Source organism: Coleofasciculus sp. E1-EBD-02 (assembly GCF_040218245.1).
Classification (GTDB): Bacteria; Cyanobacteriota; Cyanobacteriia; order Cyanobacteriales; family Coleofasciculaceae; genus Coleofasciculus.
In genome coordinates, this window is sequence record NZ_JAVJQN010000166.1 from 1 (window position 1) to 48693 (window position 48693).

General features: G+C 44.7%; 38 protein-coding genes and 1 pseudogene. 21 read left to right on the forward strand and 18 right to left on the reverse strand.

Annotated elements, in window-relative coordinates; translation table 11 throughout:
- Nucleotides 1–210: 210 nt before the first annotated feature.
- The 3 genes from RIC07_RS26515 to RIC07_RS26525 form a co-directional block, all read right to left on the reverse strand.
- A complete protein-coding gene (locus RIC07_RS26515) occupies nt 211–390 on the reverse strand; it encodes a hypothetical protein (protein ID WP_446397125.1) in 180 nt (59 codons plus the stop codon).
- 50 nt (nt 391–440) lie between these two features.
- A complete protein-coding gene (locus tag RIC07_RS26520) occupies nt 441–1334 on the reverse strand; it encodes a prohibitin family protein (protein ID WP_446397126.1) in 894 nt (297 codons plus the stop codon).
- 343 nt (nt 1335–1677) lie between these two features.
- Nucleotides 1678–3738: an elongation factor G gene (locus RIC07_RS26525; RefSeq protein WP_446397127.1), complete on the reverse strand. Its 2061-nt coding sequence runs from the start codon at nt 3736–3738 to the stop codon at nt 1678–1680.
- A gap of 76 nt (nt 3739–3814) precedes the next feature.
- On the opposite strand from RIC07_RS26525, the gene RIC07_RS26530 reads away from it, so the two are divergent.
- Entirely contained in the window at nt 3815–3973 is a 159-nt protein-coding gene (locus RIC07_RS26530; RefSeq protein ID WP_446397128.1) for a hypothetical protein, read from the forward strand.
- 354 nt (nt 3974–4327) lie between these two features.
- On the forward strand, nt 4328–5353 hold the full coding sequence (locus RIC07_RS26535; protein ID WP_446397129.1) for a tetratricopeptide repeat protein: 1026 nt from the start codon (nt 4328–4330) through the stop codon (nt 5351–5353).
- A 126-nt stretch (nt 5354–5479) separates the two neighbouring features.
- Here RIC07_RS26535 and RIC07_RS26540 read toward each other — a convergent pair whose 3' ends face one another.
- The gene (locus RIC07_RS26540) at nt 5480–8338 is read right to left on the reverse strand and encodes a CHAT domain-containing protein (protein WP_446397130.1); all 2859 of its coding nucleotides are present in this window, start codon (nt 8336–8338) and stop codon (nt 5480–5482) included.
- A 182-nt stretch (nt 8339–8520) separates the two neighbouring features.
- Between RIC07_RS26540 and RIC07_RS26545 the strand changes: the two genes are divergently transcribed.
- The gene (locus tag RIC07_RS26545) at nt 8521–10122 is read left to right on the forward strand and encodes a leucine-rich repeat domain-containing protein (protein ID WP_446397131.1); all 1602 of its coding nucleotides are present in this window, start codon (nt 8521–8523) and stop codon (nt 10120–10122) included.
- A 53-nt stretch (nt 10123–10175) separates the two neighbouring features.
- Here RIC07_RS26545 and RIC07_RS26550 read toward each other — a convergent pair whose 3' ends face one another.
- Nucleotides 10176–11591, reverse strand: coding sequence for an FG-GAP repeat protein (locus RIC07_RS26550; RefSeq protein WP_446397132.1), 1416 nt, complete (start codon nt 11589–11591; stop codon nt 10176–10178).
- A gap of 124 nt (nt 11592–11715) precedes the next feature.
- Between RIC07_RS26550 and RIC07_RS26555 the strand changes: the two genes are divergently transcribed.
- A complete protein-coding gene (locus RIC07_RS26555) occupies nt 11716–12435 on the forward strand; it encodes a leucine-rich repeat domain-containing protein (protein ID WP_446397133.1) in 720 nt (239 codons plus the stop codon).
- A 36-nt stretch (nt 12436–12471) separates the two neighbouring features.
- On the opposite strand, the gene RIC07_RS26560 is transcribed toward RIC07_RS26555, so the two are convergent.
- The 3 genes from RIC07_RS26560 to RIC07_RS26570 form a co-directional block, all read right to left on the reverse strand.
- The gene (locus RIC07_RS26560) at nt 12472–13584 is read right to left on the reverse strand and encodes an ankyrin repeat domain-containing protein (protein ID WP_446397134.1); all 1113 of its coding nucleotides are present in this window, start codon (nt 13582–13584) and stop codon (nt 12472–12474) included.
- 312 nt (nt 13585–13896) lie between these two features.
- A complete protein-coding gene (locus RIC07_RS26565; RefSeq protein ID WP_446397135.1) occupies nt 13897–14238 on the reverse strand; it encodes a hypothetical protein in 342 nt (113 codons plus the stop codon).
- An 86-nt stretch (nt 14239–14324) separates the two neighbouring features.
- Nucleotides 14325–14504 carry a hypothetical protein gene (locus RIC07_RS26570; RefSeq protein ID WP_446397136.1) on the reverse strand — a complete coding sequence of 60 codons (180 nt, stop codon included), beginning with the start codon at nt 14502–14504 and terminating at the stop codon, nt 14325–14327.
- Here RIC07_RS26570 and RIC07_RS26575 point away from each other — a divergent pair.
- The 4 genes and pseudogenes from RIC07_RS26575 to RIC07_RS26590 form a co-directional block, all read left to right on the forward strand.
- Nucleotides 14499–15737, forward strand: a complete 1239-nt coding sequence (locus RIC07_RS26575; protein WP_446397137.1) for a GerMN domain-containing protein — start codon at nt 14499–14501, stop codon at nt 15735–15737. The two genes, RIC07_RS26570 and RIC07_RS26575, sit on opposite strands and share 6 nt — an antisense overlap.
- A gap of 125 nt (nt 15738–15862) precedes the next feature.
- Nucleotides 15863–16066, forward strand: a complete 204-nt coding sequence (locus RIC07_RS26580) for a hypothetical protein (protein WP_446397138.1) — start codon at nt 15863–15865, stop codon at nt 16064–16066.
- A gap of 182 nt (nt 16067–16248) precedes the next feature.
- A protein-coding gene (locus RIC07_RS26585) for an IS630 family transposase (RefSeq protein WP_446397139.1) occupies nt 16249–17195 on the forward strand; the annotation gives its coding sequence in 2 pieces (ribosomal slippage) (nt 16249–16585 and nt 16585–17195; 948 coding nt in all).
- A 21-nt stretch (nt 17196–17216) separates the two neighbouring features.
- A pseudogene (locus tag RIC07_RS26590) lies at nt 17217–17459 on the forward strand (tetratricopeptide repeat protein); the annotation flags it as partial.
- Between the two features lie 67 nt (nt 17460–17526).
- On the opposite strand, the gene RIC07_RS26595 reads toward RIC07_RS26590, so the two are convergent.
- From RIC07_RS26595 to RIC07_RS26610, 4 genes are all read right to left on the reverse strand, one after another.
- Nucleotides 17527–19035, reverse strand: coding sequence for an HlyD family efflux transporter periplasmic adaptor subunit (locus RIC07_RS26595; protein ID WP_446397140.1), 1509 nt, complete (start codon nt 19033–19035; stop codon nt 17527–17529).
- A 142-nt stretch (nt 19036–19177) separates the two neighbouring features.
- The gene (locus RIC07_RS26600; RefSeq protein WP_446397141.1) at nt 19178–21325 is read right to left on the reverse strand and encodes a peptidase domain-containing ABC transporter; all 2148 of its coding nucleotides are present in this window, start codon (nt 21323–21325) and stop codon (nt 19178–19180) included.
- 249 nt (nt 21326–21574) lie between these two features.
- A complete protein-coding gene (locus RIC07_RS26605; RefSeq protein WP_446397142.1) occupies nt 21575–24868 on the reverse strand; it encodes a type 2 lanthipeptide synthetase LanM family protein in 3294 nt (1097 codons plus the stop codon).
- 109 nt (nt 24869–24977) lie between these two features.
- Nucleotides 24978–25247: a mersacidin/lichenicidin family type 2 lantibiotic gene (locus RIC07_RS26610; RefSeq protein ID WP_446397143.1), complete on the reverse strand. Its 270-nt coding sequence runs from the start codon at nt 25245–25247 to the stop codon at nt 24978–24980.
- A 1163-nt stretch (nt 25248–26410) separates the two neighbouring features.
- On the opposite strand from RIC07_RS26610, the gene RIC07_RS26615 reads away from it, so the two are divergent.
- From RIC07_RS26615 to RIC07_RS26645, 7 genes are all read left to right on the forward strand, one after another.
- A complete protein-coding gene (locus RIC07_RS26615; protein ID WP_446397144.1) occupies nt 26411–28255 on the forward strand; it encodes an XRE family transcriptional regulator in 1845 nt (614 codons plus the stop codon).
- The gene (locus tag RIC07_RS26620; protein ID WP_446397145.1) at nt 28248–29516 is read left to right on the forward strand and encodes a DUF1822 family protein; all 1269 of its coding nucleotides are present in this window, start codon (nt 28248–28250) and stop codon (nt 29514–29516) included. The genes RIC07_RS26615 and RIC07_RS26620 overlap by 8 nt, the downstream gene beginning before the upstream one ends.
- Complete coding sequence (locus tag RIC07_RS26625; RefSeq protein ID WP_446397146.1) at nt 29461–31887, forward strand: CHASE2 domain-containing protein; 2427 nt, start codon at nt 29461–29463, stop codon at nt 31885–31887. The genes RIC07_RS26620 and RIC07_RS26625 overlap by 56 nt, the downstream gene beginning before the upstream one ends.
- Complete coding sequence (locus RIC07_RS26630; RefSeq protein WP_446397147.1) at nt 31884–32675, forward strand: DUF928 domain-containing protein; 792 nt, start codon at nt 31884–31886, stop codon at nt 32673–32675. Before RIC07_RS26625 ends, RIC07_RS26630 begins: the two co-directional genes overlap by 4 nt.
- Before the next feature lie 51 nt (nt 32676–32726).
- Nucleotides 32727–33809: a mechanosensitive ion channel family protein gene (locus RIC07_RS26635; RefSeq protein WP_446397148.1), complete on the forward strand. Its 1083-nt coding sequence runs from the start codon at nt 32727–32729 to the stop codon at nt 33807–33809.
- 349 nt (nt 33810–34158) lie between these two features.
- Nucleotides 34159–35271 (forward strand): mechanosensitive ion channel family protein, encoded by a 1113-nt coding sequence (locus RIC07_RS26640; RefSeq protein WP_446397149.1) that lies wholly within the window; start codon nt 34159–34161, stop codon nt 35269–35271.
- A gap of 106 nt (nt 35272–35377) precedes the next feature.
- The gene (locus RIC07_RS26645) at nt 35378–35995 is read left to right on the forward strand and encodes a DUF2062 domain-containing protein (RefSeq protein ID WP_446397150.1); all 618 of its coding nucleotides are present in this window, start codon (nt 35378–35380) and stop codon (nt 35993–35995) included.
- Nucleotides 35996–36246: 251 nt separating this feature from the next.
- Here the strand turns inward: RIC07_RS26645 and RIC07_RS26650 are convergent, their stop codons facing one another.
- On the reverse strand, nt 36247–37110 hold the full coding sequence (locus tag RIC07_RS26650) for a DUF4388 domain-containing protein (RefSeq protein ID WP_446397151.1): 864 nt from the start codon (nt 37108–37110) through the stop codon (nt 36247–36249).
- Nucleotides 37111–37319: 209 nt separating this feature from the next.
- Entirely contained in the window at nt 37320–37679 is a 360-nt protein-coding gene (locus tag RIC07_RS26655; RefSeq protein WP_446397152.1) for a response regulator transcription factor, read from the reverse strand.
- A 728-nt stretch (nt 37680–38407) separates the two neighbouring features.
- On the opposite strand from RIC07_RS26655, the gene RIC07_RS26660 reads away from it, so the two are divergent.
- From RIC07_RS26660 to RIC07_RS26680, 5 genes are all read left to right on the forward strand, one after another.
- On the forward strand, nt 38408–39781 hold the full coding sequence (locus tag RIC07_RS26660; RefSeq protein WP_446397153.1) for an AAA-like domain-containing protein: 1374 nt from the start codon (nt 38408–38410) through the stop codon (nt 39779–39781).
- A gap of 155 nt (nt 39782–39936) precedes the next feature.
- On the forward strand, nt 39937–40656 hold the full coding sequence (locus tag RIC07_RS26665) for a PEP-CTERM sorting domain-containing protein (protein ID WP_446397154.1): 720 nt from the start codon (nt 39937–39939) through the stop codon (nt 40654–40656).
- Between the two features lie 410 nt (nt 40657–41066).
- On the forward strand, nt 41067–41717 hold the full coding sequence (locus tag RIC07_RS26670; RefSeq protein WP_446397155.1) for a PEP-CTERM sorting domain-containing protein: 651 nt from the start codon (nt 41067–41069) through the stop codon (nt 41715–41717).
- A 632-nt stretch (nt 41718–42349) separates the two neighbouring features.
- Entirely contained in the window at nt 42350–43051 is a 702-nt protein-coding gene (locus RIC07_RS26675) for a PEP-CTERM sorting domain-containing protein (RefSeq protein WP_446397156.1), read from the forward strand.
- 430 nt (nt 43052–43481) lie between these two features.
- Nucleotides 43482–44474: a GGDEF domain-containing protein gene (locus RIC07_RS26680; protein WP_446397157.1), complete on the forward strand. Its 993-nt coding sequence runs from the start codon at nt 43482–43484 to the stop codon at nt 44472–44474.
- A gap of 17 nt (nt 44475–44491) precedes the next feature.
- Here RIC07_RS26680 and RIC07_RS26685 read toward each other — a convergent pair whose 3' ends face one another.
- The 4 genes from RIC07_RS26685 to RIC07_RS26700 all read right to left on the reverse strand — a co-directional run bounded on the left by RIC07_RS26685 (nt 44492) and on the right by RIC07_RS26700 (nt 47179).
- Entirely contained in the window at nt 44492–45190 is a 699-nt protein-coding gene (locus RIC07_RS26685; protein WP_446397162.1) for an ATP-dependent Zn protease, read from the reverse strand.
- Nucleotides 45191–45475: 285 nt separating this feature from the next.
- Nucleotides 45476–45760, reverse strand: a complete 285-nt coding sequence (locus RIC07_RS26690) for a hypothetical protein (RefSeq protein WP_446397158.1) — start codon at nt 45758–45760, stop codon at nt 45476–45478.
- Entirely contained in the window at nt 45753–45929 is a 177-nt protein-coding gene (locus RIC07_RS26695; RefSeq protein WP_446397159.1) for a hypothetical protein, read from the reverse strand. The genes RIC07_RS26690 and RIC07_RS26695 overlap by 8 nt, the downstream gene beginning before the upstream one ends.
- Before the next feature lie 368 nt (nt 45930–46297).
- The gene (locus RIC07_RS26700; RefSeq protein WP_446397160.1) at nt 46298–47179 is read right to left on the reverse strand and encodes a M15 family metallopeptidase; all 882 of its coding nucleotides are present in this window, start codon (nt 47177–47179) and stop codon (nt 46298–46300) included.
- Between the two features lie 236 nt (nt 47180–47415).
- Here RIC07_RS26700 and RIC07_RS26705 point away from each other — a divergent pair, with 236 nt between their 5' ends.
- Nucleotides 47416–48390, forward strand: coding sequence for an AEC family transporter (locus RIC07_RS26705; RefSeq protein WP_446397161.1), 975 nt, complete (start codon nt 47416–47418; stop codon nt 48388–48390).
- The last annotated feature ends 303 nt before the right edge of the window (nt 48391–48693 follow it).

Genomic DNA, 48693 nt, shown 5'->3' on the forward strand with positions numbered 1-48693 from the left:
GTGGAGCGAACATAAGACCTGATGGGCATAAGTCCAAAGGGCAGTTGCGAAAAACCTCTCTCGCTAGTCGAAGGGGAAAGAAGCAGAAACCTAAATCGTGAGGTTTAGGAATCCCTCGTCTCCGGCGAGGGAGGATGTCAACCTCTACCCATTGACTAACAGCCCCCACCCCCACCCCAATCTCTCTCTCTAATCCGTGAAATCAGTGTTTTAGGCAGGCTGGCATTTTCCTGCCCGAATCAGTCCAATTCGACGTGCGATCGCGTCTTGTTGAGAGGCAAAAGGTCCCCAGCGTTCTGAGGTTTCCTCACCTTCTACCTGAGTGCTGGGAACAATTTCGCATTGTCCATTTTTTTGCTTGACAATATACCAGTGTTGTGTATCAGACATAGGAACTGAGAACGACAGACTTTAGCATAAAAACCGATGACCAATAACGATCACGGACTTTGAGCCGAATCAAGCTGAACCATTACTGGCGCTTCCCCCGATCCACCGCCCATAATCACGACTTTAGCATTGTCGGAACTCGCCAGTTTTTCCATCGCTTCAATTTCCTTTAACCTGAGAAATTGCTGATTAAGAGCCTGAGAGATAATCTGTTGAGCATCTGCTGTCCCTCTAGCTTCAATACGTTTGCGTTCTGCCTCTTGACGCTCTTTTTCTAATGTAAATTTCATTTGCTGGCTTTCTTGCTCTGTCGCCAGCTTCTGCTGTACAGCCGCTTGGAGGGTTTCCGGTAATTGAACTTCTCTCAACAGAGCCTGATCAACCACAAAACCGAGGGGAGTCAACTGTTCACTTAGCCGTTGACGAAGCTGATTGGCAACCTCTTGTCGTTTCGACGAGTAAATGGCTTCCGCCGGATAGCTAGCGGTAATTTCTCGCACCAGGGAACGAAATCGGGAAATGATAATGTCCGTTTCTTCCGTGCCAATCGTTTTATACACATCGGCTGCTTTGTTAGGCTCTAGTCTGTACTGAAGAGAGACATCGATATTAAACGCTAACCCTTCCTGGGATGTCGCTTCTACTGTTTCCTTGATATCTCGCAGTCGCGTGGAAAAATCTTCAACCTCAGTGAACGGGTTAACTAAATGCACACCCGGATTCAGGGGACGTTGAGAGACTTGTCCGAATAATTCGACTACACCAACATTACCCGCTGGGATTATAATCAGAGTTCTAAAAACGGAAGCAATGACTGCAACAACGCCAATGAGCAATGCTACGGCTCGCACGGTTAAGCTTGTCCGTTTGTCGGGAATTTTGGCACTCGTCAAAAAGACAAGGATTGCCACAAGGGTGGTTAAGAGTGAAGCAATAAATGACATAAGCGTTTGTTTAAGGAATGGTTTCGTCAGTTTCTCTGTATTGAACAGCCCTCACTGGCGACTTTATGCCCATCACTCTGGCTTCAGGTTTGAATTCTACGCAGAAGACCTATTTTTGTTACAAAACTTAATATAAAAGTAACCCCCTTTTTGCCACGGCGATTAAAATCGCTGCTATACAAACAAAGTCCGCCTGCACGGACTGGGTTATAAAGGGGGTAATCAACTTTGAGATCTACGCATAAGACCTATTTTTGTTACAAAAATTAAAATTGTTTGTAGTCAGCGCTCAAGTGCTGATGGCGAAGAGAGCGCAACTACAAACCTAGCTTAAACTCAGGGTTTATCCGTTGCCATTTCCATTCCCGGTAGCCGCGAGTACACTATCAGCCAACTTACCCGGAACTTCCTGGAGATGGTCATACTCCCAGTTAAAGAAGCCAATCCCCAACGTGAGCGATCGCAACTCTATGATAAAGTCATGCATTTCGGACTGAGGCAAATACCCAGAAATCCGATCCCATCCATTCCAACCCGAAACCGGTTCATAGTTGAGAATTTGTCCCCGACGCCCGGATATCAGTTGCAACACTTTCGAGGTAAACTCCGTTGGTGCAGACACCTGAATTGCCATAATCGGTTCCAACAGTACCGGATTACACTTGGGCATCCCTTCCGTCATTGCTACTCGTGCGGCTTGTTTAAACGCCTGTTCGGAACTATCGACGGAATGATACGACCCATTGGTTAACGTAACCGCCACATCAACAACCGGGAAGCCTAAAGGACCTTGGGACAAATACTCCCGCACTCCCGTCTCAACACCTGGAATATACTGTTTCGGCACAACACCACCGACAATCGTTTCCAAGAAGCTAAAGCCTTCACCGCGTTCCATGGGCTTAATCTCTAGGTACACATCCCCAAATTGCCCATGACCACCACTTTGGTGCTTATAGCGCCCGTGAGAGGACGTAGATTTACGAATCGTTTCTTTATAAGGAATCCGGGGAAAGTGAGTATTCATCGGCAAATTATATTTACGCCGCAATCGGTCTAATGCCACTTTGAGGTGTATTTCACCTTGTCCCCAGAGGATAATTTCATGGGTGTCCTCATGCTGCTCCCAAGCCAACGATGGATCTTCTTCTAAAAGCTTGGTTAGCGCCCCACTGAGTTTAACTTCATCCTTGCGATTTTCGGCGGTAATCGCTAAGCCATAGACGGGTTTCATGGCTGGGGCTTTCGGTAATTCTTTTGCTCCCTTCTCCTCTGTACTCAGAGTGTCACCGGTTTGAATCCCCTCTAATCGTCCGATCGCGACTATATCACCTGCCTTTGCTTCTGGGGTAGACTGCTGTTGCTGACCAAAGATATGGTATAGTCCACCCGCCCGAATTCCATTTAGAACCGTACCATCGGTGAGTTGACCCGTCCAAACTCGCGCCAAAGAAAGTTTACCCCCTTGGGGAGTGTAATAGGTTTTCAGCACCTGCGCTACGGTTGCGCCACCTTTACCCGTCAATCCCCGACGTTCAGCCGTGGCTTCTGGGGCGGGGGCTTCCCGTAATAGGGCATCAATCAGGTGGCGCACTCCATAATCTTGTTCGGCGGCACCGATAAATACAGGCACAATTAAATCTGCACCCAATTCCATTTTTAGGTCTTTGACAATTTCCTCTTGGGGCGGTTCAATTTCCTCTAGAAGTTCTTCGAGTAAGTGGTCATCAAAATCTGCCAGCGCTTCCAGCATTTCTTCCCGTGCGGCATGTTCGGCGTCTTTCAGGGACTCAGGCAGGGGTACAGGGTCAGCCGGAGCGCCCGTATGATAATGAAACGCTTGTTCGGTGACTAAATCAATAAACCCGATTAGCTGTTCTCCTTTGCCAATCGGGTACTGATGGGGAATGATGGGGCGGGAGGATACCCCTTTCAAGGCGTCTAAAATCTGGCGATAGGATTGACCGCAGGCTCCCCCGTCACAGGAGAGTTGATCGATTTTGTTGACAAAGACGAGGTGGGGAATTTTCCAGTCATCCAGAAACTTGAATAAGGGGGCGAGCATCAGCACGCGATCGCTCGTGGGTTCACAGACGACAACAGCGGCATCGACACCCATGAGCGCATTATAGGTTTCTTTGGCAAACTCAATCGAACCCGGACAGTCAATCCAGTTGAAGCGAATGCCCTGATATTCGGTATCGGCGACATTGATCTCCACCGTCATCGTGCGATCGCGTGCTTCGGCGATGGCATCGCCTACGGTGTTTCCATCTTTGATGTTGCCTTTGCGAGATGTCGCCCCGGTAACGAACAACAAACTTTCTAACAGGCTGGTTTTACCACTCAAATAGGGACCAACAATTGCCACATTACGGATGGCTGTTACAGCATTTTGGTTCATGATTTTCCCCCAGACTAATGTTAATCAAGTAATCGATTAAGGGCGTGAGGTCTTGTCTGCTCTCTAAATTAAGCGATTGGCTCACCTCTTAATCTGCCCATCTGTGGCATTTATCGCATTTGCATTTATGGATATGGAGCAGATGAGCAACTCTCTGTTTATCAAATTAGCGCGTTCTGCCCTCAATTTGATACTCTCAGCCCAGTTGGGTCAGGAAAATTACTATTTAGGTTAAAGTAACGTTGCTTTCCATCAATGAGTTCTAATTTTTCTGTATATTCTCTGGTTTAACAGTTAAAGTTGTATAAAAATGGTATAATTTTAGCGCCACATCAGCTTAATATTTTTTTAACAATGATAGCTGGCTGAGTAGGCAAGCCAGGGAAGATATATGAGATCTGGTTCAGTTGACTATGAAACACCCACGTACCCCTAAAAAACCGTCTGTCCTCTGTCCTTTCATGACCTGCGAGGGTATACGTCTGTCTTCTGCCTTTTGCTATAAGTAGGTTGGTGGAAATAAACTCAACCTTATGAAGTTATGTTAATAAGCCTCAAACCCTGACAAATGACGAATGACAAATGACGAATGACGATCCCCACCGTTAACTTTAATTGTCCCCACCTACTTAAATTAAGCTTACTGTTGCTAAGTATTAGCGTCGGTGCAATTGCGGCTAATCATTCTCTGGCGTCGGATAGGGTGGGAAACGTTCCCATGAACTCCGATGCGCCATGGCAGGTTTCTACATGCACCCCTGCACCCCTACACCCCTGCAAACCAACTGACTATCTTGCCCAATCTATTCCTCCCCTGAAGCCAACCCAACCCGCCGCACTCGAACAGCTAAACCAGGGATTAAGGTTAATTCAGCAAGGGAATGTCGCCGACGCGATCGCGGCGTTTCGTCAAGCGGCACAACTCAACCCCCAGCTCGCCCCAGCGCATTATAATCTAGGATTAGCCTTGCGCCAAGCGGGACAGTTACAAGCAGCTGCAGATGCGTTTTACCAGGCAGCTCAGATCGATCCCAAGTTTGCTCTAGCTTATGCGAATTTAGGGGCAGCGTTGTTGGAAGGGAATAATTTGCCCCAAGCACGGGAGGCGTTGAGACAGGCGATCGACCTTGATCCGGAGTTGGGGGTTGCCCATTATAACTATGGGTTGGTGCTGTCTGAATTGGGAGAGTATGACGTTGCGATCGCGGCGTTCCAGAACGCGATGCAGTTGAGCAGCAATGCGCCAGAACCCGCTTATCATTTAGGACTGGTTTATCTGCGACAGGGGCAGCTTGATCAGGCAAAAGCAGCATTTGAGCAAGCCATCAAAATCAGCCCCCAATATCCAGAAGCTTACTATAATCTAGGATCAATTTTATTTGAACAGGGAGATTTAGACGGAGCGCTAGAAGCCTTTCGCCAATCTGCTGAAAGTAACTCGAATTATGCCAATGCTTATTATGGGGCAGGTTTAGTCTTTCTGCGCCAGAATCGATTACGTGATGCCCAGCAAGTTCTACAATATGCTAGAGACCTTTATCAGGCTCAAGGTAATGCTCAGTGGGCAGCCTCTGCCGAACAACTGTTGGAGCAAACTCGCTATCCTAATCGTTAGCCAATACCGAGTAGCAAAAAACGGGAGCATCCCGTTTTGGAAACACCATTCCCAAAAGCAACGATATATATCGTGGAAAGGTGAGGCTGTGGGAGAGTTTTTGGCTGGGGGAAACTTCAGGCTAAATCACAACCCATTGCCAATTAAAATAAACGGTGCCCAATAATAAGGATGACTAAGACGATTCACCACTTCAGGTTTTAGCCCATTCCGCACCCGCACGGCTACCCTCGCACCTCGTTGTTCTCCCAAAGCCGTATAATCACCCGTAATCAGAGCAATTTGGGCTTGTCGCAGGGCTTCAGCTTTCGTGATAGCCTCACCTTGCCATGCCGCATAAAAGGCATTCATCAACGCTTGAGTGCCGCCATCATCCACAGTCCATAATGAAGCAATAGCAGCCCTAGCACCAGCCCTTTGCATTTGATAGCCGAGACCAAGAATTTCTGCACCTGTACCCAGATTGCCACCTAGTCCAGTTTCACAGGCAGAAAGCACGACTAAATCTACATTGTTCAAGTTCCAGTTGCGGACATCAGCAATGGTAACAGGAGTCCCATCACCAAAAAGAATAAACGATTCTTCCGGGGTTCCGACTACAATTGCCCCGTGAGTGGCAAAATGTAAGACAGTATGATCACCCATTTTCGGTTTCGTGTCTTCAAGATTGAAAGCGCTATCAAAGAGTTGAGTGGTATTGGGAACCGTTGCGGCTAATGTTTCCACTTCCACTCCAGCATAGGGCAAACCGCCAAATTCAAACTGTTCTTGACCCATAATAAAGCTGTAGTGTCCTTGGGTAAATGCCCCCGCCAGAATCTTGAGTTGGGATTGGGGTTTTGTGTTGAGTTCAGTCAGAGAAGCCGCCGTAATATTATTGATGCGGTAGCGTTCGACTAACCATTGTTCACCATCGTGCAAAGCCGCAAGCGGAATGTAGCGGAGTTGTCCATCGGGGGCATAGATCAGGGTTTTGGCATCTGCTGCGGTAAGGTCATTTTCTAATGGTTTAATCAGCCAGTTGTAGAGTTTTTGAGCTGGAGCTTTAGCATTATAGGTAGGGTTCCGTAAGGCTTGATGTAAAGTAACAATTGCTTGATTGAGTTGTGCTTTAGTAACGGTAACAGTACGGCGAATAGGGGGAGAGTCGGGGGTAGTCAGGATAAGTTCAATGCGGTCATCTAGAATTAGGGGATAGAGAAGGACGGCATTTTGGTGGAGATTTTTGAGGTTATCTTGTAAGCCGATAAAGTATTCTAAGTCGTCTACTAAATCAGGTTTGCGCGTCTTGGGAGTAAGTTGAGCAATGAGGGCTTCTACTTCGTCACTTTCGATAAAAGTGTTAAAATCGGCGAGAATTGTTTCTTGGGCGTTCACGAGTTGAGCGATACGCTGTTCCTCTTCGGGAGTGCGATTGCTTTTCTGTCGCAATTGGGTCAGTTCTTTCCCCAGAGTAATGGCTTGATCAAGAATGGCTTGGTAGTTGTCTGTAACTTGTTGTTCTGGGGGTAAATTGGGTACGCCTTTGGCTGTATTTCCTGTACCGCGCACGTTTCTAAAATAATTGTCGAGTTCTTGGACTTTGAGTAAATCGAGGACTCGTTGGGCTTCGAGAATACGGTTTTGTTGTAATAATAAGTCAGCTAAATGGCGATAATCCTCAGCAATGGTTTCAGTGTAGGATTCCTGTTGATCTTGGGAAAGTCCCTTGATATTATCCCGAATCGCTTCTCTAACATTGACCGCCTGCTTGAAGAAGATAATCGCTAATTCTGGCTGATTCTGTGCCTCTAGCAAGTAACCAATATTATTGAGCGTATGTCCTTCACCTTCTTTGTCACCCGTTTCCTGGGCAATTAGTAAAGCTTGCTGGTAGAAATTCCAGGCGAATTCGTACTGATCTAGTTCAAAGTAAACTCTGCCTATATTGCGGAGAAACAACTCTTTTAATGGCTGGTTATTAAATGACTTGCTAATGGCTAAAGCTTGCTGCAACAACTCCAAGGCTAATTCGTATTTTCCCTGTTTGAGATAAACCACCCCAATATTATTGAGAGTCAATCCTTCCAGCAATTTTTTTTCTTCTTTATCCCTGTCGCTAACTGTTTTAAGGTCGGCTAAAGCTTGCTGGTAAAAATCTAAGGCTAATTCGTACTGTTTGAGCTGAAAGTGAACATCCCCAATAGCATTGAGTGCTTTCACGGCATCCGGATAGTTAACAACCCTACCGTTAGGTAATTTATAGCTTGTGCTTTTGGCAAGTTCTAGGGCTTTCTGATAAGACTCCAAAGCTAGGTCATATTGTCCGAGTAACTCATAAATCTCCCCGACCTCGAAATTGACGTTCGGCAAACCCCACAAAGCAAATTCCTTACGAATTGACAACAATTGCTGATAGGATTCCAACGCTAATTGATACTCTCCTAAGCTTCTGTAAGCAAAGCCCATTCGATAGAAAATGTACCCTTCCGATCTCTTTCGACGAAGTTTTCTCTCAATAGTCAAAGCTTGTTGGAATTGATCTAGGGCTTCTCGATATTGATTTTTCTCGATGAGCTGACGAGCTTGGGTATTATACAGATTTGATATCACAATGAGGGCTTGTCTTTCCCTAGAGTCACTTCCGACTTCGCTACTAATTAGCAAAAATTGCTGGTAGTAATTCAACGCCTGATCATAGTCTTCTATCTCTTCGTAAACTTGCCCAATGTGGTAGAGGGTTTCTCCGATACCCGCATTGTCGCCTATTTCTTGATAAATTAATAAGGCGTCCTTGAAGCTGCCTAATGCTCTTTCAAAGTTACCCCTGACCTGCCGATGGAACCCTTCTCTAAACAGCCGATCAGCTTGATTTTTCTTATCTTGGTCTTGCTCGGAAAGAGTCTGCGCGACTGAAGGCGGAAGACTCAAGGTAGGTAGTAAGAAGGCAGAAGTTAGCGTAAGCAGCAGCGTGGCAAAGCTGAAACTGACTAGATTTAGACGCATGGTTCAGTCCTCGATCGCGGGAAAGTGCAGATGGCTGGTCAATTATCTATCTTTTATCGGTCAGGGAGACATTCAGTATCTTTCTTGTTGTGTTAAACAGTAATAGGTACAATAGCACGTCTAATTCAGTTGTACAACTCAGATAGTTGCTTGGCAATTCGATAACAATATAGACGGTAATTATGAGAATTTTACTAACGATGAAATTGACTAGCACAATGGCTCTGCTGATAAATTTATGGGCATTCAGTAGTTGGGGATGGGAAGTCACTCAAGCGGCTGAACCTAGTCAGGGGAGTTCTTTTAAAGAGTTATGTCAACAGCAAGCCAGTTTGTCAGTTGAGGCGGGACTAACCGTACAGGTGCTGTTAGCAGAAGTAGACACCAATGATTGTGAACTCGCTGCCGAAAATCTGTCAAATCGCACTAGGCTGATCCTCAACGAGGAAGAAGTGAGTGATCTGAGTCCCTTATCAGGACTAACCAACTTGGAGGAGCTTGTTCTCAGCGGCAACCAAATCACTGATGTTACCCCTCTAGCAAAACTCATCAATCTCACTCGGCTTTCCCTGGATAACAACATAATTACTGATGTTAGCTCTCTAGCAGAACTACAAAACCTGGAATCGCTTTCCCTCAGCCGTAACCAAATCACTGATGTTACCCCTCTAGCAAAACTACAAAACCTGACTGGACTTTACCTTAGCCATAACCAAATTACAAATGTCAGTCCTTTAGCAGGACTACAAAATCTGCATTGGCTTTACCTTGACAGCAACCAAATCACAAATATTAGCCCACTGGCAGGATTACACAACCTGCACAGGCTTAATCTAGAAGACAACCAATTCACAAATATTAGCCCTCTGGCAAAACTCACAAACTTGACTGAGCTTGACCTCACCCTCAATCAAATTACAGATATTAGTCCTCTGGCAAAACTCACTAACCTGGAGACGCTTTTTCTCACTCTCAACCGAATCACAGATGTCAGCCCACTGGCAGGACTAAAAAATCTGGACGCTCTCCTCTTAGAAGATAACCAAATCACCGATATTAGTCCTCTAGCCAGACTCACTAACCTGGAGAGTCTTATCCTCACATACAATCAAATCACAGATATTAGTCCTCTTTCCAGACTACAAAACCTGAAATGGCTTCGCCTCGATAACAACCAAATTAAACATATTAGCTCTCTGCCTCTGGCAAGTCTCACCAGCTTGGAGAGCCTTGACCTAACAAACAATCAAATAACAGATATTAGTTCTCTTTCCCGACTACAAAACCTGACTGGGCTTTACCTCGATAACAACCAAATCACAGATATTAGCCCTCTGGCAAAACTCACAAGTCTAGAAAGACTTGGTCTAACAGACAATCGAATTACAGATATCAGTCCTCTAGCCAGACTCACCAATCTGAAGCATCTTATCCTCACCGACAATCAAATCACAGATATTAGCCCTCTAACAGAACTCATAAACCTGACTAAGCTTAATCTCAACGGCAACGAAATCGAAGATATTAGTTCTCTTTCCGGACTACAAAATCTGAACTGGCTTTACCTCTACGACAACCAAATCAAAGATGTTAGCCCTCTGGCAAAACTCACAAGCCTGGAGAGCCTTGACCTGACAAACAATCAAATCACGGATATCAGTTCTCTAGCGGGATTGACCAGTCTGGAGGTGCTTTACCTTACAGGCAATGCGATTCCTTCGGATAGCTCCGCTAACGCACAACCAACTTGCCCAGTCAGTCCTCCAGATATTTGCTATTTTTGAGAACTCGCTTGATGGGTGAGATTGTGATGACCCTATTTTAAAGATTTTCATTTTTATTTCCTAAACAGGTATACAGAACCTGGACTTTCATTGAAGGGAGAGCTAATTAAAGCATTATTCCCATCTATGGCAATTGAACTACTAAATGCATCAAATTTAGCCCCATCAGGAGCTGTAATTCGCTGGAGTAGTGAACCTGATCGTATGTCAAAAAGGTAAGCAGAACCAATTTGATTATCATCCGAAGAGCCGATGATAGCATAATTACCGTCTATGGCTACTGAAAGACCAAATGCGTCAATCGCATCGCCCTCCGGAGGGATGAACTTTCGGAGCAGGGAACCAGTTTTTATGTTAAAGAGGTAAGCTGAACCTATTTCATCATGAGTCCAAGAGCCAATCAGAGCATAGTCGCCATCTATAGCCAATGAACGACCGAATCCGTAGCCCAAATCACGATCAGGAGCCGTAAATTTTTGGAGTAGGGAGCCAGTTTTTACGTTAAACAGGTAAACCGAACTAACGTCATCGTAACTCCCAGAGCCAATCAGAGCATAGTGACCATCCATGACTAATGAGTGACCAAATATCGTAGCCGTATAACCATCAGGGGGCAAAAATTTCTGGAGTAGAGAGCCAGTCCTGACGTCGAATAAATAAGCGGCTCCACTATCATCTCCCTTATCATCATCTAACCAGGAACCAATCAGAGCATAGTTACCATCTATGGCGACAGAATTACCAAATTCATCATCCCAATTTCCATCAGGAGCGGTAAGTTTCCAGAGTAGGGATTTAGTGTTTATGTCAAACAGATAGACTGAACCACCGTTATTACCATTGGATGAGCTAATCAAAACTTTATTGCCATGGATAGCGACTGAAAAACCAAATTGGTCTCCCCAATCACCATCCGTGGGTTCAAATTTCCAGAGTAAGGAACCAGTCGTCAAATCAAACAAGTAGGCTGCACCACTATCCGTTGAATTATCACCTGCATCGGAGCCAATAATAGCATTACTCCCATCTATGGCGACTGAATTACCAAATCGGGAGATGGAACCCCTAATTTTTTTTATGAAGTTAAACGTATGAGTTGTCGCAGGAGCCTCCAGCCTCCAGCCAAACACTACGCTTTTCCGTGCCGGAGCGTTATTTGTCGTCGATACGAATAATGTCTCTCCCGTAGCATTCTGGACTTGAAACAAGCAAAGTCCCAATCCAGTACCTGAACAGTCAACCACTTCGGTGTATCCTTTTTCAATTAAACTGTCAATGACTGCACCTCGTTCCGAATTATTAAACTGAGCCATATTAAATATCGCTTGCCACCCTTCCTCAATTAACAATGTTCTAGCGTCTTGATATGTCATGCCTTGACGCAGTTTAGGTATGGGTTGCGCTAAGGCGGAGAGATTTCCCCAGAAAACCGTACTCAAAACCAGGCTCGAACAGAATAGTTTAAACATTTTGGCAACAATAAAAATATTTCTTGATTTTTGGAAATAGTCTCTGTAAACTAGAATACTACCATAAATGTATGATTATTATAAGAATTAATGATTTTTGCCCTTGACAAGGAGTTTATCAACAATGAAACCGATTCGTACTGTTACTTTGATAACTAGCTTATGGATGTTCAGTGGCTGGGGATGGGGAATCACTCAAGCTGCTGAACCCAGTTTTGGCAGTTCTTTTAAAGAGTGGTGTCTCCAGAAAGCCACTGTGTCAACTGAGGCAAGAATAACTATAGAGGTTTTGTTAACGGAAGCAGGTACAACGAATTGCGAACGCGCTGCCAACAACCTGTTAAGCCGCACAAAGCTTTCCTTCCCAGAAGCCCCTATTACAGATCTCAGACCTCTTTCTGGACTCACAAATCTCAAGGAACTTTACTTCCATCTCAACAATATTCAAGACATTAGTCCTCTTTCTGGACTCATAAATCTGGAGAAGCTTTACATCAGCGGCAACCCACTTGCAGATATTAGCCCTCTTTCCGGACTCACGAACCTGACTGAGCTGGGTCTCAACGACAACCAAATAGAAGATGTTAGCCCTCTTTCTGAACTCACGAATCTGAAGGATCTTCGCCTCAAAAATAACCAAATTACAGACATCAGTCCTCTAGCTAAACTAACCAATTTGTGGGTACTTTACCTCAGCTACAACCAAATCACAGACATCAGTCCTCTAGCCAGACTAAAAAACCTAAGGCTGGTTAACCTGACAGGGAATCCGATCACAGAAAGAAATTGCCCAGTCTTTCCTCCAGAGATTTGCGATTTTGATACCTCACCATGGGTTCCTTAAATTTAAGTTGATTTGAGTCGGGAACAATTTAATCAGCTATTCAATCCGCAAAAGCTGTTTATTGTTCCAAATAAAATACTGAGTTTCTACGCCAGGAGGAACGTAAGTGGATTGGATAGCTTCGGGCGGATCAACTACCAGAAGATTACTATCGAGGCGAAAATCTAGTCCAACCGTAGAAACAAATTCGGGAAAGTATACGGCTCCCGTGTAGGCATCAACAATTGCAAATACTTGGCAAGTAGTCCCACACCCCCAGGTCGCAATTGTGTAGTGTTGGGCAAAGTTGGGACCATCTTTAATGCCATACTTTAGAGCATCTCTGAAAGTGTAGGCTTTAGGATGGCTGTCAAAATCAATAGGTGCGTGCTTTGTCAACGCTACGGTATCAACCGGATAGTCGTCGAATATCGGTGGGTTTGTCTTTGGGTTAACCTTAATGCTATCCTTTTTCAGATGAGGATCAGCTTTTTTTAGAAGTTCAACTATTTCGGTATATCCATTGTGTTGAGCTATGGTCAAAGCCGTGTCACCGTAGGGGGTTTGAGTTGTTGCATCAGCATGATTTGCTAGTAATAATTTCACGATTTTGATATGTCCACCTGCGGCTGCTCTCATCAGAGCAGTTGTGCCAACATCTCCAGCATCTTGGACATCAATATCTGCCCCTTTTTCAATCAAAATTTGAGCCATTTCAAGATGTCCCTCTCCGGCTGCATACATAAGAGCTGTTTCTCCTTCACCACTTTCAATGTTGACATCTGCATCAGCCTCTAACAAAACATTAAAGACATCGGCATTTCCATTGAGTGCAGCAAACATCAAGGCGGTGATAGCATTTGGATTGCTAGCATTAGCATCTGCACCATTAGCTAATGCCGCTTTTACTCCCGCCAGGTCTTGCTCCCTAACCGATTCTAATAAAATCGAATTGTGAGCTTCCTTTGACTCAATTCTTGCCTGTGAATTTGATGGGGCTTTATTTTGACGTTTGTTGGATTCTGTCGTTGAATTGGCTGGTTGTGAAGTCGGTTGGGCAGGTTCAGCTTTTTGGGAAACAGAATTCGTTGAATCGGTGGGAGATTCTTCATTAAAGTTTTCGGCTGATTCTTGGATACAACCGCCGAGTAGTATTGTAGCTGTTAACAATAAACAGGTTCTTTTTATAATCAGTGTAACCAAATTATCACTCTTTATTAACATAAGCCGTACAGTGTAAATACAAGTTTAGGGACTATTCCATTCAACAGACTGGTAAATTTGGTGCAGCAAAACTTGGTTATTGAGTGAAAATTGAGTAAAGTCTCGTGACCAATTTAGATTATCCAATGTTGTATCATAAATAATTGCCCAATATTTGCCAGTCGGATGATTAATAGCAACAACATCATTACCGACTAAAGCCGAATTTCCGTTAATTGATTTTTCAATGTAATATCTTGAGTCTGAATCAAACCTATTTTAAAAAGCTGTTACATCACTGCTAGAACCACTAAATAGCTGGATTAAAACATGGTTAGCTCCCATCAAAGCTTCGGACTGTCCTTCCTGCAAATAACAGTAAGCGATTGGTTCCATAATATAGATTTCTTTCCAGACTCCACCTTTGGTTGTGCTTTTTGCTACTGCTCGATAGTTACTGGCGACTTCAAAAACTAAACCTGATTGTTGATCACGAATCGTTTTTAAGCGTTGAGACGGAGTATTGTCTTCCTTTTCACAGCTATAGGCTATTGAGGATTGAATCAGGAGAATGGACAATGCCATTAATGGAATGTTGATTAGAGCCGTTTTGAGTTTCATCTATTTGCTCATTAGATTGATGGCTATGGTATCACGCTAGTCAAGGGATGGCTTGATACAAATAATTATAATTGGATTGCGATTTATTAAAAATCTTGAATTAAAGTAACAAAGCGATCGCGCCGCCACTGTGCCAGTGTAGGGTAAATCATCTTGACCAGAAGGGGTATGCGATCGCCCCAGCGACTTTTTGCATAAATCTGAAATCGAGGGGCAATAAGTACAATGATACCTGCCGATTCATAACAGGAACATGAATCATGCAAAAGCTAAATCAGCCAAATCGACTAGAGAACCAATCCATACCTCCCAGAAATCCAGTTGGGAGTGAGGATAACCACTCTAGAAGAGTATCTCCCAAACATGAATCTGGTTTCTTGACCAACGCTTTAGGATGTTTACTGATTGTGCTACTGGGACTCAGTGCTTGTGGACAACCTGTCAATCAGAATGACCGTTCAACTCAGGAACCTCAACCTGAATCTGAATCTGAATCTGAGTTATCCCAAACCGATTCACAGGAAACTGAATTGTCCCAAGCTGAATCATCTCCACGTCGTTCCCAGACAACTCAAGTTCCAGAAGCGGCTAAATCTCCTGTTCAAAAACGAGTTAAAGTCTTTTTTCCAGTTACCGAATCGTCAGATCCTACTACCGTCAAATCCGTTTGGCGAAACACATCCAGTCCAGGTGTTGCCAAATTCGCGCTCACTCAACTCCTCGCCGGTCCCACTTCCTCGGAAAAACAGCAGGGACTCTCCTCTCTTACCCCTTTAAGTGGACGTTCTAACTGTGGTCAAGATTTTACGATTTCTATCGATGAGGGTACAGCATTTGTACAATTTTGTCGTAAAATAACTCACTATGGCATTGCCGATTCAGTGCGAATGACAAGTGCAATTGTGGAAACGCTCCAACAGTTTTCCACTGTGGCTGAGGTAAGTATTCTTGACCAAAACGGAAATTGTTTAGTTGCTGACGGGAAAGGGACTCTTTGTTTAGAGAAAGGACTCAATCAGGCAAAGCTAACTCCCCAATCTAAAATTGCGATTAATGGCTTTGGATCGGTAGATATTGGCATGACTGTTAAGCAAGCGTCACAGGCGGTGGGAGTTAATTTAGTCCCGATGTCCTCAAATCCTCATCCGGATTGTAGCTACTATCAAATGGAGCGAAATCCCGAAGAACTTGGGGTTTCTTTTCTGGTGAGTAACGGACGTATTGCCCGAATTGATATTGAAGACTCTCGCCCTCAAACGATTAGTGGCGCAAGGGTTGGTGATACAGAAAAACGGGTTCAATCGATTTATAAACAAAGGCTGCGGGTGAACCCCGCACAGCATCACGGTAATTTTCTGACGTTTGTTCCCCAAAGTCAACGAGACAAAAACTTGCGCCTTCACTTTCGTACAGATGGAACTCAGGTGTCCCAGATTGTTATTGGTAAACTTCCAGAAGTAGATTATGAAGAAGGTTGTTTAGGTTTTGAAACAGATTGATTAATAATGGTAATGGTTGGGGTTGTGAAACAAAAGAACCAACATTGCTTTAGACTATTTTTTTACTTTACAATTAAGTGGCAGATAGGGATAAATTTTAAATTCAAGAATACGGATCAATAAAAATGAAGAAAAATAAATTCAAAACAATTAGTATGGTTTTACTAATATTAGTGAGTTTTTGGTTAATTGCAGATGATATATTTTTGGCTTTAAATAAAGCAACGGACATAAACTTTTCTGAAAGATCTAAAGAAGAAAATGCGGCGCGAATATTAAAGTGGAATCTCAATAAATGTCCGAAAATAATTAATTTACACGGGAAGTGAATATGGAGAAGCAACTGTAACGGTAAAGTGTAGTAACGGCAAAGCTTATTTGTTATCTTTCAATGATCTTCATCATGTGACAGATTTTTTGGATGTTTATGATTGGGATATAGACGAAATATAGCAGATTGCGAAAGTATGGGGTACAATGTTTGAGATAAAATTATCTTGAATTTCTAAACATGAAAGCCTATTCACTAGATTTCCGAAAGAAAATCTTGGACACCTATCACAATACACCGATATCTCAAAGACAATTAGCCTTTAAGTTTAATGTCGCATTGAGCTTCATTAGCAAGCTACTAAAACAGTGGAGAGAAACTGGGAGCTTTGAACCGAAGCCCCTGCCCGGTCGCCCCAGAAAACTGAATCCAGCTCACGAACAAGTACTCATTGAGATTCTCGAACAACATAAGGATTGGACGTTAGCAGAATATCAGCAAGAGTTGAAGGAGAGAACCGGAGTTGAAGTCAGTACAACCCTCCTCTGTCGCCTCTTTAATAATCTGGGCTATCCGCTCAAAAAAAAACAATGCATCCCACAGAGAAAGAAAGTGAGCGAGTCCAACAAGCCAGAGTAGACTACTGGAGAGAAATCGAGGGAATCGACCCTGAAAACCTGGTTTTCGTAGATGAATCCGGAGTTAATCTCGGAATGACGCGCAGTCATGCTCGTGCCGAAATCGGGAGACGGGCACATGGAGATACGCCGGGACAAAGAGGAAAGAATGTTTCAATTGTTGGAGCAATGGCATTAACGGGCATCTTATGCTTTTATAACATTATGGGAGCCTATAATACGTTGAGCTTTGATGCATTCATAATTAATCATTTAGTACCCAAGCTATGGAAAGGGGCGTGTGTAGTTATCGATAATTGCTCAATTCATAAAAGTAAAGAACTCCGCGAAGCCATTGAGAAAATCGGGGCTAGATTAATATTTCTCCCACCCTATTCACCCGACTTTTCCCCGATTGAAAACGGTTGGTCAAAAGCCAAAACAAATCTCAAAAAGCTCAAACCAAGAACGTATCCTGATTTGGTGAAAGCGCTCCAGGAATCGTTAGATTCAATCACCACAAAAGATATCCGTAACTGGTTTACCCATTGCTGCTATTGTTCCTCATAATTTCGCAATTCGCTATATAATCTAGGATCAATTTTATTTGAACAGGAAGATTTAGAGGGAGCGCTAGAAGCCTTCCGCCAATCGGCTGAAAGTAACTCGAATTATGCCAATGCTTATTATGGGGCAGGTTTAGTCTTTCTGCGCCATAATCGATTGCGGGATGCCCAGCAAATTCTCGAATATGCCCGAAATCTGTACAGAAACCAAGGCAACGAGCAATGGGAAATCCGGGCAGAACAATTATTACAACAAATTCCTAACTGATAAGTCAGTAGGGACAAATGACAAATGACAAATGACAAATGACCAATAACCAATGACGATCTCCACCTTAAAAATTGGCAACTAACCTTGCTTTCCTGAGCAAAAAGGTAAGCACTGTCTCTTCTTGTGCAAGAATATCAGCTTTGCCTTCCATCCCGAATTGAAGGACGCATTTATTTTTGCCCTGACTGAGAAACAGGCGTTCTGGCTCAATGGTTACCTGGTAGAATGCTGCAATTGTTGCCGTCTTCTGGCTAGGGGCGACAGTCGCGATCGCAGGTGTCTGATTTGGGTTCAGTTGAATCGTATCCTCAGATATTTGCCTAACTACACCGTTGAGTGTACCGTAATCGGGATAGGGACAAGCCGAGACGCGCATTTGCACAGTTTGACCGACGTCTAATTTACCAATATCAGCCGGAGATACAGCAGCTTTTATTTCTAAAGGCACATCACTGGGAACAATTTGGGCAATGTTTTGTCCAGGTTGCACCGTTTGACCTGGGTTGCGTAGATTAAACTGGGAAATAATCCCATCAGCCGTGGCTCTAATCGTGGTTTGCTCTAAATCAAGGTCAATTTGTTGGAGTTCCTGGTTATTCCGTTCTAGCTGTTTCTGGATTTCAATGCGCTGTTGAATCAAGGCTTCTTTTTCTTTCGCTAGTATGGCGAGACTCGCTTCACCCGTCGCTTTTTCTTGAGCGATAGCCAAAGCTGCGATCGCAACGTCTGCATCACTGGGATTGAGACTGGCTTTGGCGCTTTGCTGTTTGGCTTGAGCCGCTTTAACTGCTTGTTTTAACTGCTCAATGGTTTGGTGTTGTGCCTCAACAGTGGCTTTTTGTGCCTCAACGGTTTGTTTGTGCTGCTCAACTGCCAGTTGGGCTTCTTCCAATTGATTTTGAGAAAGGGCACCCAATTGGGCGATCGGTTGATAACGGTTGAGTTTAGAACGGGCAGCATTTAACGCCGCTTGACTAGATTTTAAGTTGGCTTGAGTTGATGTTAATTGAATTTGCGCTTTTTGTAATTCGTTCTGTGCGCTGCTCACATTTGCCTCAGCTTCTTGGAATTGGGCATGACTGGTAATGTCTAAATCTCGATAATCCCGTTGACGGTGACTCAGTTGGGCATTAGCTGAAGCAACAGCGCGGTTAATTCGGTTTGTTTCTGCCTGAATCTGACGATTTAGGGCGCTAATTTGGGCGTTAATTTGAACCATTTGGCGTTGTGCTTGCTGAATATTATTTTGCACTTTCTGTTTTTCAGTTTGCAGGTTAGAATCATCCAGAGTGGCTATAATATCTCCCTTTTTTACCTCTTGATTTTCCCTAGCGGAGATACTAATGACCGAACCCTGTGTAGCCGTCTGAACTAACCGCAACTCTCCAGCCGGACGTACCTGAGCTTGAGCTTTTACAGTTACTCTATATTTCGTTACCGAACAAAGCGCGATCGCCACACCCACAGCACCAACCATGAATAGTCCGCCCCACTTTGTCCAACGACTTATTGGTGGCAGAAATTCATTGTTTTGAATAAGCGGTAAAAAATCTGGGCTAGGAGTACTGACCATGGTAATAATGAGTATAATGAGCGGAGAAACCTGACTTTTTACAGTATGTCGTGCCGCTGTAGGGGCGGGTTTCACGACTATCTTTTCGGTTGCACCTAGATGTAACTAAACCCGCCCCGATTCAGGTTTATAGAGTTTCCGATTAAGGGATTAAAAAATCTAAATGCTCACCTGTTTGTTGCCGTAACTCATCAACAAAACCTTGTAACTTCAACTTGCCAGACTCCAACATAACGATCCAATCTACCCGTTGAATCACTCGAGGACGATGACTAATCAAAATCGTTGTTTGACCTTGACGATGAGCTAGTAATCGGGTCAAAACCTCCGTTTCGCTAACCGGATCAAGAGCGCCTGTCGATTCATCTAAAATCAGTATAGGTGGGTGATTAACAATTGCTCTAGCAATCGCTAATCGCTGTCGTTGTCCACCGGAAATATTTGCCCCAAATTCTCCTAATACGGTTTGATATTTATCTGGTAATTGACTGATAAACTCGTCAGCCCCCGTAATCTGACAAGCTTGTACAATCTGCTCAAAAGAAACGTGAGGATCACCGAGGCGGAAGTTTTCCACAATTGAGCGACGCCAAAAGTGGGCGTCTTGGGGAACTAGCACAACCTGTTGTCGCAAACCATTGAGGCACAAATCCTGTTGATTATAACTACCAAAGCGAATATTACCCGACTGGAGCGGATATAGACTAGCAATGAGTTTAGCCAGGGTACTTTTACCACAGCCAGATTTGCCAATTAGGGCAATCACTTTACCCCCAGGAAACCTTAGGGAAAAGTCTTGCAGCAAAGACACTCTACCCGCGTGGTGAAAGTTAAGATTAGTGCAGATAATGTCAGCATTACTAGGAATCCGAACCCAGGGCTTTTGACTACCGTCTTTCGTTTCCGGTGGCGTGTCAATGACTTCAGTAAAACGCTGGGTGGCAGTTTTGGCGCGGGTGAATTCATCGACAAAGCGAATTAGGGTATCAATTAAAGTTGTAAAATTACCATTCATGCTGTTAAACGCCAAGAGCATACCAATCGTTAACTCTTGTTGAATCACCAACGTGCTACCGAACCAGAGTAGGGTAATACTGCCGATACTAGAAACTAAATTGGAGAAGATTCCATTGATAATGCCAATTTGATTTGTCCCCAGAGTGAGAGTCGCCAGACGACTAAAGCGACCTTGGAATTCTTCCCAGAATTGAGGTGCGGCTGTTGTGGTTTTCAGAGTGAGAGCGCCTTTGAATGTTTCGACTAAGATCCCTTGATTTTCGGCTTCAGTGACTAAGACAGAACGAGTTTTTTGGTGTAATGTGGGCATAAATATGACCGTTGAGAGGGTCATCAACAGAGCAATTACACCAGCGACAGCGGTAAGTTTAGCGCTATAAAATACCATGCAACTCACCGAAATCAGAGCAATAAAAAACTGACTTGGCAGGGAGACAACCACCTGAGCAATCAACTGATTGATTTCCTGAATATCCCGCAATCGACTAGCAATTTCACCACTGCGACGGGATTCATAGTAATCTAGGGGCAGGCGCAGAATTTGCCGTGCGAAGTCCAAGATGAGTCCTAATTCCAGACGCTGGGCAAAGTGAGCAATCAGGTTAGATTGGGCAAGTCGCAGACTACTACTAACCAGGTGCATAACAATGACTGCGATCGCGACACTGGTTAGGAGTTGGGTATCCCCTCGCACAAGGACATCATCGGTGAGGAGTTGTAGCAGGAATGGAGAAGCTAGGGAGAGTAAACCGAGTACCACGTTAAGCAGTAAGGTTTGGGCAAGCAGGGCGCGGTAGGGTAAAATACGCCGGAAAAAGCGACCCAATCCGCCAATTTTCTCTTGTTCATCGGGTTGGGCAAAAAAGCGGACTGGATCAGGTTCAAGCAGCAGCATAACCCCACCCGTCCAGGCTTCCATGAGCCACTTTTGGGAAAGATAACGGATACCGACACTGGGATCAGCAACAACGTATTTATTGTTCCGTTTGCCATACAAAACTACCCAGTGATAGCCTTTCCAGTGAATAATTGCTGGCAGAGGTACGGCTTTTTTATTCACAACATCGAGAGGCGCTTTAATCCCCCGGGCATTAAAACCGAGAACTTCAGCGCCCCGTTTCAACCCCAATAAAGTGGTTCCATCTTGTCGAGTTCCCACAGCTTGCCGCATTCGGTTCAGGGTGAAGGTACGACCATAATATTTAGCAATAGAAGCCAGACAAGCCGCACCGCAGTCTTCTTCGCTATGCTGTTGAATAAGCTGGAATTTCATCGTTATACCGAGTGGCATTTCAAGGAAATAGGACGAATGGCACTGGAAATTTACAATTTTGGATCACCAAAACCATTGATATACCGTAGGGTGGGTTTCGACTTCGCTCAACCCACCAGCCTTAAGTCAGTATGCTACGTCTGAAACCGGGGCGGGTTTAGTCACATCTGGGTGAGATAAGAAACGATAACAGTGAAACCCGCCCCTACCTTCCTCACCTTTCCCATCTGCGACACGACCCAAGACGGTTTAACGTGATATAAAAGGTGGTTCCAGAGTTAGCACCGAGGGAACACGCTCTGGTGCGGCTAGTCGCAGTAACTCATAACCAATCCCTGCTAGTCCAGTCATGAGTCCAGGAGTCTCAACTTCTAAAGGAACGCCACAGAGCCAGCCATGGTGATTGATCCTGTCGAGGATAATGGCAGCAAGGCGGTCAACTTGAGTTTTCCACTGGGGTTCATCTAACATTTGGCTGGCTTGTAGGAGTAACTCCAGATTGCCTAAATCACCGTGACACAGGGAATGATTACCACCAAAACCATGAGCCAGAGTGGTTTTGAGGGCGATGTCAATCTCGGCTCGGATTTGAAGATCATCCACATAGGGAAGACACCCCAGACGAGCCAGTCCAATTCCTGGTGCGCCATTACACCATGCAGTCATAAACTTTGCCGAGGATTGCTCTGTCCCCTGTCCCGGTATCTTCGCATCACGCCGATCAAACCAGTTACCTTCCTCCTGGCAAAAGAGGGTGCGTTCAAATTCAATGGCTTGTCGAGCCAGGGTGTGAAATCGCGGCTCCCCTGTGAATGCTGCTAATTTGAACAACGCCCAAGCTATACCGGCGGCACCATGGGAAAAGCCGGAAAGTGGACTCTGACTAAATCCATGTGCCACCCAAGCTAAACCCCGTTCCATTGGTTGAGCATGAGCCAGAAGCCAGTCACCGCATTGGACAGCCGTTTGCAACGTTAACGAAGAAGGGGAATGGTGATGTAGAGTCATTAGACTAGCAATACATCCTGCTGCACCACCAATCAGATCAAACTGCTGATCGGATTCGATTAAATTGGGGAGTAATGCCGCAATTTGCTCGGCTTCAGCGATTAGTTCGGGTTGTTCCCACAGCACTCCTAAGTGAGTGAGGGTGTAGATGACTCCGCCCCATCCAGTAAAGGCACCAATCGAGGTAACCACTGACTTGACCTGTTCCACTTGATGGCGTACCGTTTTTATCGCCGCTTGAGCCAAGACAGTGTAACGTTTTTGGTTTGTCACGGCACCAAGATAGGCAAGGAAAAGGGCGATACCTGGTAGCCCGGTATAAAGGTCTAGTCCAGAGGAAACCAGCATCCAATTCCGTTGGTCAACCAGTGTCAGTCCAACCCAAGTGGCATTTTCTTCACCTTGCACCACTAAGGACTCAAGTCGCTCTCCCACGGCTAAGGCGGCAGCAAGAAACTGATTCTGATCAACACTAGTATTTGAAGGATGAGAAATTATCGGTCGGGAGACTGACCCGTGTTTGCGTTCATCTCCAGTTACGGTGGTTGCCAACGATGCCCGGATATACCAGGTTTGTTGAGCCAGATCCTGATCACTCAACTGACGCAAACGCCGTTCCGGAGAGGACATGGTAGATTCATCAAAAAAGTTGTCAATCCGTTTCCCGGAACTACTCCACAAATGACGTGAACCGGGATGGGTAAAAAATGCCGGAATATCACCTTGCTCTAGATCCTCTCGCTCCGCAGGGATCACCCGAACCAGATCCGAGTCATTTTTGACTTCACTCCAAAGTTGATCAAACAAGCGATCGCGGTTTAAGGCGTCGCGTAAAACGTCTGGATGAAAGCTCTCATGGAGTAATATGCCATAGAACCGAGTTGGACGCAGAATCACACGCACCTCATCTTCACGAAAAGCCGCCAGAGGTCCTGAGTCACACAGAAGTTGCTCGCGATGGTTCAGGAGCAATCGGTACATCGCGGTGAAACCCTTGATCAGGGATGGAATATAGTCCAAGAGACGCACCTCTTGTCCCGGCAACTGGGGACGATGATCACCCGCTTTTAACGGAAATCGGCTGCGTTTGAGTTGCATCTGGTCTGTACCTGCTCCTTCCCAGTAGGGGAGGGGATCAGGGGATAGCTGACCCGCTGTAGCACCCAAACCACTGATATCTAAGCCCTCTGACTGAGCATCGAACCAAAGGCGCATGGGTAATAAGCCAACTTTCAATACTGACTGGAGGAGTCTATTGACAACGAGTTGTTCCATATTGTTTTCATCTCTGCGTTCTCTGGGTGGATGAAACAGAGCTTCTAGATCCAGAAGCACAGGATGTTCCCCGGCTGCAATCAGATTCTCGAAATGAAAATCAGTAGCACCCAAGGCATATAAAATTGCCAGGTATGCACCTTGTCGCTCGTAGAATCGTTCCAGTTCAGCCGTTGTCTTACACCCCTGTGCTGTGACGAATTCAACCCATCCGTAGTCACCCCGGTTGAGAACGTTTAACGTTCGCAAGGTTGGGTGGTTACCGCGTTGGTTCAACCAGGATAAGAGTTCCTGGAAATGGACATCAATGCCCAATGATTTCGGTTTATAAACAACTTTCCAGCCAGACGTGAATGTGGCAATGAGTACTGATCGTCCGCCCCGATGTTTGTCTCCTAAGTTCCCCTCTAGCTGCGATAATTTGTCCGATGTTTTGTTGATTCCTAGAATTGTTTGCAGGGTATGCCAATCTTGACAAAGGTGAGTAAGAAACTCAAGGCTAAAGCAACTAAGATGATGAATATGGAGCAGGAGTTGGCGAGCTAAAACCGGGTATTCTGCGAGGATAGCCAATGCTATATCCTGCTGATTTAGCAGCTGAATGAAGCTCTCAAAGCGCTCTTTCGGGGTATCTCCTTTGAGCAGTCCCTGTAACCGAGCTACGTTAAGTTCTAGGACTAGAGTGCGGTTTAATAGATGGAGTAATTCCTGAGACCAATTTGCCAAAAGTATGGCTTCGATGGTGTCTGGGTCAAAGGGTAGAGAAGTGTGTGCCGTAACCAGCTTCTGGATTCCTTGGCGGAGATTGTCAATGCCTTGGCGCAGCAAAGGCTCGATCACATAAAGAAATCCGACTTCGGGTTTGTTGTTCCATTGTTTGAGTAGCGCTACGGCATCGAAAGACATGGAACCAGCAAAGGCTTGGGTAAGATGTTCAACCCATTTTGGAGGTATAGATCTGCGATCCTGAACGGCATTTATCGGCTCACCGAGTAACTGCAAAAACTCTTTTTCATTAATACCATTGAGTGCCAGACGTTGCTCAAAAAATGTCGCGCTTGAAAACTGGGAACGCCAGCGTTCTAGACGACGTTCAGCCAATTTCCAATCTATGTTATGTTTGGGTTTAGGATAAGTACAAGTACGCAGCGATGCTATCCGTTCTGTTAACGTTAGGGCGTGATACCAAGCGGTGGATGGACTTGAGGAGCGAGGTACAGGGATTATCGTCGAGTTGCTTGTATCCTCTGATGGCGTCACAGTATACCTCCATGGCGACAGTAATTTCCGGTAAAGGTGGGTGAACCATGACAGCTCACCCAATGTTTATTAGCAGAGGCTTTACATAAAACGAAATGCCCCTATCGTATTAGATGCTGAAACAGCAACAGGTTGAGGTTGATGACATGGCTTGGCTAATGTTCTTACAATTGGAAAGCCACGACCATAAGCTTAACTGAAGAGGTTGGGAGCCATTCTTCAAAGATGTTGACGCGCCACCAACGAGGTTTTGCATCTCCTGCTCCGCCAATTCTAGGGAACCTGCGGGATTCTCCGGTAACTGCGATCGCTGCTCTTCACTCAAGCTCTGGCGATACTCTTCATCTTTCCAAGCGCGAATGATGTCAATATTTGACATACTTTTTCTCCTTAAGTTTTATTGGTGTATTCGGGTTTGACCCCTTACAGTTGGGCTTATTAGGGTGGCGTTTTCGGATTTATGCACTTTGGCAGAGCTATCTGGGAAAAGGTGTTGTTATACAACCCAAAAGCAGCTCATTCCAATAAAAGTGCTATTCCTCTAACGCCTCAAACCCTATAACTGGCTTAGTAGGATCGAGTTTTGCGATTTATGCAGTTAACTGGAAGAAATTCTGCGATCGCACAGAACCTTGGCGTGTGAAAGCACAAGATGTTGATCAGGGGTTGGGTTTTATGAATGATTGGAAAATCCTGTAATCATTTTTTGATCACCAGTCTGATGATTAGGGCGAGTAACTCATACGATCCAAACAGAATACTGATGGAAACGGTCATGAGGGGAATAGCATAAGCAGGCTTCACAGCTAGCTTATTGGAGTTATCGGATAAGCTCTATTTATAGGCTAAAACCTCTTCAATACATATTTTCTTGGAACATTTTTTAATTGAAATTGCCTCCGCTTGTTGCAAGTCCCTTGCCGCCTCTTTTGAGATAACGTATCCGAATACACTGCCCAAAAGTATCAAGACAATAATTTTAGAAATTACCGCAAGTCTAGTCATCTCAAGCTTGAAATTGATGACCCTTCTTTGCCATGGGCGAATTCTCCCTTTCTTGACTCAAATTAAAATAGATTATAGTTTGGCTTACCCCGTTAGGGGCGCGATCGCTTTCGCCTTCGTCTTCCTCGATAATGAGTATTACTTTTGTCAAGTACAATTTATACAAATTAGATGAGCTTACCCTGATCCTGGGTTGAGTCTAATTGATTCGGATACCTTGGATTGGCTTATTGAGGTTTGTTTTTGGGTTTATGCATTTAGGTAGGCTAACGATGCACCTTCCTTATTAGGATTAAGTTTTTCGATTTATGCAGTTAACGGGAAAACATGACACGCTCTAGCCTTGAGTCGCTGCGTAAGGGACTTGCGGCTTAATAATATACCAATCAAGCTTGGCTGAGTTGATGAATACAGCTTTCCTCACTGGTACTTTATTTTTACGCAGCTCCCTAAGTTCTCTCGGAGCAATTTCTGATACAGTTAAATTAGTGCAACACTAGCTGATCAGAATTATACGTTCTACACGAGCCAGTAACCATGTCAAATGGACAACATCAGGAGATTATTGATCAATTCTGTATTTTATATGAGAGAACCAGCCATAAGGGTTATCCCGGCTTCAAACCCTCGCTTCAGCCGCGCCTGAAACGCCGCATGGAAAAACTGGTTCAGTTACATCCAGAGTGGCACAGGAACGATTATGTTGACTATTTCTGGAGTCTCATCAATCAGGAATCACAGCCCGAATCAGAACAACAATTCGCCCATCTCCATCTGGTTGCTTATTTGGATGCTTCTCGCTGCCATTTTATCCGCCAGTTTTCCCGCAAATTCCCCTTTCCTTTAGCCACCTGTCTCCATTTCTTTGACCTGACAACGGATGTTCTCTATAATCGCGACTCTTTAAAAAAAATTATTGATAACTATAAAGGGACTACGAGTCATGCCGCTAATTTGAAAACTTATGTAGAAGGTGCCCTTAAGAATATCATCCTCGACCAAATGAATTGGGAATCTGACTGGCATCTTTTATGTAATGTGGATCTCACCAGTCGCCGAAAATTCAATAATGCCCAGCAACGATTGAAAGAGGCTTTATTGCGTCAAGGAGTAAGGGAACCGATGATTTCTCACTATTGCTTTGCTTGGCAGCATTTTGTTCCTATCTATAAAAACAATCGGCGTTATAACCCGAGCCAAAGGAAAGGCAGGGCGTGGGTGCAACCTGAACTCAGTGATTTTGAAGAAACAGCTAGAGCGTATAATATGAATCGCTTTGTTGCCAATGCTCCCCTACAGGTTTCATCTGGATCAAACGTAACGGCACAGATGATTCAGCAATGGATGACGAGTTGTATTAATGCGTTACGCAATTATCAGAAACTGGTAGAAACCTCAAGAGATGCCGATAGCTATGAAAAACACTATGATTTATCGGTTAATCCTTGGGAAATAGTGGAGTCTGACCAAGATTCTGACGAATTAATCAATCATATAACGTCTAGTTTACAGGCACAACTCCAGACTATTGATCAAAATTTAGAAAAAATTAGGAGTAAAATTCCCCAGCAATTTCGTCAGGCGGTTATGCCTTTGTGCTATCCTCACGAACTTTCGCTGCTGGTTCAAGAACAGTTTGCTAAGAAAGTGGGAGTCAATCAAGGGACAATCGCTCGTTTTATCGCCAATACCTACAAATCTCCTCTGTTAACTCAACTCGATAGTTTGATGCGGACGCAGTTATCCCCTGATTTGGAGGGTTGGAGTCAAACCTATGTGAACGAGTTTTTGTCAAAGCGATTTGCTAATCCTAATCAAACTCATGAGATTGATCGGGCGTTAATGGTTACTATTAATTCTCTCGATCACCAGTCCCAATTACTCCTTAGATTGTATTATGGGCAAAACAAGAGTATTGATACCCTGGTTGAGGATTTAGCCTATGAGTCTACCTATACCATCGACCAAAATTTAATTTCAATTCGATCTGAGTTGCAACGAGTCGCTAGAGAAACAATCCATAAACTACAGATCAGTTATGTTGAGCAAGTCACTAGAACCTACTATAAGCAAGTCGTATCTTGCCAATTATTGACAGCTTTCTCCAGTATGAAATTGAGGAAAATTCTGAAAATGCGATATGCCCAAAGACTGCCTGAAGACAAGATTGCTCGGCTGCTGCCCAACGAAAACATAAGCCAAGTGATTAACGACGCTAAACAGCAATTACAGCAGGTTTTACTCCAGTGGAGTTATGGAAATTATGGAATTTCTTTAGAAGCCGAAAAAGAACAAGTCAGTAAAGTTATTGAAGTTTGGCTAAATCAGTTGTATTGCTTAGATTTAAACGAGAATAATTTTGGTAAAAGCACTTATGTTTAAATTGCTCGAATTATCAACAACTTATCCTAATCAAGTTTGGTTGAATTTATCCGAAAAACAACAACAACAAGCTTGGCAGCGATCGCAAAACCATGCTAATGCAATGACTTGCTGTAATGCCTACCTGAATGAACTCTGTTTAACGGCATTTATTCCTTGGCTGGAGGGATGGTGTCAAGAAGGACAAGAGAGTGACAAATCAACTCGAATTAGTACTTTTTCCGAGTCCTCTTTACCCAGTCTCTGGGAATTTATTAATGGTACTATAATTAACTTCGGTGACGTTCGACTGGCGCTTATTCCTACAGATAGCACCGATTTAGATGAGGTTTGTGTTCCTCAAGAGTGGGTAGATATTGTCAGTTGGAGAGCCGATTATTATTTGGCTGTACAAATAAACTTGGATAGTCCCGATGCATCCTGGATGCGACTATGGGGATATATTAGCTATCAAAATTTGCAGCAAAACGGGATATATGAAGAAAGCGATCGCGCCTACTACATTTCGGGACAACATTTAACTCCAGATCTGACTCTGATGTTACTCCAACCTGAACCCGTTTTTCCCAAGAATTTACAAGTTGAATCAAGACCATCTTTAACCCAAGAAACCGCTGAAAGGTTATTGGCACAACTGAGTCAATCCTCCGTTTCCGCACCGCGTCTTGCGGTTCCATTTGAGCAATGGGCTGCATTTGTCACAAACGAACAATGGCGTCAAGACTTATATGAAAGGCGGTTAAAACAAGTTCAACGAGTGGCAGAATCTGATCCACCTCGGATTAATCTAGGACAATGGTGGCAAAATATCTTTGAGTCGGGTTGGCAATCCCTGGACGCCTTTTTAAGCCGAGATTCAGTTCAGGTTGCCGTTAGTTTTAGACATAGACGATCGCAACGGAATGAAGAGAGACAGGTTTATGTAGAAGGGATTAAGGTAATCGATTTGGGGATAGAACTCAACAATCAATCCGTGGCGTTGCTGGTGGGTTTAGCCCGAGAAACAGAGGAACGAGTCAGTGTTCGGGTACAACTGTATCCGGTGGGAGAAACTACTATCTTACCCCCTAATATTCGCGTCGCCTTACTCTCTCAATCGGGTGCTATACTTCAGGAATACCAAGCCCGAATACATGATAATTTAATTCAACTCAAGCGATTCACCTGTCCCGTAGGGAAACAGTTCAGCATTCGGGTGACGCTGGGTGAATTTAGCATTACCGAAGATTTCGCGATCGCACTGTTTGCTACTGATGAGTAATTTAGTGATCTTGAACCTAGGACGAGGAGACTTGTACAATGGCTTTGCCTGGGTTACGGCTCAGTTACAGGTACAAGATCAACCCCAAAATCGGCAGGTAATCGGCAGTTTACCCGCCGCACCTCATCTGGTGGAACTTTACCGCCACTGGCAATTACTCTACGATTTACTCTATCAGGCTCGTTCGTTCATTATCCATCGCTCTCATCCTCAACCCATTGACATCGATGAAGATATCCAAATTGATGATACTGACGTAACTCACGTTGGCGAAGCTGATTTTGCGGAGGTTTGTCAGGAATTCCAACACCAGATTGATATCTGGCTCGATTCCCCAGACTTTAGTCCGATATGCCGTCAACTTTATCAGCAATTTAACCCGAATCAAGACATTCGCGTTATTATTCAAACCGAAGACAGTAACCTGAGAAAAATACCCTGGTATACCTGGCGATTTTTTCGGGATTATCCCCACGCCGAAGTGTCGTTGAGTTCTCTCAACATTGAACCGAGAAAAACGACTCAACCGCCAACTAAAACCGTGAGAATTTTGGCAATTCTCGGCGATGCAACGGGAATTGATATTGACGTGGATCAGCAATACCTAGCCAGTCTGGATGGTGCCGAAACCGTCTTTTTAGTCGAACCTCGCCGACAGGAGTTAAATGAGCAGCTTTGGCATAATCAGGGATGGACAATTCTCTTTTTTGCCGGACATAGTTCTAGCCAAAGGGATGGTAATTCCGGGGAGATTTATATTAACCCTAATGAGCGTTTAACCATTCCTCAATTAAAACACGCCCTCAATGAAGCGATCGCGGCGGGGTTACAATTAGCAATTTTTAATTCCTGCGATGGCTTGGGATTAGCGCGACAACTGTCGGATCTACAGATTCCCCATATTATTGTCATGCGCGAACCAGTGCCGGATAATGTGGCTCAAGCCTTCCTTAAATACTTTCTGATCGAGTTTGCTGGGGGGCGATGCTTTGATTTAGCAGTACGGAAAGCGCGGGAACGATTGCAAGGATTAGAGGGGGAGTTTCCCGGTGCAAGTTGGTTACCGATCATTGTGCAAACACCGACACCAATTGCACCCACTTGGCAGAATTGGCTGCAACAGCCAAAACCTGCCCCTAAACCTTCTATCATGGGAGCAAGACGCCCCCGTTGGCAAACTCTACTCTTAAGCAGTGCGATCGCGACAGGGTTGGTGATGGGAGTGCGGTGGTTGGGGTTTCTGCAATCTACAGAACTGTGGGCGTTTGATGTTCTGATGCGAATGCGCCCGACAGAACTACCCGATGATCGCCTAGTGATTATTACCATAGACGCCGCCGATATTCAATATCAAGATCAGCAGGGAATGAAACGGCAAGGATCACTGGCGGATCAGGCGTTAGTCAACCTCTTAGACAAAATTCAACCCCACCAACCCGCTGTCATTGGTTTAGACATTTATCGTGATCCAGTGGCGTTCAGATTAGATCCCGACGCCGCCAAACAAGCAATTCGTGAGCGAGATCAGCGATTTATCGACATTTGCCAAATCGGGGGAGGTGTGAGAACATCCCCGGAAATCCCCTCGCCATCAGGTGTTCCAGTGCAGCAGGTAGGGTTTAGTGATTTACCCTATGATCCAGATTTAGTCATCCGACGCCAGATTTTTGGCATGGCGGCGGGAACCCAGTGTCAGACTCAGCAATCCTTTAGTTTTCAGATTGCCCATCACTATTTAACGTCACGGGATATAGAATTTAAACGGCTTTCCCGCACCCGGTTTCAAATCGGCACCCGTATCTTCCCAAAATCGGAACGCCACAGGGGAGGCTATCATAATCTGGATTCCGGTGGCTTTGAAGTGTTGCTGAATTACCGGGCAACACAGAGAATTGCCCAAAAAGTCCCTCTACAGCAAATTTTAGACGGGTCAAAAGATGGGGAATTGGCAACCTTAATCCGCGATCGCATTGTGCTGATTGGTACAATCGATAACAGCTATGGAGACTATCATCTCACTCCCTACAGTGCTGCATTTAAGCCGATTCAAGAACTCTCAGGGGTAGAAATTCAGGCGCAGATGGTGAGTCACATCATCAGTGCGGTCTTAAATCAGCGACCTGTGGTATGGTGGTTTCCACAGTGGGGTGATGTGCTTTGGGTTTGGGCTTGGTCTGGAATCGCAGGTGTATGCATGGAACGATGGCATCAGCAGCGATTCTATCTCATCGTAGCTGGGGGTACAGCGTTAGCAGCGCTATGGGGATGCGGCTTTGTTTTCCTGTGGCGAACCGGACTTTGGTTACCTCTGATGCCGTCGATAGTCGCTTTCGCCATTGTCGGGATATTTTATTTCTGCCGATCTGTATGAAGATTAAACACTGGTTAATTCCATTAGCCTACAGTATAAGTTGGAGCTATTTTCCCTCCGGCTTAGGCACAGAGTCTTTTAGTATTCCGGGACAACTCATGCCTGGTGTGTTCGCCCAGCAAAATGATGAGAATGGCGATAATGTTGACTTTCAATCTGATGGTAGAAGTGGAAATCGCACCGGAGGCGGAAGTCGTAGCAAGTGTCCCCCAATGAATTTTCCCCTAACCGCGTTAGTTCCTGAATCGAACTGGGGGAGAACTCTTGAAGCACACCCGACATTGTGGTTTTATGTTCCTTATTCTCCAGAACAAGCCCCTGTGGGAGAGTTTGTGTTGCAAGATGAAGCGGGTAATGATGTCTATCGACTTCCGTTTCAGTTATCGCAAACGCCGGGTTTGGTTCGTCTCAGCATTCCGGATACTCAAGACTCACTGAAAAGGGGTAACTGGTATCGCTGGTACTTCACACTGTATTGCGATCGCGACAAATCGGCTAGTCCAGTTTTTGCCCAAGGATGGATACAGCGAATTCCTTTAACTCCCACTCTAGAACGTCAACTTAATGCAGCAAAACCCCGCGAAGATCAGGTTTATGTCGCCAACCGAGTTTGGTTCGATGCGTTAACGCATTTAGCGACTCTTCGTTTGGCTAACTCCCCCCAGGTTACCGATAAAGACTGGCGCAACCTATTGCAAGGGAAAGGGGTTAACTTGGAATTGCCCAGCCAAGATTTGAGCGTGGGTCATGTTATCTTTAACAAACCGAGTAGTTTGGGGGAGCTGTAAGCTGCACGCCATAATAGTTTAAACGGCTCATTGCTTAAATTGGAGATTCCTATGCTGGATGCCTTACCAGGAGTCCTAGATTTCGATATCCTGAAAACCTTTATTTTACTCGCACTTGCTGGGATTTTCGCGATCGCGGGCGGTTTGTTTGCCTTGCGCTGGCTAGGTTCGCTATGGGAGCGGTTCAGGGATATCTATCCTAAGGTGATTCAACCGGAAAAAGAATTACTGGGGTTAGTCCTGAGTCTAACCTTGACCGATATTATTTTTCTCGCTTATGCCAGACGAGAGTTTATCAAGCTGATAGAACTTCCCATCAGTCTCGCCTTAGCGATTACAGCGAGTTTATTAGGCTCTCGGTTATTCAAGCGGTTTTTTGATGCCTATCTGTTAAATGCCACCCTGCAAAGTGGACGGAAGGTGAATAGTGAATTATTACTCCTTTCCAAACTGGTTGTCAATTTACTGATTATTGTCACCATCATCATTATCTTTGCTCAAACCCATCAAATCAATATTTTTGGCTTGTTGGCAAGTTTGGGAATTGGTGGACTGGCGGTGGCGTTTGCGGCACAAAAAACCCTGGAACAGTTACTGGGTGGGATTGTAATTTATATTGACCGTCCTTTTGTGGTTGATGACTATATCGGTTTACCCGATGGTACATTTGGCAGAGTGGAATCTATCGGACTGCGGTCTACCAAAATCCGCTCCTCTGGGAAAGGAACGTTAATGGTGATTCCCAATAGTTCCCTCACTCAGGTTAGTATTGAAAACTTTACAGGGGCGAAGAAAGTAATTTCGATTATCTCATTAGTGTTCTATCGTCCAATCCCCGACCAAGAAAAATCGCTGATCCGGCAAGTTATCTTAGAAAGTACGATTGATATTTTTGGGATTGACTCTCGCAGTACAGATGTCACGTTTAAAGATATTATCCAAGATGGATCGTCGGGAATGACTCAAGCCCAAATTAACTTTTTTATCCTGGGTTCTGGTGAGTTCTCGATGGAGTTGCGCCGTCAAGTGCTGGATATTGCTAAACAAAATATCACCAAGCAACTCAAGGAATATGGTATTGCTTTTGACATTGAGGAACAAACTATTAATGTGGATTCACCCATTACGATCTAAGTAAGTAGATGGGGACAATAAAAGTTAACGGCTGAGATTGTCATTTGTCATACTCGCGCAAGCGAGAAGCAAGCTACGTCATTTGTAAGGCTTTGAGGTGTATTTACAGAACTTACTATAGGTAGGTTTATTGCCGCCGACCTACTTAGGGCATTCTGAATAAGTCTTGTGGCGGAGGGAAAAGGTAGAAGGTAGGAGGCAACAGTAGTGCGAGCGTCTCGCTCGCTATTCTGTATGGATATCGTTTAAATTTTCACATGAAAGGCATTACAGTTTATTATATAAAATACAGATGTGATATGTCGTGTCCGTCTAGCCATTCTGATTTCTCAAGTAGCCGTACTCGCTGATGAACTTAACTGATATACCTAACACGATTAGTGATGTTTCTCTGTTTGTATACTCCTTAAATCTGCCTAACTATGTAATTTTCCTGATCTTTGCTCTCCTCTCTATTTTAGCAGGTCGATACACGCCGATTCTAGTAAGCTGGATTATCCACCGATTTTCACTTCAGCTAGGAACGGAGATTTATGATAATTTAATCGCTCCACTCCAACAAGCGTTTAAATTTGCTGGCACGTTAATCTTACTCTCATTCTCACTGGCTTGGCTGGAGGTGTATCAGGGACTGCATGACTTCCTTCTTCCCTTTATGGATTTAGCCGTAACCGTGAGTGTGGCGTGGTTAGCCTCTCGCTTATTCCGCCAGTTTGTGCGAGTGTATGGGATAGGATTAGTGCGGAAACTGGGTCGAGAAGTTGATGAATTACTCCTGGTTTTTGAGACTCTAGCGAATGTAATCATCGGATTTATTGCCGTGGTTGCATTTGCTCAAAGCCAGCAAGTCAATTTAGTCGGATTACTTGCCAGTTTTGGGATTGGCGGTATTGCGATCGCGTTTGCAGCCCAAAAGACATTGGAACAGCTTTTGGGGACGATTGTCCTTTATTTAGACCGCCCATTTATTCCCGGAGAATATATTCGCTTACCGGATGGAGTGTTTGGTCGGGTTGAATCGATTGGCTTGCGGTCTACAAAAATCCGCACAGCGGCTAAAAGCACACTTTTGATTGTTCCGAATTCAACGATGGCAAATTGGGAAATCGAAAATGTGACCCGAGGCAAGAAGGTGATGGTGTTACTCTATTTGGATTTTTCTCAACTTCTGGAAGAACGAGAAAAGGCTTTAGTTCAACAAATTATTGCTGAGAGTACCAATTCTTTATTCGGCATCGATCCGGGAAGTACAAATATTACCTTAATTCCTTCCCTAGAGGACAAAACAACCCGTGCTAGAGTAACATTTTTTATTCTCGGCTCAAGCGAAAATTCCATTCAATTACGGAAGCGCCTATTGGAACTGGCTAATGACAAAATTTCCAAGCAGTTACTCGCTTATGGAATTAACTTTAAGATGAATGAACCGACGATTTATGTGGATTCACCGATTACCATCTGATCGGAATGATGATGAATTATGCATAAGGAATTAATCACAAAGGACAAAGGACTAATGACAAAGGACAACGAATGGAACTCGATCGCGATCGCACAGGTCAGTTAGGATGAGTGTATTATCTTGTGCCGCCCTTGCTGTAACTGTTTCTTCTCTAGCCTGTATGTCGTCTAGAAATTCCCTGCAAACTCGTCCCCACTGTTCATCATCAGAGGTTAAACCTGCACCCATTCGTCCTTTCCCTGATCGCAATCGCAAAGTCAGACCCAGTTTCCGACGGCGCTTACAATACTGTTACTGGCGCTTGATTCGTCTCTCTGGACCACCAGAGGCGATCGCACGCGGTTTAGCCTGTGGTGTGTTTGCGGGGCTGTTTCCCCTATTTGGACTACAAACGATTTTAGGGATATGTCTAGCGCTGATCTTTCGCGGCAATAAAATAATCGCGGCGGCTGGTACTTGGGTGAGCAATCCCTTGACTTATGTGCCGATTTATGCATTTAACTTCCATCTAGGGAAATGGCTACTCCAGAAAAATAGCTTAACCGATATTAGCCTCGGATCTTGGCAGGAGTTCAAGGCGTTAGGATCTGAGATTATCTGGACGCTATTTGTTGGCTGCTTTACGGTGGGGATGGTTGGTGGAATTTGTAGTTATTTCCTAGGATTGACACTGATTCGGCGGGTTCGCGCCTCTTATCGATCGCGTCGTCGGCATCAGCGTTAAATTGATGTAGGGGTCAATACTGCTCGGTTAAGAGGAGCAGGGGGAGCAGGGGGAGCAGGGGGAGCAGGGGGAGCAGGGGAAGAATAAATTACATTTAGAGCTTATTGAAACCCGTAAACTGTCCGCTATCCTGCTCCGGCTTACTTTGTTGAGGTTCCGGAGATAATCGCGACTTTGTTTTTAGATCGCCAAAACTCTTAATATACCGTAGGGTGGGTTTCGGCTTCGCTCAACCCACCAACCTTAAGTCACTAAGACGCTTTAGGAACTAAAAATCCTAGTAAATGTTGCAGAAACGAATAACTCACAACTTCCCGATAGGAATCTTGGTATAACCCTGATGATTGAGACTCGATGGCTGGGGTATAGTCATCTTCTACCGCTAGAGACATCTCTTCCGCCAAACCGATCGCAATTAAGCGAAAAGCAATCTGCTGTACCGTTTTCAGGGGAAGCTGTAGGTATTGGGCGATGGATTTGAGAGACACCATGCAATCCGTATATGTCCAAACTTGCCACTCTAGGTCATTTAACGGAAACTCAGACTGATCTGTCCCTAAACTGGCTAAACCCATATCCGGATCAGGTAAGTGATCCGCCAAAGCATCCCAGCTAGGCAAATTTCTAAGTCCCATCAACGTGGCGAGTGTCGCCGATATACTCAAACCCGTCATTTCTATTGTCGGTAGCGGTACATTATGATCAAACCTAAAATGACCTGCTTTAAGTTGAAATGCATCACATAAGGGCTGGAGAACTTGAGCTTGGAATAGCCACTTGAGTTGTTGGTTGGTTAAAATACCTTGTTTTTTCAGATAAGAACCCAAAGGTTGATGCTTAGGACATAATCGGGTCAATTTAGCAAAGAGACTGGATGGACAGATATCCTTGAGCCAACGCTGTTGGGCAATTAAGGAGACTAAACCTTGATGATCTAACAAATTTGCCATTCCCACAAGCTGTCCCCGATATACCCAGAGATAATACGCTTGATTTGAGGACGTTTGATCCGTACCCTCAGGATGCAGCGTGAGTAAACCGCTTTGATGTCCGGTTTCCAGTAAGCAAAAAACTTGGGGTAGAGAAAAATCAGCAAGAGAACCTGTGATGCACATGATAATTGAAAGGGTTTTTAAGGGTTGACGTTAAATTTTTTAAAGTGTCATTTGTTATTTGTCATTTGTCATTTGTCATTTGTCATTTGTAATAGTTTGAGGACTATTTACAGAAGTTAATAGAGTTGGGTTTATTTCCAGCAACCTACTTATACAGCAGTTTCGAGATAAGCTTTACAGAATGCCACTCCTCCCCGAAGACGTTTGACTTAGCAACAGAGACAGTGGGATTGAATCCGTTCTAATAACTTTTGGAAACTAAAGGGTTTGAAAAAATAAGCATTAGCGTTGGCTTCATTCGTCAAGATTATTGGCAAATCTCGTTCTAAACCTGTCATTAGGAATATAGGCAGACGATAGCCATGATAACGCAATTTTTTACACAGACTTATCCCATCTAGTTGGGGAAGCTCGATATCAGAAAGTACCAAGTCATAGTCCGTGATTACTGCCCGTTCCCAAGCCGCTGCACCGTTTGTGACTACATCGACGATATAGCCTTCAAACGTGAGACATTCAAATAACGCTTCGGCAAAGTCTAAGTTATCTTCAACGACAAGGATTTTCATGATATCTAAATCCGTTTTCTAAATAAGGATAATGTTTCCGGGAACTCTCCCCGACAAATTAAGCTTTTCAGATCAGTGTTTATCGGTTAAGTTTTTCAGAGAAAATCCCTACGGTTCCGGTTAAATCCATTGAAGTTTTAGACGCCCGTTTGTCACGGCGATCGCTCCAGCTATGACGCCTTAACAATCACTCAAATCCAAAGCGATTTTTGGTTAATAGCTTTAGCCAAGAATGCGGATCAATACCAGCGACCTCTCTTCCAGCCTATCCCCGTTACACTGAGGAATAAATTTTATGGTGTTTCACAACCTACCATCTATACTTTTGATGATGCCAAATTTAATCTCTATCAACAATATATAAATTTGATATAAAATTTGTGCGGCTGAACGGCGAAGCTTTATCTAATCTTTAATCGCTGTCCCGCCAACTTTACAGACTCTTTAAATAAGAGGGTTGACAAACTCAATCGGATGTTGCAAATTTACCAATTTACCCAAATTTTCAGATTTTTCAATATATAAAGTTGATATCTTGGTCAGGGACAGGTCACCATTTATTCGCGTCTAGTTTGGCTTAATGCATAAAAATATATAATTGTCAATATACTAAACTGATAAGTTTAGGGAGTCATCCTCATCTAAATTTTATGAACTTATATGAATTGACAAGGCGTGACATGTCCTAAAACGGTAATAGTGCTACAGGCTGACAAGGCATAGATACGATGATTAAACAGGGGCATCGTCCAATTGACCAGGTATTGGAATGCATTGATACGTTCCTGGTTGCCAAGACCGATCATTCGCTGAGTTATATTCAAAAAGCGATTCTGTGGGCATCATGGCAGGATGAACCTAAAACCTATGACCAGATTGCCCAAGAAAATGGTTATTCTGCCAACTATATTAAGCAAGGTGTCGCACCAAAGTTATGGCACTTACTCTCAAACGCCTGTGGGGAAAAAGTTAATAAGACGAATTTTCGCTCGGTACTCGAACGAAGACTGTTTAGTGACAAGGGTTTGACAACGGCTAAGTCGCTGAAACCTAGGCAGTTTGTTCCCTTAGAAGTACCAGAGGGACAAGTTCCGTTGAATTCTATCTATTATATTGAGCGATCGCCTATAGAATCAGACGGCTGTCAGCAAATCCGCCAACCCGCCACTATCCTGCGTTTGGAGGGTTCTCAGCAGATGGGGAAAACGTCGTTAATGGCAAGAATTCTGGCTGATGCGAGTAAGCAGAACTATCGGACGGTACGATTAAGTTTAAATCAGGCAGAGAGTTCAGTGTTTAGTGCGATCGCGACTTTTTTGCGCTGGCTTTGTGTCAATGTGACACGACAGCTTCGGCTAGAACCGAAACTGGATGAGTATTGGGATGAAGCAATGGGCAGTTTGATTAGCTGCACGCTTTATTTCCAGGAATACTTGCTTGCACAAAGCGATCGCCCATTGGTTATTGCCATTGATGAAGTGAATCAAGTCTTCGAGTATCCGGCGATCGCGGCAGACTTTTTGGCATTATTACACTCCTGGCAAGAGGATACCAAGGATATCCCTGTCTTTTCCAACCTGCGCTTGGTGTTAGTTCATTCCTCTGAGGGTTATCGTTGGTTTCATACCTATCAATCCCTGTTGACTGTGGGGTTAGGGATTCAGTTATCCCCGTTTACTCGTGAACAAGTCTACGAGTTGGCAAAGCGTTATGGACTCTATTTATCATCCCAGGAACTGGATCAGCTTATGCGGTTAGTGGGAGGGTTTCCCTATTTGGTGCGTTTGATGTTCTATGAAATGGCAAAGCATCAGGTGAGTTTCAAATCGGTCGGAGAAACTGTAGCGACGGATACAGGAATCTATGGGAAGCACCTACATCACCACTTATGGAGGCTGCGCCAGTATCCAGATTTAGCGGTTGCTTATCAGCAGGTGCTTAAGGCAAATGATGCTGTAGAACTTGATCCAATCCAGATGGTGAAGCTGCACAGTTTCGGATTAGTGCGTTGGGTTGGCGATCGCGTGGTGGTAAGCTGTCAGTTGTATGAGGAGTATTTCCGCGATCGTGTCTGTAGATATCACTTCATCGAAACTTTATAGAAAGTTATTGATAGCTTTACATTCAGGCATTGCCAACAGCAGGAGTATTCAGTTAGCTTATTTGTAAGGAGAGGAAAATATTGTAATCCCTAAAAGTCTTCACTCTTCTTAAATTCTACAATTGCTTATTTGTTTACCCAACCGAAGGAGTTCCAATGAATAAAACAATCCTTGCTTCACTAGCCATGCTTCCTGTCGTTACAGCTAGTGTTTTTAGCACAGCTAGTGAAGCAAAAGCAGTTGCTTTGGTCGGAGAGTTCAGTATTTCTCCGGGAATAAACGTAACGGATACTGCACCTTTCGTACAAGTCACCAACGCTACTCTGTTTTCCGATCAGGTAAAATTCACACCTGATCCAGGAGCACTTCTTTTAACGAATCAATCTGGAACATTCTCTGCCTTCGACGCCGGAACAATCAAGTCAATTCCTTCTCCGCTTATCCCTAGCAATGGAGCAACGAAAGATAACCCATTGGTCAAAAACTTTTTAGATTTGGGAAATTTACCCTTTGGCGATGCCAGTATAACCGATGAAGAAGATGCATTTTCTCTGTTGAGTATCGGCGACTTTACCATTGAGGAAATGTTTGACCATGACAATCAATTCACGGGTACATCTATATCCTTGGGACTTTCCGGATTCTTCACCAGTGCAGAGGGGCAAATGTCCAATGGTGCAGGCACTATAACGTTCCAAAGTACCCTGAGAAAGTCAGGTGTTCAAGCAGCGCTTGCTTCCCCTGAAGGTTTAGATGCTAGTTTCTCTGGTGTGTTCATGAGTGCTTCTGTACCTGAACCCACAACCTTGGCTGGTTTAGGCTTAGTCGCGGGTTCTCTGATGCTGTCTCGCTCTCGCAAAAAGAAACAGGCGTAATATATGCTACACCAGAGGGGGGCGATATACCGTGTCCCTCTGGTATCGGGCAAAAGATAGCGCTTCTCAACGTGCGCTTATTGATCTTTAATTGATCTTGACAAAGTTTTGTTAGCTTAAGTAAAGCATCCACACACAAAGCGTGCAGTCACTGGTGTAGTATTAAAAATCTCTAACCCCTAGGAAGCGTTAATCCCAAGGAATCCCGCGATAGCAGGATGTCTCGCCTCCTTGGACAAAACTTCATGAAAACTTTACAGAAAGTTCATCATAGCTTTATGGATACTCCTAGACATGTCGAGTAGTATGAAGTTAGCTTAAGGAAAGAAAAGTAATCTGAATGTCAGAGTCTCACAGGCTCAAGACTCCTTAAGTACCACGCAATCGATCTGTCATTAGGAGTATATTTCATGAAAAAAGCAATTTTAGGTTCACTCGCTGTACTGCCCCTAGCGGCTGCTGGTGTATTGGCTAACGCTGGTGCAGCCAACGCTTTGAGTGGTGACTTTCAGCTCACTTCATTCGACACTCTAGCGAATATCACACAGGATTCGATCGACTTCTTCGATGACGACAGTCAGGTATTTGTATCAGCTGCAACTGATGATTTTGCTGCCTTCAATGCTGCAACCATCAACGACGTTGTCAGTATTGGTGGTGATATGGTAGACAATCCCTTCTTGGACTTGGGTGTGTTTAACTTTCCCGGTCTCGATCCATCCGTAACGGACGGAGACAATGTTTTCAACGTTACGGATGTCCAAGGTCCATTCAAATTTGTCGATGCGGCTGATGGCTCAACCCTATCTATCGGATTTTTTGGTGAGTTTGTTAGTGGTTCTGAAATAACCGACGGTTCAGGTAACCTAACTTTCCAAGTTCCAGATCTGGACGCAGAGGCGGCTGAAGCTGCCCTGTCCAATGGCGGGCTGAACAATGTTGCCTTCTCTGGCGCTTTCATTAGCGTTGAATCTGTTCCTGAACCTGCCACAATGCTTGGTTTAGGAGTAGTCGCTGGTTCCTTAGCTCTGACCCGCGCTGGCAAAAAGAACAAAGCTTAACACAAAAAGCTAGAGCCTTTGGCTCAAATACAAAAACATTGGGGACAACAAGACAAAGACCCCCAATTTTTTGTATATCCAGCTACCGTCAAACCTTGAGACGAATGATGCGATCGCCCCTTTGGAGAAAATGAAGGCGCGATCGCTTTATCGTTGGTGGCTCTCAAGGTGGAGAATCGTCAAATTGAACTTAAGAGTGATGACAGTCACACTGGCTGTAATACAATTAAGGTAGGATATTTACATTACTCAATATATATCATCTCCGACCTGCTGCATTGGGGTTGTAGCAACAGCAACTCCATTACAAACGAAATCGTATAGTCTCTTGACATACCCCAAGGGATAGTCACGGTATCAGACTCAGCAAGTGTTGGTTAGAAGTTGACATAGCGGTTGTAGTAAACACCCTCTAAGCTGTCCGGCTTGACTTCTATTATCTTATTGCCCAGACTTAGGCGAAGCTTCATGAAAACTTTGTAAAGAGTTCATCAAATCCTTACAGGGAACTATAGACAGCTTAAGTAACAAGACGTTAATTTGAGGAAAGGAAAATCGAAATATATCCCTGCTTCCCTTAGCAATCCCTCAGTTCCCTAAATTTTGCAGTAACAACAGGAGTACCCCATAGTATGAAAAAAGCAATTCTTGGCTCGTTGGCTACAATACCCCTAGTCGCTGCTGGTGTGTTGACTAATGCTGGTGAAGCAAACGCCATTGCGTTGACTGGTAAGTTTCAGTTAGCTTCTGGTGCGTTTGGTAGTGACCAAAGTATAGTCAAATTCAGCAAGAACTCCCTCACCTTTAGTCCCCAACCCGTCACTCCAGTTTCGATTACGAGTAGTGATCCCAGTTTTGAAGTATTCAATTCGGCAAACATAGGTAGTATTCTCTCGTTTACTCCCCTGTCAGCAGAGACTCCTTTTCTTGACTTGGGTAACACTCCAATTCCCGGTGTTGTTGGTTTTTTCCCAGGTGATGTAGACCCCATCACAGATGGCGAAAGTATTTTCACCCTGGAAACGGCTACCTACGATCTAAAAGATAGTGGTGCTAACGTAGCCGTAGACGTGGCAATTTCTGGATTCTTTACCAGTGCCTCTAACGATATCTCTGAAGGTCAGGGCAATATCACCTTCCAAATCAACAATACTACCGTTGATCAAGTTCAGGCAAAACTCGATGCAGATGAGACAATAGACGAGGATCTGAAATTCTCTGGTGCTGTGTTTACGGCAACCGAGGTTCCTGAACCCGGTACAATTGGCGGCTTGCTAGCTGTGGGTTCCCTGGGTATCGGTTCAATCTTGAAGCAGCTCAAACAAAAGAAGTAATCCTCTAACTCAGTGTGTTCCCAATAAAGGTTCCTCAGAAAGTGTTTCACTGACTGAGGTTTTGCCGTATTTATCCCCATCTGAATCGTTGATTTGGGTGGGGTTATATCATGTCCGGTGGAATACTTATACTGTTGGTGGAGACAAGGCAGAGGGCAGAAGGCTCCAAGGCACGATAAGTTAATGTAGAAGTCAGGAGAAATGGGTTATACTCGAACTCCTTATCGCATCCAATGCAGGGTGACAACCCTCAAGAGGTTCGCCGCAAGTTTCAGATGCAGCACATATACTACTGTTCTTAGCCCGAAAAACAGTCTACTCTAGATAGAGAGGGGAAATCCCCTGCCAAAGCTTCAACTTTTGGTAGAAAACGTTTTGAAATCAGGTGCACAGGGTCAATGTCTCAGCTCTTGTCGAGCTACATCCCAAAATGGACGCTTCTGTATTAATCGTGGGAAATCCGCAATTCCTTAAGACGTTCCTTGACCAGATTCGCACGATCACGTCTGGCAAGGTGGAGGCGTCTGCCAATCCAGAAGAGGCTCTGAGTAAGGTTCAAGCTAAACAATACGCAATTTTAATCGTGCAGGCAACCCAAAATGGGAGTTTGGAACTCTGTAAGCAGGTTAAAGAACAGCTACAGTTAAGCTGGACGTATTGCATTTTAATTAATGACCCGTCTTATTCCTTGAGTGAAGGCAAAGCCGCCGATCCGCGTCGGGAACAAATTATTTGTGCTGAAGCCCTAGAAGGCGGTGCAGATGCTTACTTACCCTTGACTTGCACCCCAACAGGAGATCCAGGAAGTGCATTGGCAGAATATCGGCTTCTGAAAGCCCATATCCTAGCCGGATGGCGCAGTGTGCAGTTCTACCAAAAACTGCTGCAAACCAATGATGTTCTCTCCACCTTGGCTCTGGCTGATCCCTTAACCGAACTGAATAATCGTCGGGCGATGGAATGGGAGTTACCCCGGCAAATCCAAAATGCCCGCACCTACATCACGGATCTGAGTGTGATTATGATGGATGTGGATCATTTCAAATCCGTGAATGATACGTATGGACATCAAGTTGGCGATCGCGTTTTGCAGTTGCTCTCAACCCGACTCCAGCATAATCTGCGCCTACAGGATACGTTGTTTCGGTATGGCGGCGAAGAGTTTTTAGTGGTTCTTAATCAAACCAATGGCGAGGAAGCTAAAATTGTCGCCAAACGCCTGCGATATCAGATCAACGAGCAACCGTTTAATGTAGATGGTACGATCGCGATCGAGATTACGATTAGCGTTGGCATTGCTTCTCTCAAGGCTTCAGATGACCACAAAGGCGAAAGCCTGGTCAAACGGGCGGATCATAATCTTTTGCGTGCTAAAGCCAAAGGAACTAACCAGGTGCTTTACAGTGATGACACACTTTATTAATGTAAAGGCTTAACATGCTACGTCTCTGCATGGTGGTAATGATCTTGAATCAAACGGTAGCAATCGCCTACGGATGTCCGTTCTGCCATAGCTTTAACAAGGGCTTCGTAAGCCTCCCAGTTATCCTGTAACATCGTTTGAGCTTGCAGCATCGCCCAACGCTGTTTGGTGGTAAATTCACCAACCGGACGTTGAAATAATCTCAAAGCCTCTTTTAATTTTTGGCAATCGTCGATTCCTCCCTCCGCTTCACCATAAACCAGGGTTTCCGCCGCAATTCCCGCCATCCATACGGTACAGAATCGATCCAGAGTCAATCGCATTTCGCCAATGGCAAGGGGATTCGGTGAGAGTTGCTGAGTATCAAATTGCACGCCACCTAAACCCGCACCCGGTTGTCCCTGCTTCAAGGCTTCCCAGGCTGTCAGCGTATAACCCCTGATCGGAATCCCCAACAGGTAAGCCACCAGAAAATGACCCGCTTCATGATGCAGAATGCGATCGCGATAGTCACTGCGCCTCTGGGCTAACCAATCTAATAGTACGGTTGTACCTTTACCTTGAAAGCTGAGAGTATCTACCGTAACTAATCCTAAAATTCCAAATGTTGCCAAGGCGGGAATCGCTGGCGGAATATTAAAAATTGGAGTCAGTAGAGCGGAAAGGGTCATGCCAAAGATACCAATGGCAATTACATTGAGAGTGGTTTGCTGCATCATTTGATATAAAAGTGCGTTTTGTTGAGGGTTGATTTTAAAATTTTAACGGTTTACCCTTGACAAGATTTGCTTCTAGTGATATTAGGAACTTAGCATTTAAATTAGAGCGGATTTGATTGATAGGTTATCGGTGACAAGCTCAAGGAAGTCTTTACGTTATAGTACTACGAAGATACGTTAGGACATTTCCCTGTTGCCTGTTGCCTGTTGCCTGTTGCCTTTTCACTTAATGTTATTGTCCTAACCTCAATGCGTAGTGCTATATGATATTGAACTTTTGATTCACCGATTTAATAGAGACTCAATTAATTTGATCAGCTTTTCCACAGCTTGCTGGTGTTCGAGCAAATTGTCCCTAAGCCAACGTAACTCTTCAGCAGTAGGAGGTGGAGCATCGGATTCACATAACAATTTTGCCGCCTCAACCAGAGTCGCAGAATCCATTAACGTCCAACCCTTCTGAGTTTGGGCATTCCGGCGCAGCTTTTCCTCTATCCTAGTATGAGCAACACGCCAGTCCTCTTCAGGAATAGTATCATCTTGCTGAGTGATCGGATTATCAGCCATGACTGGATAACTCCCCAATTATGCGTTTTAGTCTTTCAATCTCTTGTTCCAGCTCCGTGATCCTTTCTGCATCTCGACCCACCTGATCGACAATCGTTTCAATCAGTCGGTTCAAGGAACGAACCTGCTGTTCTAACTCACAAATCTTTGCTTCACAATCTTGCGACACAGCACCCTAAACAAACCTTTTAGGTAGTATAGCAGCTACCTTGACAGGTTAGGACATTCTTTACTGTTCCCCATTCCTTCCTGTTCCCTCTTGGATAAAAACCCATACAAAATAGGGCTTGCTGAATAGTTTTGTGGGGAGGTAGGGAGCAGGGGAAGCTGGGGAAGCTGGGGGAGCAGGGAAAGCAATGATAGATTTTCCTTGATAGTGGTGCAAGGGTATGAAAGGGTTTTACCTTATGTCCTTGAAGATGAGCCAATGTCTATGCTACTCAAAGCATTGATGGGCTTTGCGGTTTCGGATTGGTGCAGCAAGCTCAAAATAGCGAGCGAGACGCTCGCACTACTACAACAACCTTTCCCGGTTCTCTATTCCCGGTTCTCTATTCCCGGTTCCCTTGTACTAGAGTCATCTTCTGGTTCTGAGGACGAAGGAGACGGTTCGGAGTCAGGACGATCCAAATGTTGGGCTTTGTAGAAAGTTTCTAAACTATCTGGATCACCAACAAAGCGCCAGTGCCATGGTTCATAACTCACACCTTGGGGATTTCCTTTGGGAAAGGATAACTCAAAGCTATAGTACGCGGCATTCTTTTCCAGCCACTTAAACGCCGCCGTATTTTCAAAATTGGTGTTCAGATTTGTGGCGGGTGTTCTGCCATCGCCAATATCGACGGCATAACCGGTGTGATGTTCGCTGTAACCGGGAGGCGCACTGACTTCAGCCCGTTGTGTCGCCACTTGTCCCCGTTGGGCTTTGATGTCAAAAAAGAGATGCTGCTGTTGTTGCTGAGTACGATAGCCGGATATTGCGACTAATACGATGCCATCGGCTTGAGCGGCTGCCCTCATCGCTTTAAATTTCTTCGCCGCTGCTTCCCGGAGTTGAATCCGACCATCTGAAGTAATGGGTTCGAGTTCAGATAGGGGAGCTTCTTCGTAGGGGAGGTGTCCCAGAAGATTATCAACGTCGTTCTCACTCTCACTCTCTTCTGGAGTAGCTGGGGTGGAGGTATCCGTTGTCGTAGGTTGTGGGGAAGCCGTAACCGTTTGAGGGGATTGTGAAGTGGACGAGGATAGGATTAGCGCCAAAACGATCGCGCCGCCTCCTAATACTGCCAGGATAATTAGAAACGGCTGCAACCGCGATCGCTTTCGGGTGTCGGGTGTATCCCTGACGGCTACGGGAATATCCTCCTCTGTTGATTCGGATAGGTTGACGGGTTCTCCTGGAAAATCGGGGGTATTCAAAACTCCACTCCTGAGCGTACTACTGATACTGTCATTTGGCTTAAGTTTAATGGCACTAAATAAGCATTTTGGAATTGCCAAAACCCTTGATATCCCGTAGGGTGGGCAATGCCCACCAGCCTTAATTCAGTGTCATTCGGCTAAAGGTTGGCAACTTCACTTATGTAGTCTGTGCCAATTTCTTTTCTTGGAGACTGACTTATCATCAAAACCGTTGTCTGTTTGATCATTATCTAATGCCCAGCCTAGATCCAGAGCGTTTACGACCCTTGTTCCAACTTTACCTCCAGCTAGGGGGTGGTGTGCTACTCGGATGGGTATTAGGACGTTTAATGCCCCGGTGGGTACCAACCTTTATTGGTCAATTTCTATTCTGGATTGGAGTTCCTGTCAGTATTATTACGTTTCTGCGGGGTGCGGATCTATCGGGAAAAATCTGGATTGCTCCGATCGCGGCTTGGGTGGCGATTTTGTTGGGTGCAGGATTGGCTTGGTTTTGGATTAAGGGTGGCGGGAAGTTTGCCGCGAATAAAGGCTTGACAAATGATACTCCATCTGGGTGGACTAAACCGACTCAAGGGAGTTTCTTGCTGGCGTCGATGGTAGGAAATACAGGGTATTTGGGGTTTCCCGTTAATCTAACCTTGTTGGGAAAAAACTATTTCGGTTGGGCGCTATTTTATGACATGCTGGGAACGTTACTGGGCGCTTATGGTTTAGGGGTAGTATTAGCGGCACGTTTTGGTCGGGGTGAGAAGAGTCATGGGCAGTTAGTGCGATCGCTGGTAATTAATCCGGCGCTGTGGAGTATGGGCATCGGATTGGCGTTGCGTCAGGTTCCGTTACCAGGATGGCTAGAAGAGGGAATGGAAAAATTTGCCTGGAGTGCGATCGCGCTTTCACTGGTTCTGATTGGTATGCGCTTGAGTCAGTTGGCGTCTTGGCGCAAAGTTAAACAAGCGGGGGTAGGTCTGGGCATTAAAATGTTACTGATTCCTTTGGTATTAGGTATGGCTTTATCACAGTTTGGCATAGTTGGTAAGCCGCAATTAGCGATCGTCCTGCAAATGGCAATGCCACCAGCCTTTGCCACCTTAGTCATTGCGGAAGTGTATGAACTTGATCGCGAGTTAACTGTGACAGCACTGGCGGTTGGTTCGATAGGACTTTTACTTACCTTACCGATTTGGTTACTTTTATTTGGGGCGTAGCCTAACCTCGTTAGCCTCGTTCCCAAGTCTGAGAAGGGAATGTCCTTGAGGATGCTCTGCCTGTTGATCTTATGTTGAATGGTACTGAAATTTTGGCTGGTGGGCAATGCCCACCCTAAGGTATAGCAAGGGTTTCGGCAATCCAAACCTGCACGCTTTTCAGGGTAAAGAACTGTAACCAAATCTCTATAGACATCTACGCAAACCTAATCAAAATGCATAGCTATAACCATCCTTACGGTGAATCGGTGTGCAGTAATCCAATCGGGTTGACCTCCTTTTCTTGTCGATAACGAACTCGCC

Excerpts from the sequence above, each read along its gene's own strand:
- RIC07_RS26515 (WP_446397125.1), bottom strand. The coding sequence starts at position 390 with ATGTCTGATACACAACACTGGTATATTGTCAAGCAAAAAAATGGACAA.
- RIC07_RS26520 (WP_446397126.1), bottom strand. The coding sequence starts at position 1,334 with ATGTCATTTATTGCTTCACTCTTAACCACCCTTGTGGCAATCCTTGTC.
- RIC07_RS26525 (WP_446397127.1), bottom strand. The coding sequence starts at position 3,738 with ATGAACCAAAATGCTGTAACAGCCATCCGTAATGTGGCAATTGTTGGT.
- RIC07_RS26535 (WP_446397129.1), top strand. The coding sequence starts at position 4,328 with ATGACGATCCCCACCGTTAACTTTAATTGTCCCCACCTACTTAAATTA.
- RIC07_RS26540 (WP_446397130.1), bottom strand. The coding sequence starts at position 8,338 with ATGCGTCTAAATCTAGTCAGTTTCAGCTTTGCCACGCTGCTGCTTACG.
- RIC07_RS26545 (WP_446397131.1), top strand. The coding sequence starts at position 8,521 with ATGAGAATTTTACTAACGATGAAATTGACTAGCACAATGGCTCTGCTG.
- RIC07_RS26550 (WP_446397132.1), bottom strand. The coding sequence starts at position 11,591 with ATGTTTAAACTATTCTGTTCGAGCCTGGTTTTGAGTACGGTTTTCTGG.
- RIC07_RS26555 (WP_446397133.1), top strand. The coding sequence starts at position 11,716 with ATGAAACCGATTCGTACTGTTACTTTGATAACTAGCTTATGGATGTTC.
- RIC07_RS26565 (WP_446397135.1), bottom strand. The coding sequence starts at position 14,238 with ATGAAACTCAAAACGGCTCTAATCAACATTCCATTAATGGCATTGTCC.
- RIC07_RS26575 (WP_446397137.1), top strand. The coding sequence starts at position 14,499 with ATGCAAAAGCTAAATCAGCCAAATCGACTAGAGAACCAATCCATACCT.
- RIC07_RS26580 (WP_446397138.1), top strand. The coding sequence starts at position 15,863 with ATGAAGAAAAATAAATTCAAAACAATTAGTATGGTTTTACTAATATTA.
- RIC07_RS26595 (WP_446397140.1), bottom strand. The coding sequence starts at position 19,035 with ATGGTCAGTACTCCTAGCCCAGATTTTTTACCGCTTATTCAAAACAAT.
- RIC07_RS26600 (WP_446397141.1), bottom strand. The coding sequence starts at position 21,325 with ATGAAATTCCAGCTTATTCAACAGCATAGCGAAGAAGACTGCGGTGCG.
- RIC07_RS26610 (WP_446397143.1), bottom strand. The coding sequence starts at position 25,247 with ATGTCAAATATTGACATCATTCGCGCTTGGAAAGATGAAGAGTATCGC.
- RIC07_RS26615 (WP_446397144.1), top strand. The coding sequence starts at position 26,411 with ATGTCAAATGGACAACATCAGGAGATTATTGATCAATTCTGTATTTTA.
- RIC07_RS26620 (WP_446397145.1), top strand. The coding sequence starts at position 28,248 with ATGTTTAAATTGCTCGAATTATCAACAACTTATCCTAATCAAGTTTGG.
- RIC07_RS26630 (WP_446397147.1), top strand. The coding sequence starts at position 31,884 with ATGAAGATTAAACACTGGTTAATTCCATTAGCCTACAGTATAAGTTGG.
- RIC07_RS26635 (WP_446397148.1), top strand. The coding sequence starts at position 32,727 with ATGCTGGATGCCTTACCAGGAGTCCTAGATTTCGATATCCTGAAAACC.
- RIC07_RS26640 (WP_446397149.1), top strand. The coding sequence starts at position 34,159 with ATGAACTTAACTGATATACCTAACACGATTAGTGATGTTTCTCTGTTT.
- RIC07_RS26645 (WP_446397150.1), top strand. The coding sequence starts at position 35,378 with ATGAGTGTATTATCTTGTGCCGCCCTTGCTGTAACTGTTTCTTCTCTA.
- RIC07_RS26650 (WP_446397151.1), bottom strand. The coding sequence starts at position 37,110 with ATGTGCATCACAGGTTCTCTTGCTGATTTTTCTCTACCCCAAGTTTTT.
- RIC07_RS26655 (WP_446397152.1), bottom strand. The coding sequence starts at position 37,679 with ATGAAAATCCTTGTCGTTGAAGATAACTTAGACTTTGCCGAAGCGTTA.
- RIC07_RS26660 (WP_446397153.1), top strand. The coding sequence starts at position 38,408 with ATGATTAAACAGGGGCATCGTCCAATTGACCAGGTATTGGAATGCATT.
- RIC07_RS26665 (WP_446397154.1), top strand. The coding sequence starts at position 39,937 with ATGAATAAAACAATCCTTGCTTCACTAGCCATGCTTCCTGTCGTTACA.
- RIC07_RS26670 (WP_446397155.1), top strand. The coding sequence starts at position 41,067 with ATGAAAAAAGCAATTTTAGGTTCACTCGCTGTACTGCCCCTAGCGGCT.
- RIC07_RS26675 (WP_446397156.1), top strand. The coding sequence starts at position 42,350 with ATGAAAAAAGCAATTCTTGGCTCGTTGGCTACAATACCCCTAGTCGCT.
- RIC07_RS26680 (WP_446397157.1), top strand. The coding sequence starts at position 43,482 with ATGGACGCTTCTGTATTAATCGTGGGAAATCCGCAATTCCTTAAGACG.
- RIC07_RS26685 (WP_446397162.1), bottom strand. The coding sequence starts at position 45,190 with ATGCAGCAAACCACTCTCAATGTAATTGCCATTGGTATCTTTGGCATG.
- RIC07_RS26690 (WP_446397158.1), bottom strand. The coding sequence starts at position 45,760 with ATGGCTGATAATCCGATCACTCAGCAAGATGATACTATTCCTGAAGAG.
- RIC07_RS26705 (WP_446397161.1), top strand. The coding sequence starts at position 47,416 with ATGCCCAGCCTAGATCCAGAGCGTTTACGACCCTTGTTCCAACTTTAC.